The sequence below is a fragment of the Ralstonia flaminis genome (genome assembly GCF_958415495.1).
In the GTDB taxonomy this organism is placed as follows: Bacteria; Pseudomonadota; Gammaproteobacteria; order Burkholderiales; family Burkholderiaceae; genus Ralstonia; species Ralstonia flaminis.
The window spans coordinates 1-54378 of sequence record NZ_CATZLL010000002.1; the positions used below are offsets into that span (position 1 = coordinate 1).

Consider the following 54378-nt stretch of genomic DNA (forward strand, 5'->3'; position numbering starts at 1 on the left):
CAGTTGCGGGGGTAGTCCTTGCCCGGTTCTGGGGGTAATATCCGCTCTACCTGTATATCCATCCAGTAATTCTGGCATAGCTGGAGCTAAGTGGATACCCCTTACATTCATACAGTTATCGCCATGGACGACCTGATCCGCATCGAGAACGAGTACGACCGCCAAACCGTGGCGTGGCTGCGTAACCGCCTGGGCGACCAAGCCCTGTGCGAAGTCGTCATGCGCATGGAAGGGAACGGTCGCCCGTATGTGTCAGAGGTGTGTCGCACGCTGGGTGTGGCGCGTCCGCCATATCAGCGCACCTCGCGCGCACGGCCACTCAATCGTGCCGTGGGTGAGGCGTATCTCGCTACTATCCGCGGCATCCTGGGGGCTGGCCGGCACGCGGCTGCGTAAGGCTGCAAACGCCGCGTCAGTCCGCCAAAGACGCGGCGGTCTCTTCGCGCAGCCAGGCTAGCCACGCGCCGGCCGGGCTGTCGGGTGCAATCGGCACGCTCGACAGCAGGCAGTACGCAGATCCATCTCGCTGGAAGCCGTCCGGCGCCATCAACCGCCCATCTTTCAGATCATCACCAGCCATCAGCTTTGACGCGATGGCGGTGCCCTGCCCGGCCAATGCGGCCTGCAAGCTCAGATAGAAATGTTCGTAGCGCGCCTCGGGCAACCGCCCGCGCGGGCGCGGCATGCCGCTGACGCGCCACCATGTCTGCCAGGCGTCGAGGCGCGTGGCCGTGTGCAGCAGACGACGGCGTGCGGTGGCATCGGCATGCGGCGCCTGCACGGGGCCAATCCATTCTTCGCAGATGGGCTCGGCATGCACATGTGCTGGCCATGCAAAGTCATTGCGGCGCAGGGCGACATCCACACCGGTGCGCGCGAAGTCGATCGGCCCACCTGCCGCAAACAGATGGATCTGGACGGAAGGATGTCGCGCCTGAAAGCGTGACAGGCGCGGGATCAACCACCGCATTGCCAGCGTCGGCTCGCACGAAACCACCAGTGCGGAAGACGTTGCGCGGCGTGCAATCCGGTCAATGCTTTCTGTGAGGATGGAGAACGCATCGGCTGCCGCCAAGCGCAGTTGCTCTCCCGCCGGCGTCAGGAAGACGGCCCGGTTGCGCCGCTCGAACAGGTCAACCCTCAACGATTCCTCCAACTGCCGAATCTGCCGACTGACAGCGCCATGTGTCACGTGCAGCTCCTGCGCGGCGCGCACAAAGCTGCCGTGTCGCGCTGCAGCCTCGAACACACGCAAGGTATTCAGTGGGGGAAGTGCCATCTGTCAGTTTTTCTCACTGAAAAACCGCATCATAAATCGATTTTCAGCGATGCCCCGCTCGCCCAGAATCGGCGCATCCCCACTTTCCTTCGAGTGCCTGACATGGCCGAACTCTTTGCCGTTGCCGTCATCACGATATTGGCCGTCATCAGCCCAGGGGCGGATTTCGCCATGGTCACGCGCAACAGCCTGCTCTATGGCCGGCGTGCTGGCGTGCTTTGCGCACTGGGCATTGCGCTGGGTGTACAGGTGCACGTGTTCTACACGATGTTCGGCGTGGGCCTGCTGATTGCGCATGCGCCGGCGCTCTTGCACGGCATCAAGCTGGTCGGCGCGGCGTATCTGGTGTGGATCGGCTGGAAGACGTTGTCGGCCAAACCGATGCCCGTGGGCAAGACAGCGGATGACAGCTCGGGCAGGCACACGCTGTCGGCGGGCGCGGCGCTGCGCATGGGGTTTCTCACGAACGCGCTCAACCCAAAGACGACGCTGTTCGTCGTCAGTACCTACACGCAGGTTGTTCACCCAGGTACACCGTTGGCAGCACAGTTCGGCTACGGCCTATTCATGTCGGTCACGCACGCGGCGTGGTTTGCGCTGGTGGCAGTGGTGTTTGCGTCGGGTGCGTTGCGGCGTTCGCTGCTGGCACGGCAGCAGATGGTCGATCGCGTGATCGGCGTGATCCTGATCGGGCTGGGCCTGGCACTGGGGTTCGCACGGCTGGCGTAGTGCCTGCGGCACGGCGTCGCAGCAAAGTTACCGATTGCTGAGCCGGCAGTATCCTCGCGCGATGTCCGCTCGCCGCCTCGCCTGGAAACCTGCACCCCGCCTGCATCTTGCCGGTGGGCGCGTGGTTGCGTGGGTACTGCTGTGGGCTTACCTGCTGGCCACCGCATGGATGCCGTTGGTGCATGCCGCACGCGCGCATGCCGAGCAATTGCCCGTGGTGCTGTGCTCCGCGCACGGCACGGGCGTGATGGTCATTCCGCTGTCCGATCCGGGTGAGCGCAAGCGTGTCGAGCAATCCATGTCGGCGCCGGCGTGCTGTGGTGCGTGTGTCGTCATGGCTGATATCGCGCCCACGCTCGATATCGATGCACCCAACGCGCCCGCCTTGCTGGGCAGTATCAGCGCACCGGACATCCGCACCCCTCGCGTTGCCACACCTGCGCCGCAATGGCGCGCCCGCGGCCCACCGCTGGGTTGATCCGCTCCATCCCAAGACACCTTCGCCCGCGCCGTAAATGCGGCGGCGGGCTTCACCCTTTTCGTCTTTTTCATGATGCTGGATCACCCACATTCCGGCCGGCACGCCATTGCCCTGGCGGTTGCCGTGCTGTCGTCCATGTCCGTCGCCCGCGCGGCGGAGCCCACCCCACCTGCGTTCGACCTAGCGACCACGATGGTGATTGCACCGGCGCCGTCGTCACCGCTCACCATCGTCACCGACCCGAAATCCCCTCGGCAGCCATTGCCCGCCAGCGATGGCGCGGACTACCTCAAGACCATCCCCGGCTTCACGTCCATCCGCAGCGGCGGCACCAATGGCGATCCGGTACTGCGCGGCATGTTCGGCTCGCGGCTGAACATTCTCACCAACGGTACGTCGATGCTGGGCGCGTGCCCCAACCGCATGGACGCGCCCACGTCGTACATCTCGCCCGAGAGCTACGACAAGCTGACGGTCATCAAAGGACCGGAATCGGTGATCTACGGCCCCGTCGGCTCGGCGGGCACGGTGCTGTTCGAGCGCAACACCAAACGCTTTATCGAGCCCGGCACGCGCTTTGACGGCAGCGTGGTCGGCGGCTCATTCGGCCGCAATGACCAGAACGCCGATTTCACCGCCGGCACGCCCGACGCCTACGCGCGCATCACCGCCAACCATGCACACCAGCAGGACTACAAAGACGGCAACGGCAACACCATCCCCTCGCAATGGGACAAGTGGAACGTCGACGCCGCGCTCGGCCTCACGCCCGATGACCACACGCGCCTGGAGCTGACGGCTGGCACCGGCGACGGCTATGCACGCTATGCGGGGCGCGGTATGGACGGGGCGCATTTCCGTCGCGAAAGCGTGGGCCTGCGCTTTGACAAATCGCACATCGGTGAAATCCTGCAGCGCATCGAGGCGCAGGTCTACTACAACGATGCCGACCATGTGATGGACAACTTCACGCTGCGCAAACCCGACCCGATGAGCAGCATGCCGATGGGGATGGCTGCCGACGTGGGCCGACGCACGGTCGGTGGGCGCGTGGCGGCCACACTGCGTTGGGCTGATGCGCTGCAGCTCGTCACCGGCCTGGACATGCAGACGAGCCGTCTGCGCTCACGCAGCGGCACCGACATGATCTCGTACAGCACGCAGCCATGGACGCCTGCAGCCAGCTTCTTCAACACGGGGGGCTTTGGCGAACTCACCTGGTTTGCAACCGAGCACCAACGCGTGATTGGCGGCGCGCGCATCGACCAGGCCAGCGCCCGCGACGACCGTGCATCGATCAGCAGCATGATGGGCAGCCGCCCCAACCCCACCGCGGGCCAAGACCGCTCACGCACACTGCCCAGCGGCTTCGTGCGCTACGAGCACGACGTGTCCGGCATGCCCGCCACGCTGTATGCGGGCGTTGGTCATGCAGAGCGCTTTCCGGATTACTGGGAACTGATTTCGCCGAGCATGGGGCCGACAGGCTCCGTCAACGCGTTCTCCGCCATCCGGCCAGAGAAAACCACGCAACTCGACGTGGGCGCGCAGTACAAGAGCGCACGCTTTGATGCGTGGGTGTCGGCGTATGCGGGTGTGGTCAACGACTTCATTCTCTTCAACTACCGCCCCGGCATGATGGGGCCGATGTCACAAGCCACCAACGTAGATGCTCGCATTGCTGGCGGCGAGATCGGCGGAACATGGCGCGTGAGCAATGCATGGCGCGTTGACGGTGCACTCGCGTACGCGTGGGGACGCAACAGCAGCACCGGCCAGCCGCTGCCGCAGATGCCGCCGCTCGACCTGCGCCTGGGCGTCGAGTATGAACGCGGGCCGTGGTCGGCTGGCGGCCTGTGGCGCGTGGCGGCGGCACAGCACCGTTACGCGTTGAACCAGGGCAACGTGGTCGGTCAAGACTTCGGGCCGAGTGCAGGCTTTGGTGTGCTGTCGCTGCATGCGGGCTATGCCATCAGCAAGACCGTGCGCGTGGCGGTGGGCGTCGACAACGTACTGAACAAGGCTTACACCGAGCACCTGAACCTGGCCGGCGATGCAGGTTTCGGCTTTCCAGCACGTTCGCCCATCCCCGAACCGGGGCGCACCGCGTGGGCGCGCGTGAGCATCAAGATGTAGCGCGGTATTGCGCCGCGTGTACATTGCGCGAGGGAATTCTCCAAATGTGACCCCGTAGGCGCACAAAATCACCGCACCTGCATTGAGGCTCGCAACACTCTGCACTACCTTGGAACCATCAGCGATCGCACGCCGCGCCCGGCGCGCGGTCGCTTTTCGTTTTCGACCAAGGAGTGTTGTTCATGCTGCATACGCTTTCCAAGTTGTGGTGGGTGCTCGCGCTGCGCGGGCTGTGTGCGTTGGCCATCGGTGTTGGCGTATTCATGGTGCCGGCGGCAACGCTGGCTGCGCTGGTTCTGGTGTTTGGTATCTATGCGCTGGTGGAGGGCTGCCTGCTGCTGGCAACGTCCTTTGGCCGCCAACATCGCAGCCACGATCGCTGGCCCACTTTGCTGCAGGGGTTGCTGGGTGTGGCGGTAGGTGTACTGACGCTGTTCAATCCGGCCGTCACCGCGCTGGGGCTGCTGCTGTACATCGCCGCGTGGTTGCTCGCGCAGGGCGTGCTGCAGATCGTGGTGGCCGTGCGCCTGCGTGAAGAACTGCACGGCGAATGGTGGTTGATCCTTGGTGGCATCGCCAGCGTGCTGTTGGCCAGCTTCCTGCTGTGGCGGCCCGAGGCGGGTGTGCTGGCCGTGCTGTGGTGGATTGGCGCGTGGGCCATTGTGTGGGGCATCGCGCTGATCCTTGCAGCGCTGCGTGTGCGCAAGTGGGGCCGCAGCGGCTCGGCTCGGGCATTCGCTTAGCGCCGTGTCGTCATGGGCGCGCCTTTTTGTGATCGATTCCGTGATCGCGCAGATGCCGGCCGGCAACTCGCCGCTGCGATCACAGCGCTCAACCTGCCCGCGCCGCGCATCGTGCTGGCACTGCCGCGCGGCGGTGTGCCGGTCGGCTATGCGGTTGCGCGAGCGTTGAGTACAACACTCGGCGCGCTGGCCAATTGCGGAGCGGGTCTAACGCCGCATATCGAATGGAACACTGAACTGCTCAATGCCATCGGCCCTTCGCAAGCGCGTATCTGGACAACCTGACGGCACAAACGCTGGCAGAACTGGAGCGCCGCCGCGCACGCTACGGCGTCGTACCGTTGCCGCTGGCAGATGCAACCGTCATCGTCACAGACGATGGCATCGCAACCGGGGCGACGATGCGCGCAGCCCTGGCTGCGGTACGCCGTGCCAAACCCGGGTGCCTGGTGCTGGCGGTTCCCTCCGCGCCAGAGACCACGTGGCACACGCTGCGCGCTGAAGTGGATGAAGGCCTGTGCCTCATCGCGCCTCCCGACTTCAGCTTCCAGGCCGTCGGGCAGTACTACGGCAATTTCGATCAGACCGAAGACAGTGAAGTGATTGCGCTGCTGGCAGACGCCGCGCAACGCAATCCTCGTGAGCCCTCAAGCTGTCTGCAGACGCTGCTTGCGCTCGATGTCCGGCAGGAACACGGTCAGCAGGCCGATGAGCGGCAGGAACGAGCAGAGGTGGTAGACATGAAAGATATCCGTCGCATCTGCCAGCTTGCCAAGCACGGCGGCACCGATCCCGCCCAGCCCGAACGCAAACCCGAAGAACATGCCCGACACCATCCCCACCTTGCCGGGAATCAACTCCTGCGCATACACGAGGATGGCCGAGAACGCTGACGCCAGCACCAACCCGATGATGACCGTCAACACCGCAGTCCAAAACAGGTTGGCGTACGGCAGCAGCAGCGTGAACGGCGCCACCCCCAGGATCGACACCCAGATCACGACCTTGCGGCCCACGCGGTCACCGATCGGCCCGCCCACAATCGTGCCCACCGCCACCGAGAACAGGAAGAGGAACAGGAACAGTTGCGAGGTCTGCGCCGACAGCTGGAACTTGGTGATCAGGTAGAACGTGTAGTAGCTGTTCAAGCTTGCCAGGTAGAAATACTTGGAGAACAGCAGCACGACCAGCAGCGTCATCGCAAACGCCACCTGACGGCCCGACAGCTTGACCGCCGCATGCGCGCGGCCGCCTGCCTTGCGGCCGTGGCCAGCAGCACGTTCACGCTTGTACCAGCCACCCACGTGGTAGAGCACGAAGATGGCAATGAGCGCCGCAATCGAGAACCACGCCAGACTGTGCTGGCCGTACGGCATGATGATGAGCGCCGCCAGCAGCGGACCCATTGCGCTACCCGCGTTGCCGCCCACCTGGAACAGCGATTGCGCCAGACCGTGCCTGCCGCCCGAAGCCATGCGCGCCACACGCGACGATTCCGGATGGAAGATCGACGAGCCCGTCCCCACCAGCGCAGCCGCCAGCAGCAGCGTGCCAAAGTTGGGGGCCACTGACATCAGCAGCAGCCCCACCAGCGTAAAGCCCATGCCCACCGACAACGAATACGGCTTCGGATGTTTGTCGGTGTACAGCCCGACCATCGGCTGCAGCAGCGACGCCGTGATCTGATACACAAGTGTGATCAGCCCAATCTGCGAGAAATCGAGATGGAAGTTGCCCTTGAGCAGCGGATAGATCGCCAGGATCAACGACTGCATCATGTCGTTGAGGAAGTGCGCGAAGCTGATGGCGCCGATCACGCCAAAGCCGGTCTTGTCGGCCTGCGCGGCTGTGGTGGCCGCGGGGTTGGCCAAATCAGCGGCCGTGCCGTTTGCGATGTTTTGCATGGTGGTTTTGCGGAGATAGAAGTTCAAGCGAGGAGCGCTCAATCATGCGCTCAAACAGTGCAGGCTTGTTGCCGCAAATTCGACAATGATTAGCGTGAATCAGACAAATTATTGTCGGGGCAAAAGCGTCACCACACGCCACGCCGCTTCACCAAAATCCCCGCTCGGTTTTCCGCAAACCCGCACCGCGCTTGCCTCGGCAGACAGCTAACCTGTTAGCCATTTTCGTGCACGAGGCTCGTCCGTTCGTAGCATGGCTCGCTAGGAGGCGCTTTCTATACTCGCCAGCATGGACTGCGGTACGACGCAAGCAGCGCAAACGGCGCCAGTACCGACAGCCAGACGGACCCGGCGCATGCTCAGCTCAGCACATCAGCAAGAGCACGCGCACGATCTGCGCACCGAACCGGTGACTGGCGCCCCAGGACTTGGCCGCCGCACACCGGCCAGCCATGGAAGGGGGAGCCATGAAAATCCTGATAACGGGAACGCACTGTCGCGCGATGGGAGACCTTTTTTACCAGGTCTCGCTCGACGACCGCGTCATCTGCTGCTTCGTGACCTCCGAAGCCGTAGACGTGACCGGCAACGCCACGCATCTGTCGCCCGCCATCCGTTCCCCGTGTACCGACCCTCGGCTCGCTGACGTCTCTCGGTCAGCGAGTTATTGCGCGCCCCTCGTCCCGTAGGGCGCGCTCTTTTCTGCCGATGCCGTCAGCGCGGGGGCGCTGGCGGTGCCACCCTCACAAGCCAGACAGGCGCTATCCGATCAATCCCGCGTCTGTCAGCTCACGCTTCATATAGGCATACAGCACCGGGGCGGCAATCACGCCGCCCACCCCGAACAGCGCCTCCATCACGATCAGCGCGAGGATCAGCTCCCAGGCGCGCGCATCGATGCGGCTGCCGATGATGCGCGCGTTCACGAAGTACTCCAGCTTGTGCACCACCACCAGGAAGACCAGCGACGCCACCGCTAGCTCCAGCGACGCCGTCACGCTCATCAGCACAATGGCCGTGTTGGAGATCAGGTTGCCTGCCACCGGAATCAGCCCAGCCACGAAGGTCAACAGGATCAGCGACTTGGAATACGGCACGTGCTGCCCGAATAGCGGCAACGCCCCCAACAGGTAGATGGCCGCCAGCGCCGTGTTGAGCGCGGAGATCTTCACCTGCGCAAACACCACGGCCTCGAATGCGCCCGTGAGCCGCCCCAACCGGCTCAGCAACGCCGCAGCCAGCGGCTTGTGACGTGCCGGATCCGGCGTATCTGACCACGCCACCATCGCCCCCAGGATCAGCCCGACCAGCATCAGCGCGCTGGCACGCAACCCGTCGATACCAATGGTCGACACCTGGTGCCCATGCTCCTTGAGCATCTGCACGAGCTGCAAACGCAGCTCGGACACGGACTGCGGCACATAGTCGACCACCGCCGCGGGTAGCGATTCACGCAGGTTGTCGAGCACGTCGGCAATGCGCGTCAGCATGCCTTCAAGCCCGTGGCCGTGCTCGACCAGGCGGCCGATTCCGATGCCAAGCCCGGCAAGAATCAGTGCCGCAATCAGGAACACGCCGATCACCGCGATCGCCTTGGCGCTCTTGGTGAGCGTGCGCCGCTCGCGCAGACGTGCCTCCAGCTTGCGCGCGAGCGCGTAGACAAGAAAGCCGGCAATGGCGGCCGGCAGCAAATGCAGCCACAACACGGCCGCGATCATGGCGGCTACCAACACATAGCTGACGGTATCAATGGTGCGGGAATGCATGGGCGGAGGAAGCATCGTCATGAGAACAGGCCTGCAGCGATGTTGATGGAGAGCGCGAGGATGCTCGTATTGAAGAAGAACGACAGCAGCGACTGCCCGAGCACCGCCCGCCGCATGGCGCGCGAGCGAATGGCAACATCGGCCGTCTGGCTGGCGACCGCGATCGTAAAGGAGAAGTAGAGAAAATCCCAGTAATCGGGCTCGATCTCCCGGTCGGGAAACACCAGCGTCGGCTCGTTGGGCACGCGATAGTACAGATGCGCGTAGTGCACGGTAAACATCATCGGCACCATCAGCCAGGCACCCAGCACCGTCACGCCGGTCAACGCGTAGTGCCAGGCCTGCGCATGCCCCGCCGATTTGGCCGTGACCAGCTCGAAGGCAATCGCCACCATGCTCGCCACGACGCCCAGGCAAACAACGGCCAGCACCGCCGAAGCACGCTCATCCTCACGGCGCGCCACCGCGCGGATGCGGCGCGGGTCGGCCTTGAGCATCATCACCGAGACCAGCACCAGATACGTCCACACGGCAACGTCCCAGCCAAGCAGCGCGCGTGTGAGCCAGCCATGCGCGGTCGGTATCAACACAGCAACAACGATGCCCAGCGCGAATGCGCCGAGCAGGCGCGGCCGCGAAGAGGCGAATCGGGAGATCGGGAAGGACTCGTCCTGCGGGTTCACATGGGCCTCTTGCGTGCGTTCTGGCAAGGCGACATGGTAGCTGCTCAGGCTTGAACGCCCAACGCCGTTTCAGGGCCGCTTCAGGACGACATGAGCATCGACGCGAATGAACGCTTGCACTTCTGTTTCACACGCTCGTGCGTCTTCAGATGCTCGGCAGTGATGATGGCCGCCGGATAGACGCGGCACATGCCGACCATGGCGATGTCGAGCGAGTCCGATGAGCCGGCCTGGAACTCGAATTGCTCAAGCACGGTGTCATCTGTATCGCGCACGGTGATCTGGAACGGACCGGGGGTGACGAAGGTGGTGCAACCGGCCAGCATCGCGGCCGCCGCAGCCAGAGCGATGCACAGCGTAGAACGGGTTTTGCCAACAAGGCGGCGGGCAGGGGTCATCGGGGGCTCCAGGCGTGAATGCCAATCAGACGCGACGACACTATATCGGTTCACAAAAACAAAAACGCCCGCAAACGCGGGCGTTCTTACACATCACGTGCGCTGGGCGTCTTCGCCCCGGCAGCGCATTCAGGCGTTGGCGCCGTCGGTGAACGTGTTGAACTTGTCGCCAACCTTGGCGCCTTCCGTATAGGTGTCGAACTTGCCAGCACGAGCCAGTGCACCCTCGGTGTACGGATCAAACTTGCTGCCGGCCTTGGCGCCTTCCGTGTACGTGTCGAACTTGCCAGCACGAGCCAGTGCACCTTCGGTGTACGGATCAAACTTGCTGCCGGCCTTGGCGCCTTCCGTGTACGTGTCGAACTTGCCGGCACGGGCCAGCGCGCCTTGGCTGTACACATCAAACTTGTCGCCCACCTTCGCGCCTTCGGTGTACGGGTCGAACTTGCTGCCTGCCTTTGCGCCTTGCGTGTAGACGTCAAAACGTTGGCCGGCTGCGGCGCCTTGGGTGTACACGTCGAACTTCGTAGCGGCCAGGGCGGGCACGGTGGCCAGGGCGATCAGGGCAGCAATCAGGGTACGTTGGGCTTTCATGATGTCTTCTCCAGATGGGCGCAGCGCGTCAGGCAGGTATCCGGTACTTCTCTTGGACTGTTTCGCTGCGGCGCCGCATTCGATGGACTCATCGTAGGCGAGCCTGTTAAGACAATAAATGTCGCGACAAACAATTTATTGTTGCCATATTAGAAATTACGGGAAAACCCGCATCACAACTGGTTTTGTGGCTTACAGAAAGGCTTAGCGGGTTTGTTTGCGCAAACTGGAGATGTGACTTTTTTGAAAAAAGTCAGCTTTGTACGCCCGCCGAACGACTGGGATGGCTTCACTTTCTTGCGGCGCACCAACGGCATATGCGCCGCACAGATTGTCATTTCCCGATACAAACACGCACAGGTTTGTAGGCGGGCCTGTGTCACACTGCGCGACATCGCTTCTGCCCCCTCCTGCCCCACACACGATGAAACGCCTTCTGTTAGCCATCGCCCTAATTGGCACCGCACTCCTCTCCGGCTGTGGTGTGGTGGCGGCACCTTGCCGGGTCGCATCGGCGGGGCTGAAGATGGTGCCGCTGGTGGGGCACGTGGCGGCGGCCCCCACCGATGCCTGCGCCGACATCATCGACTGACCACCCCGCGCATCACTCCTGCGCTTTCGCAATACCCGCCTGCCGCACCACCCAATCCTGCAGGTCCTTCAGTTGCTGGGCGTTGGCGTGGAAAGCTTCGGCTTCGCGCTCGTGCTGGGCTTCAACGTCAGAGAGGACAACGCCACTGGGGGCCTCATCAAGGAGGCCGGCGGTGGTGGGAAGCTCGGCACGGTTGGCGGAGTTCCACATGCCGACAAAGCGGCCAGGGATACGGCAAGCAGCATCGTCGCGCACAACGACTTCATGGGGTACCTCGCGATCGCGATAGAGGATACGGTCTCGAAAGACCGTCTGGATTTGGGTCTGCGCCCGCGTGGCCTGGTCGGCAACCTGGGCGGTGACTTCAGCCTGGCGGGTCTCGGTCTTGGCCGCGGCAACCTGACGCTTGAGGGCGTCCGTACGCTCCTCGCGCATGCGATGCAGATCACCCATGCCGTAGCCAAGACCAAACGCCAGGGCCAGCGCCAGAATGGCACCGCCCCACAAGCGGGGATCGAGCAGGCTCATGGCGTGACAACTCCCGCATGGGTTGCAAGAACAGCGCGGGCGCGCGACCACAATGCGCGTCGGTCATCGATGCCGTTGGTGCCGCCGTTGATGCGGCGGGTCAACTCCACAAAGGCGGCTTCGGTGTCCTGATCCGCAAAGCGATTGAGCCCACCACGCAACCAGAACCACGCTGCCGATGCAGTTGCGTGCGCGGGCTGTTCGAGCAATTCGGGCTGCGCCTCCAGGTCCAGCCCCAAGGCGATGCCGCACGCACGATAGTTGGCGCGGCCGGTGATCTGGATCAGGCCACGGCCGAGGAAGCGCTTGCCGTCGCCGGGTTGCGTGTTGCCCAGGTCTGCACGGCCCTCGTAGCCGCGCTGTGCGGGCGTCGGCCCCCACAGTTCACGCAAGAATCGCAGTTGCCCTGACTCGTGCCCGACCTGCGCCAGAAACGCGGCAATGCGCACGGGCGTGTTGATCTGCCGGAACAACAGCACATCGGCAAGGATGGGCGCGAACACATCGGCGCGTGAGCCCGCGTTCGGCATGATGGTCCGTAGTTGTGTCGCCGTCAGAAGAGGTTCAGCCATGGTGTGCCTTGTTCAGTGTTTCGCGCACGTCGTCGACGACCTCAGCAAGGTCATCGTCGCGTCGCTTGTTGATGAAGTTGAAGAGCCAGCGCACGAGCGCCCAGCCCGGTAGGCCGCAGGCGAAGTAGATGCCGCCAAGCGCCATGGCACCGTTGGCCGTGCCGATCCAATGCGCCATGCCGAAGTACTGGATGACTGCAGCGCCGCCGCTCAGGCTGGCGATGACGGTGGAGATGAGCGCAACGGCCCACTCGCCCCGCGCGCGCGGCAACGTCATCACCATCACGACGATGGTGGCGAGCGCGCTGGCGCAACCCGCCACGGCTGCAGGCCCGCCGATGGCTTTGAAGGCAGCCGCGCCCGCGGCCCCCGCCGCGGCACTGCTGCTGATAGGTTCGGACATCGGTTCCCCCCGGAAATTAAAAAAGCCCGCGCAATGGCGGGCTGTGTTGCTGAGATGGTGGTGGTTACCAGTCGATGGCTTGCACCTCTTCAATGCTGGTTGCGGCGTTGATCTTGGCGATCAGGCCGGCGTACTTCTGTTGGGCGGCGACGCGGTAGGCGAGCCAGTCGGCGTTGACTTGCTGGACCTGGGCTGCGGTGTGTGGGGCGAATGACCAGGCGTCGTTGCTGGCGCACCAGATGGGGGTAGTCCAGTTGGACGGTGCGATGGCTGCTGCGCTGACTGCGTTCTGCAGGTTGCGTTGATCGTCATCCTGCGATGGATACGCGTGCGCACCGCCGAGTGCCGACGAGGTGAATCCTCCGACCAAAGCGTTGGCGCACGCTGCGTTGACCTTGTTTGATAGCCCAGCCTGCGCTTGCTTCAGCAATTGCGCTTCGGTTGGCGGCAGCGGCGCGACCAACGTTCCGTTCGTCACCGCGTAGCCGGGTTGATTCAGGCAGGCTTGCCACTCGTCATGCGTGATCTCAATGATGTTGGTCACGCCTTCTGGGACTGGGCTGTCGATGCTGTCGTAATAGGCCGTGATGTGGCCTTGGGAATCGTGTGCGGCGAATTTTTGGTTCATGATGACTCCGGATTAGTAGCCAATCGCCAGAACCGAAGCCCCGGTTGCATTCGCGAAGGTTGAATAGCAGTAGATCTGGACATTGGACCGGTTGGAACCGCTCTGACGCCACTGAACAGGGGCATCATTGTTGTTACCGTTCTCGGTACTGGTGACGGCCACAGATAGCAGGGCATTCGGAAATGTGATGGGCAACGTGTAGTTCATGAGTTGCGCCGTACCGGTAGCCGGGAAAGTGGCGAGACCCCATTGCAGGATGAGTCCATTGGGCAGCTTTTGATAGCCGTTACCTTGCAGTGACGAACTAAACAATGCGGAATACGGTAACTGATGGCTTCCTCCAACTGCCAAATAATTATTCGGGCCGTTCATGCATAGCACTAGCCAATCACCTACCTGCAAGGTAAGTGACTGGTATCCCCCCGCGCCATTGATGATGTTGAACGCATCCGACCCCTGCCGAGCAATCGAGAGCGGTTGTAAACTGGCATTAACGAACCAAACAAGTCCATTGCTTGGCATAGTCGAGGCAACTGGCATCGTAATCGTGTACGAACCGCTTCCGGAGGCAACAATGATCGCCCCCGCTGTCTGTGCGGCGGTAAGCGTGGTTGCACCGGTGATGCCAAGAACCGACTGGGGCGCAATACCATTCTTTTGAACAAACGCCGTCGTCGCCAACTTCGTACTGTTATCAAACTGCGGCGGCGTCACCCCCGTGGTCAACGTCTGCCCAGCGCTCACCCACCCGTTCACCCCGTTCGACACAAACTGCACCGCCTCGCCCGGATTCAGCGTGAGGCTGTTGGCACCACTGCCCTGTCCGAACGCGAGCGTGTCAGTGCCGTTGCGCGTGACCGTGGTCGAACCACTCGCTTGCATGTAGGCAACACAAACGCTCGTGCCATTCGGGCAATTGGCCGCGGGAGGCAGTGTGATGGTCTGGCCACTGGCCGTCACGTTCATCAGCGCACCCAGAGCAGCCGTGGTTAGCCCGGTTGATGTTGCAACGTTCTGGATGCTGGAGAAGCGTTCACCGATCCCTGCGAGGAAACCACCCGTCGGTGCCGTAGGCACATTCGGATAAGGAACAATGCCGGCGTTGGTAACGGTGTTTTGCCCGTTGGCGACCGTGACGACCGCCAGTCCGACATACCCCGCGGTCACCGCTGGTGTGACTTGCGTATTGGTAGGCGCCGCCGTACCCGGCACAAGCTGCAGCGAGACCTGCCCCGCACGCGTAGTCGGCTGCGCGGCACCGCTGCCGCCCGGCCCGTTGAATGCCTGCGACGGATTCGCACTGTTGTAGTACGGCAGCACGACGTTGTTGATGTCGTTATCCAGATACGCCGCCTGGATCAGGTAGTTCTGACTGTAGCCAGTGGTAGATGGCGCAGTCAGCGCAAAGGACTGCGCGTCCAACAAGATGCCTTGCTTCAGCAGACTGTGCGCGGTGTCCGCCGGCAGCGCACTGTATGGCGTGCCGTCAATGTTGGCGAGCTGATAGATCTGCCCCGGTGTGATGTTCACACTCATCGAGGCAGGCGAGGTAGGCACGCAGTTCAGGCCCGAGACCACGGTGGACGTGCCGAACAGATCGGCGCACAGCTTTGCCAGCGCGATCATGGTCTGCCGATTCGTGTTCAGCAGGTCTGTGGTTTGCGGCACTTGGCCGCTATAGACAATCTGACGATCCAAGACTGTTCTCCAAATGAAAAAGCCCGGCGTGTTGCCGGGCTGTCGGTGGGAAAGAAAGGCGCGTGCGCCTAGGAACTGATGCGTGTCCAGACGATGGAAGCCGCCGGCCGCACGGATTCGATGGCGGCGTAGATGTCGGCATCGGACACGGTGTTGCTGCTCATCGACAGGTCGGCGTACTCGCCTTGTGACGGCACGCTGTAGCCGGTTGGAGATTTGTCGTAACCGGCCACATTGGGGATGCCGCTGCCGAGCGGTCGATACGCCAGCACGAACGCCTGGTAGGTCAACGACACCTGGCCGTACGCGCCCGCCCTGTCATAGCCGCAGTTAGGCGCGTCGTAGGCACCGCAATCCGCAGGGCGGTTCGGCTCGATGATCGTCGGCGGACGGCCGGTCAAGTCCGTCAGCACCCGCACGATGGCATTGCGCGTACCGCGTTCGCGGAATAGGTTGGCAATGATGTTGGCGCGGAACGACGCATCAGACTGCCCGCTCTTGCGCTGTACCAACAACCCGAAAAAGTCCGCCGCGATCATGTCCAGCCAACCATCCGACGCCGTCAAAATGCGCGTCTGCTGTTTGGCATAGGCATACAGGCCGTAGACGTAAGCGCCGCTGTACGCAAGGCCTTGCAGCAGGGCGTTGATGACAGGCGATTGCGCAGTGTCACCAAACCAGCGCGGCAGATAGCCACGCAGGCGCGTGAAGATGTCTTGTTGGTCACCTGTTGCCATTACGACACCGTGATGGAGTTGAGGGTGGTCTTGATGACCTGCAGGCTGCTGGCCGGCAGATCCGACGTACCGCCGTTGAGCAGCGTGCCTGTGACGTTGATGACTGCAGGCGAAGCGTCATACGCCACCTGCACCAAGCGGGAATACGTGAGCGTGGTCCCCAACGGCAGCGTGTTGATGTAGTTCAGCAAGGCTGTCTGCACCTGGGCCGTGATGGTCTGGTGCGTGTAGCCCGGCGCGGTCGCAATCGTCATGGCCACCGTGGCGTTGGTCACCACCGGCCCGTACACGTAGAACGTGCTGGTCAGCGGCCGTACGGCATCCACTGCATTGCTCACGCTCGACAACAGCGTTGACGGGGGTGAGCCTGTGCCGTCATCCACGATCACGATGAACGTACCGTTCTGCTGCAGCCCCGCATATGTCTGGTTCTCCAGAATCGCGTACGTCAGCCCTTGCTTGACGCTGGCGATGGCCGCGCCGATAGCGGTCTTGGTCGCCTTCGACAAGCTGGCCACGTACGCGATGAAGCGCGTGCGCAGCGCAGTGTCCGACTCCGCATCGGCACCGTTGACGAACGCAGCCGCGTTGATAACCGTATCGACCCCGGAGATAGCCCCCACGATGGTAGAGACCGCGCCCGCGACTGCATTGCCGGCCAATCCGGCCACCAGGGCCTGTACCGGCACCGTCACGCCGGCCGCGCCTGCGGCAATCACGTAGCCGCCAAGGGTGGCGCTGTAGGCAGGGTTGGTCGTGTCGACGATCACGTTGAACTGCTGCGTGCCGTCGCTGGTTTGCACGACGGCCGTGAGCGGCACCAGCACCTGCTGCGTGACCGTGAAGCGCGAGAACGTCACGCTGCCCGTCGCTGGCACTGCGGCTAAGCGTGTCAAACCAAAATCGGCCATCCACGAATCGAGATCGGCACCGCTCGATGTCGACGCCCGTGTAATCGCCATGACCTGCAGGATCAACCCCTGCAGCCACACCGTGACCGCCGCGTTGGCTTCAACGACGGCACGCAGCACCGATCCGACCGTCAGGTCGACCAGCACTTTGGCATAGCCCTGGATGGCCGCCACCTGGTTGCGCACGAGCGTCACCCAGTCTTGCGTCTGAATGGACATTTCACTTGCTCACATTGAATTGAAGGGACACCGGCTCGCGTGTGACCGAACTGGTGTACAGAATGCGCACGCTGACGCCGCCGGTAATGGCGTTCACGTCCACCTGTGGCTCGGGCGACTGCGCAACACCAGACTCCAGCACCAGCTGCGTGCGGATCAGGCCGCGCAGCGCCGGGATGTCGAGCGTCTCGCCAATCTTCTGCGGCAGGCCCGCGCCGTAATCGGTGTGGAAGATGTAATCGCCAGGGTTGGTCACCAGGCGCCGCACGATGCGCTGCTGCGTGCGCAGATCCGCGCTGGCGAGGCCGAGATCGCCCGTGGGCGAGACGCCGATGTCGTCTCCCACCCAGTGGTTCACATCGTTCAGAAGTTGCTGTGTCATGCCACGCTCCCCGTGTTGCCGGAACCGGACTGCACTCCGGAGTGGCGGTGCGTGTCGTCGATGCGGTGGCCATTGGCCGACACCTGCCCGCTGAACTGCGTGTTGCCACTGATGCTCATTGAGTTGCCGGAGCCGTTGTTGCCCGACACCGCCATCCCCGCCTGGCCGGTGATGGTCTGTGTCACCAGTAGCGTGCCGTCAATCTGTAACGGGCCGCTGTGGTTCCACTGCGGCGCCTGGCTGGTGAGCGTGCCCGCGCTGATAAGCGTGACCGTGCCGTCGTTGTGGAACTGCAGCTTGGAGCCCGATGCGTGTGAGAGAAAAAATTCACCGGATTGCGCCCCGGTTGGCCGCGCCTGGTCGCTGAAGAGGCGCGCGCAGATGTAGCCGTTCTCGATGTCGCCGCCCAGAAACTGCACCTCCACCTGATCGCCCGGGCTGACCGGCGCGTCGATGCCCCAGCCATTGCCGACCCAGGCAGAGGCAACAGGCATCCAGCCGGTCAGCGAGCGCGCTGGGTCGGTGGGATCTTCAGGTTGGAGACGCACGCGCGCCGAGGCCGTGCCCGCGTCGTAGCTGGTGACGATGCCGATGCGGTTCTCCGCGCGGTTCGACTGCGCCATCATTGCGGCGAGCACCATCTGATTGCGTAGCTGTTGAATCATTGGCTCGTGTCCTTGTTGATGTTCTTGGCCGAGACCTCCATCACGTAGCCTTCGCCCAGGCTCATGCTTCGGGTGATGCTGTCGATCAGGTAGTCTTGGTCGAAGTTCGTGCCGGTGCCGGTCAGGCGGATGATGTCGGTGGGCGTGAGGAGGTCGTCAGCGGGCAGACGCGCACGCAGCTTCATCTCGTGCTGAGCGACGTCGTCGTGCTTTCGCTTGGCCAGGCGCTGCACGCCGGCCTGGTCCAGACCATCGCGTTGGACGGTGTGCGTCGGCTTTTTCCCTTTGCCGCCGTCCGGTGCGTTGCTGTAGCGGGCCACGAATGGCTTGCTTTGTTTGGAGTGCCAGGATTTCGCTTCAACCGTCACGCCCTTGGCCACGGTCAGGTCGCGAGACAGTTGCAGGCTAGACACATTCGCGGTTGGGTTGCGGTATGCGTCTTCCGTCCAACGCAACTCGTAAGGCTCTGGAGGCGGCGGCGGGCGCGGGCCGAAGTACAGCGTTTTGCCCTTTACGTAGCAGACGAACTCCTCTTCGCGCGCCAACGCGGCAAGCAAATCCCACTCGGTGCGTTGCGCCGTCAGGCTGACGTTGTCGTGCGCGTACTGTTTGCCGATATTGCGAGTGGTCTCCGGGCCGAGGGCTTGCAAGCCGTGTGCCGTCGCCAGCGTTGCAGCAACCTTCGATGCCGTCATGTTCTGAAACTGCAACGTGACCTGCTCGTCGATGAACAAGGCGGTCAGATCCCGGCCGCTCAGCGTGAGCTGGGCTGCCACCGGATCGAACTCGACGCTGTCCACGCGGCCGTAGATCTGACTTGCCAGGTCACTCTCGTCGTACTTCTGCGGGTCCGACGGGAAGCCGGCAAAGATCTCCACCACCAGGTCCAACTGGCTGGAGAACCAGTTCGCATCGCGGTCCTGCGGCAAAGCGCTGGCCGCCAGCGTGATCTGGAATGTGTCTGCCTGTTCGTACGAGTTGCTCTGGATCGACCAGCTCACGCAGGCGGATGCAATCTCATTGCCCACCTTCACAATGGTGCGGGGCCGCCGCACCACGGGTATCACGGGTAGCGTGTTCAGGCTCATATGAAAAAAGCCCCGCAATGCGGGGCTGTCCAGTTGGTGAAAGCGGTGTGGGGAACTATGGGTTCGGCAAGCCGCCGGCGTTGTCTTTGTTGGGTGGAACGATCAACGTCTTGATGCCTTGTATCAAGGGGTCCCACGCGAGATCCGGATTGGCCTTGACCAGCGCCGTCCAGGCCATCGCATCGTTGTACTCCTTGGCCGCCATCTTCATCAGATCACCACCAACCACCACCGCATGCTTGGCACTCTTATAGACCGACGCGATGTTCGTCTGCATGCGGCCGGCAAGCCGATCCAGCTGCACCAGCACGGGCAAGCTCAACGCCGAGTTGATCTGGCCGGTCAACTTTGTCACCTGCTGCGAGAGCGCGTTGTTCGGCAAGATGCCGCCCAGCGTTGCCGCCTGCGTCAGCGCGTTGTTGGCGGAGACCACCAGCTTCTGCACATGATCGCGAAACGCCGTGATCTTCTGCACGACGTTGCTGAGCGTCGACTGCGCGGCATTGGCGAAGCTCGCCACGTTGTCGATCGCCGAGTTGACGGAAGTGATCAGGTCAGACAACGTGCCGTCGCCAATGGTGTTGACCATGTCGGTGGCGGTGGCGGCGTCGGCCTTGATCTGGCCATCAATGCTCGGCTTTTCATCCTGCATCGTGTACTTGGACATATCACTCGACACTTCGCACGAGATCTTGTACGGGATCTTGTAGGCACGCTGGAAATCCGCGCGAAACTCGCGAATCACCACGATGTAGCAGATCTCGGACCACTGCAGTACGAACTCCCTGCCACTCACGCGCATGTCATCCAGCTCGCGGGCGCGAGCGAGTGCTTCTGTGCCAAGCAGCCAGCCAGACCACTCGACAGGAGCACAAAACGCCCCCATCGAGTCAATCACGCGCGTGCCGCCCACCAGGTCATGCAGGGCCAGCTTTTGCGTGCCACCAAACGAGATGGTTTCGGGAATTTCCAGGCCCTTGAATTGGAAATTCTGTCCGAGTTTGAGAGTGAAGTCAGACATGGTTGATCACAGTCCAGATGGCATGAGATTCATGCCGGCGTTGAAATTGCCGGATCCAGTTTGCGGGCGCGCCAAGTGGCCCTCGATCTGCTTCCAGACCACTTGACCAACGGACCGACCGTCCATCGTCACATCGCCCTTGAGGTAAATGAGCTTCGGCTCCGGCACCTTCACCACACTGCTGGCGGATTCATTCGTTTGCTTAACTGGCGAACCAGTGGGACTCCCTTTGGCTCCCTTGACCGCTTGATAAATCTCCCAGCCTGTCAGAGCAACGCCCGCTGCAATGCCAATCGGCCCCAGCAGCCCCAACGCACCTCGTGCACCCACTCGCCCAAGGATGCCGAGCGCCCCTCTGGCGAGCGGCGACCTTACGATGGCCCCCACAGCGCCCAGCGCCCCTCGCGCCAACCCACCTCCCACGCGAAGCGCAGACGCACCCACGCGACCAGCGACACCGAGCCCCGCGCCGGCTACCCGCCCAACAAGTTTGCCTCCGCGCGCCGCAACCAAGCCAGCAGCGTTCAATACCTTTTGCAGCACGCCTTTGCCGACACCGCCGCCACCCTTGCCACCACCACCGCCGGGCAAAGGCAACGAAAGCGTCGAAATTGCCTTGTACAGAAAGGTGAGCCCTGTGGCCAGGGCCAGGGCTGCCTTCGTTGCGCCCGGAAATTCTTGGGCAAGTTTTGTGGCGCCATCAATCAAGCCGTTGAGCTTCTCCAACCCCGCAATCGCCAACGGCAGGATATGTTCCCCAAGTGCGATATTGAGGTTCGTCTTCTTGGCTTCGTAGTCCTTCAACTTGCCTTCCAGCCCTTCGTTCTCCTTCTCGTAGAGCTTGGCGGTGCCGGATCCATTTCTGGCGTTCTGCAGGTACTGCCCAGCTCGTTCCTTCTCATGCTCGAGCTGCTGAAGGATGTTCTTCTCACCCCTCATACCGAGCAGGCTGCCCAGCTTGGCGTTGAGGCTGTCTCCGCTATAACCACTCTTCTTCAGCGCCGGCACGATCTCGTCCAACAGGTACTGAAGCGGATTTTTGGTGAAGTTCGGCGCGTCCGTCATACCCGTCGCGTCCACGCTGGTGATGTACCCAGCCTTGTTGCGATGCACGGCCTTTGGGTCCAGCAGCTTGACGCGCTCCAGTTCGTGCGCAACCGTGGCGGACATGTTTCCTGCCGCCCAGCCCTGGAGCGCCGACATGGCATCAACGCCGGCCTTCGAGCCACCATTGGCTTGCATGAACTGCTTCAGCCCGAACGCCGCCGTTTCGGACTTGGTCAGTGCGCCAGACAGCTTGCCGCCCTGCATGGCCTCCAGGTAGTCCTTGGGCAGCACCCCGCCGCCACTGGCCGACGCCGTATTGACCAGCATGTCAAAGGTCTCCTCCACCTTCTTCATGTCGATCTTGCCGTCTTTGCCGATCACGCCGTCGCGCATCTGCGCGACCTTGAGCGTGCTCAGCGCCATGTCGTCGAGTTGCGCGCCGTCCTTGATGCCGGTTGCCCCGCCAAAGGCCGTTCTCGCCTGGGCCAGCAATTTCGTGACGTCCTGCGCCTGGGTCGAACTCTGCAGAATGGTCTGTGCGCCGCCAAACAGCTGCCCGACATCCGTGAGCGACATGCCTTTGATGTCCAGGCCTTTGAGGAACTTTTCGTTCGCCGCGGCAGCGCCAGGGGCAACGCGGTTGATTCGCTCAAGCACAGCGTGGTACTTCGATGCAGCGTCCACCCGCTTATCCCACATGTGGGCTGTTTCGTTGCCAGCCTTGAGCAAGTTGCTGCCGAACTCCGTCAGCTTCTTGACCTTCTCCAGCCGGGTCTCCAGCTTCTCCGCACCCTTGTTGACGGATTCGAACTGCGCGGCGATTGCCATCAACCCACGCGACACGTTATCCACCAACGCAATCTGTATCCCGATCTTGTAAGCATCGAGGCTCATAGGAAATCCTTATTCGTCTGTTGAGGCCACCGATCTCACGTGCGGGCGTCTGCGATGGGGCGGCCCATAAGCGCCGCCGTCACCGCATCACCCACGCTCTTTTGCACATCGTCGGCGTGTTCGAGTGCCACCGCACCCAAGAAAGGATGCGGTGGCACCTGCGCACTGCCAAGCTCCTGGACAATCGCCTGATCTGAGTTGGAGCCGATGCTCGCCTCCAACGCCTTGACCTCGTGGCCGATCGAGTCACGCAATGCGGCCACACGTGCGGCACTTGTGATGCCCGCGGCCGCTGCGCTTTCCACCGCCTTGGCGCGGGCCGCCTGCTCCATCGCCGCAGCGGCGGCTTCCAGCCCCTGCGACAGCGCAACAGGCACCCGCGCCTCCAGCTCCACCAAGCGACGCGCCATCTCTGCAAGCGAAAGGTTCATTCACGCTCCTTGAAAGACATCGTCTTCAGATCAAACTCAGCGCCATGAAATTCGCTGCATTTGATGGCCATCGCCTGGCGCATGGTGTCGTCCAGAGAAAACGCCACGTCGAACGGCACGCCGTTATGCACGAGCCACATCGCCTCGTGAAACGGGCCGTTCGTCAGGAGTTTTTTAGCTCGGCCTCCGGCTCAGCGGTCTGGATAAAGCTGGCAGCCACGCCGCGTTGCGCGGCCTCGTTGCCCTCCTCGCCCAGGCGCTGATACAGGGCACGCAGTTGGCCTTCCGTGGCAGGCGTGAGCACCGGATCGCCATCGATGGCCGAGACGAACTTGAGGTGTGCGACTTCCGCCAGGTACAGCATGTTGAGTTCGCTGCTGCCCGCCGCCTTGGCAAAGTCCAGGTTGCTCAGCGGACTAGGCTTGCGCAGCGTGATCTTGCGGCCAAGCGCATCATCCACAACCACCTCTTTCGCGGCGGCCTTGATGATCTGTTCGGATGGGGTGATGGTCACATGCGTCATCAGGACACCTTGATGCGGCGCGAAGCCACGAAGTTGACGGATTGCTTGATGGTGGCGTCGCCCGCGCGGTTGCCGGCGTCGGCCAGCGTCATGAGCACGCCGTCGTAGCGGAACTGCGAGACCGAGCCGTTGGCTTCCTGAATGGTTTCGTAGATCTGCGCGGGAGCTTCGTTCACACCGGCGTAGTAGCCGGCTTCGAGCTGGGCGAAGTAGTTGTCAAGCGTGGCGTCCTGACGCTCCACGTCAAAGGAGCCCGACCAGCCATCAAAGAAGCGCACGTGGTCCGTGATACCGTCCAAGCGCTTGACGCGCACGTCGGTCACATCCTGCTTGCTCTTGAACGTCGTGATCTTGTTCGGTTGCAGCGTGCCGTTTGCGGTCTGGATGACCAGCGTGTAGTCACGACCGACGGAGTAGCCTTGAATCGGCATAGTGTTGTTCTCCAAAAAGAAAAGGCCCCGCGCGTTGCGGAGCCGAAGGGTGGTTTGCGTACTGCGTTACTGGTTGTTGATCGAAGTGCGGATCACGGTGGCCTGCGAGCCTTCCACGTTCACCAGGAACTTCTCGATGACCGACAGGTAGACGACCTTCACGTCGGCCTGCATGTAGCCGAGCGCAACGCGGTTCATCGGGTTGTTGTTGGCATCGATCTGCACCGAGAACGCCGGGCCGCCGTTGACCGCGCCGATCATGCCCTGCTGCTCCATCGAGCTCAGGAAGTTCGACAGCGTGGCCGCCGCCTGCGCGCGCACCGTGGCCGACTGCAGTTGGCCAACGTACTTGCCCATGCCCGCATTGATGGTGCTGGCGATGTAGTTGGTCATGCGCGTGTAGTTGTCGCCCTGCGTGAGCGCGTTCGAGCTGGTGTTGTGACCCGCGCGGCAGCCGAAGTACGCGCCGCCCGGCACCGGGTTGGTCACCACATCAATGCCGGCCTGGATCAGCGCCTGCAGTTCGGCAGAGCTGTAGCTCTGGTTGGCGAACGTCTTCTGCGTGCCGACAACACCGTAGATCGGCTTGTTCAGGCTGCTGTTCTGCGGCGACAGGTTGGCCAGCAGACCCGCCACAAAACCTTGCGGTGAGACCAGGCGCGTCACACCGTTCACGGTATCGAGCCAGTACACCCAGTCGCCAAACAGCAGCTTGAAGGCGTACGAATCGATGCCCGCAGTGCTCTTGGCGGTGACGGCGTTGGCAATGGTGTCGCCGCTCGGGCCCACGCCAATCATGTAGATGCCTTCCGACAGACCAAACGCAACCTGCGTCGGCCAGGTGGTGGCATCGGCGCAGTCGGCCAGCATGGCGATCGACACGCCCTGGTTGCGCAGTGCGTACATGCCCTTGCGCGGCACAGTGTCCTGGCCCAGCAGCACGGCGCCGTTGATGGTGGCCGCGCCGTCAGTGCCGCCGGTCAGGGTGAGCGTGGCTGCAGTCGGAGCCGTCGTGCCGGCACCCGCGCTGGCGGTGATGATCTGCGACGCGCCGCGCATCACGCTCACGCCGTTGTTGATGGCGTTGGCGATCGCCACCCACAGCGCATTGCCGGTCTGCCCCGCGCCGATGTTGTCGAACACTTCCGGTGCCAGCGCGGGCGCGGCCACGGTCACCTTCCACGTGTTGGCCGCCGAGCCTGCCGACAACGCTACCGTGATGGTGTTGCCAAGCGAGCCCGTGTATTTGGCGGTGAACGTGATGCCGTTGGTCTGCGCAATCACAGTCGCCGCGGTGTCGGTGCCATCGGTCACACGCACGCAGCGGAAGTTGTTGGCGCCTTGCTGGACAGCCACGGCCACAGCAGTGCCCATGTCATAAGTGCGATTCTGGATCGCGCCGAATGCCTGGGCGTACATGGCCATATTGCCGATGAGGGTCGGCGAGTTGACCGGGCCCCACGTGGCAGTACCAACCACGCCGAGCACGTTGGTCGGCACACCATTGAGCAGGGTGACCTGCGGCGGAACAATCTGGACGTACAGGTCCGGAACGATGAGAGCTGTGGTATTGATGCTGCCCTGCTGGACGATCGGCATGCTTGCCTCCAAGGAAAACAAAAATGGCCGCTCAAAGGCGGCCGCACATAAAAAAACCGCCCAAAGGGCGGCACGGGTTGGTGAACTGCTACTGCAAATACGCTGGGCCGTTCAGCCCATCACTTACTCCACCACAGTGCGGACGGGAAACTGCGCTCCCATCGACGCGCCGGCTGTCACGTTCTCCACACCAGTCGCAATCTGATAAGCCGTTTCGGTCACGATGGTCGAGTACTCAACGGCATAACGCAGATCGCGCCGGTAGATCAGGTTGGTTGCATCGTCATGCTGCAGCCCGCGCTTGTAGCGCAGCGCGGCACCCTGGTCCGGCAACGTCAGGCGTACGAGCCCCGAAAGCACCGCGTCGACCTTGCCCGCGATGAGGTCGCGCGGCGCTGCACCATTCGCCCACGTCGAGATGAGGAACGTACGCTCCTGCCGACGCGTCTCGCGCTGCACGGTGCCGATACCGCCCACACGCGGCGAGATAGTCGTCGCCCCCGGAATGGTGATCGACGGGCCCGTTGCGCTGGCCGGTTGGTCCACCGCCACCAGCGCCGCAAGCGCCGTTGCGATGCTCGCGGGCGTATCGCTGGCTTGCACCGCATACACATACGCGCGTCCATCGATCAGCAACACCACGTTCTGCGGCGTGCTGACCGTGCCGTTCACCATGACGGTCTGCCCGGCCAGGCTGAGTGCGAGCGTGTTGGCCGGCGGCACAGACACTGTCCAATCGGAGAACGCCGTGCTCTTGTGCCGTTGGTGACTCGTGGTCGGAAAGATCGACACATGCGCCTTGTTGGCCTGCAGGTCGGTCTTCAACTGCGTCATGTTGGGCCAGCCGCTGTACACCAGCACGGGGTTGCCCGTGATCGACGGTTGGCTGGAGCCGTTCGGATAGACCACACCCGTGACAAGCGTGACGAGTGCATTGGAAACATCGGAGAGATCTGCCATAAGACGAGCGCCTTCATCGATGCGCAAAGCAAAGCGCGATCGATCGAATGATTTGCATCAGGGAGTGAGTCGCCTCAATCGGATCGTCACCGTGCAGTGACATCGAGGCAGGTGTTGCATGTGTAGAAACGAAACGCAGAAACAAAACGCAGAAACAAAAAAGCCCGCTGAATGGCGGGCTGTCTTCTTCACTGCATCTTCGCTTCGTTTGGGTAAGTCAATGCACCCCAGTGGGGTGCATGTCTCGGTCTGAACCGGTTACGCCGCGAGGGCAATCGAACATCTGGGATACAGAATACGAAGGGGATATAAACCGTGCAAGGGGTCCTGCGAAAAAAATTTCAGGCGAACATCGGCGCCGCTGCAGCAGCACGCACGGCCTTCACCATCTGCACGCGCGCAACTTCTGAATCGATGACGTGCGACATGATCGACTGCGCTTTCGCAAGACGCACCTTCCAGTGCTTGAGCGTGTGCGGCGAAGCGCCGTACTTGCGCACGAGGATGCGGCACACCATCTCCGCCGGCATGCGGTGCACGTAGTGATACTGCAGCAGGCGTTTGGCAACCGGATCCGCAATCTTCTGCCAGGCACGCTCCACCAGCCAGCCGTCATTCACGTCGATGCTGATAATGGCTTGGGGTGCGCCGCTGTCCGCATCTCGCATGGCCACGGCAAGACGCGCCCACGATGCGCAGTACTGCGGTTGCCAGCTCGGATCACGTACCACACGGCCCCAGTTCTCCAGGCGGTCTTCAATTCCCATATCCCTGTTCCTCGTTTGTTCAGTGTTTGTTGATTGCCGCTGCATCGGCGGCGCCCATCGCTGCTGTCGATATCGCCGGACGTTGTGCGCCTTGGCCGTCGCTCTTTGCAACGGCCGACGCAAAGACGTGCCCCGCGCCTACTGGAACAGGCGCACCTGTGCAGGTGACACGCGCACGGACTGCACCCAGCGGCCCGTGGCATTGCATTTGCGTTCTCCAGCAAGCTCCAGCCGCTTGGCGGCGATCAGCTCGCTGCGGCGCGCAGAGACGCTGGACTTCTCAATGCGCAGCGCCTGCGCAATTTCAGCAATCGTGGCGGTGCCAACGCGGGCCACGTAGTCGGCAATGCGATCGCACTGCAGCTTGGCCGTCGACGTGGTGCGGGCACGTCGAAAGGCATCCATCGAAGTTTCGGCAACGGTCATGGGAAGAGCCTCCTGTCAGCGCACATTGGCGCGCGGATTGAACGAGATTCGGATCGGCCCGGGTGGGGGCATTGGCGGCCCGGTAACGCAGTGGGTGAGGGGCGGGAAACAGGCCGATGGGTTGTAATTTAGATTATTCTAAACTAAGATGTCAAGACACTTCTAACCCATAGCTTAGAAATTTCTTGCTCTAATGCGCCCCATGGACATCTACGACAACCGCCGCCAGTGGCTTGCCCACTGGATCCAAACCCTCGTCAACGGCGATCGCGCCGAGTTCGAGCGCCAGTACGGGTACTCCCGCTCGCAGGTGGCGCAGTTCCTGTCCCGCACCTACCAGGACGGCCGCAGCATTGGCGATATCGCAGCGCGCCGGCTGGAGAAGAAGTTGGGGTTTCCGGACCGCACGATGGACGCGCCGTTCTCCGAGACGGCCGCGCACGCCGTGGGCGGGGTAGATGATGGCGCCCCCGTATCGGCACAGAGCAAGGGCTTTCCTGCCCGGCCCATCACCACGTACGACAGCCTGGATGAGTTACCGATCGAATCGACCATCCTGATCACACACGTGGATGTGACGCTGTCCGCCGGCAATGGCCGCGAGACCTGGCACATTGAAGAGAAGGAGCCGCTGCCCTTCCAGGCCGACTACATCCGCCGGCTGGACGCGAGCCCCAAGAACCTGGTTGCCGTCAAGGTGCGAGGCGACAGCATGGAGCCGCGCCTGTTCGACGACGACACCGTTGTGGTCGACAAGGCCGACCGGCGCATTCCCACGGGAGGGGGCGTGTTTGCCCTGGTCTACTGCGGAGAGATGCTCGTCAAGCGCCTGTTCCGCCTGCCCGACGGGTCGATCCGCGTGGTGAGCGACAACAAGGAGAAGCACGACCCGTTCATGGTGATCCCCGAGCAGCTCGAGCACATCGACATCGTGGGCCGGGTCAAGTACCGGTCAGGCATGGGCGACTTCTGAGCGGCGCCACGGCTCCTTCCCCTCAGCACACACAAACCCGCTTCGGCGGGTTTTTTATGCGCGTCCGCAACATTCTAAACGCGAGCCATTAGATTTATCTTGACAATCGATTAGAAATATCTAAAATGGCAAGGCACACAGCGCGAGGGGAGCACAATGGTCAATGTGAGCATGCTGATGGAACGCCCGGTCTGCCAGACCCGGATTGCCGACGTCATGGATTGCGCTGACCGCGGTCTTAGCGCCACGTATATCCACATGGCGGCATGATGCAACGTCGAGCTCTCCGGAGTTGGCTGGAACATCGGCGCATCGATCTGCTGATCGGCATCGCCCTGCTTGGTGTTGCGCTGCACGCGCTTGAGCACCTGCTCTGACATGGAGATCCGCATGAAGCACGGCATAAGGCAGGACACCCCTCAATGGGTGGATGAACACGCCGCCCTGGTCGACTGGTTGCTCGTTATCGGCATGGGCTTGCTAGCCGGGGCCACGATGTATCTGGCCGTAGTCCTGCGCGCGGACGCCTGAACACGCCGACTCACACACCTATTTCTGCATGAACGAAGCACTGATCCGTATTCTTCGCACAACCCGCAACGCGTGGGGGCTCACCACCGAGCAACGCAGCCCAGCACAGCCCTACGTACCTCACAATGCCCGCTGCATGAGCAAGCAGTCCAGCCAACGCCCGAACTTGTAGCCCACGCTCTCCAGCACACCCACCTCGCGGAACCCGCAGCGGGCGTGCAGCTTGGCTGACCCAGGGTTCTCATGCCCCCCACCGACAACGGCCACCATCTGCTTGAACCCGCGTGCCTGGCATTCGGCAATGAGCGCCTGCAGCAGCAGCGTACCGACACCCCGCCCTTGCGCAGCCGTATCCAGGTAGATCGAGTCTTCCACCGTATTGCGATATGCGGGCCGCGCGCGGTGCGGGCCGGCATAGGCATAGCCGAGCAGCTTGTCACCGGCCTCGGCCACGATATAGGGCATGCCAACGTCTTGCAGCGCCTGGAAGCGGCGCGTCATCTCGGTCAGGTCAGGCGGGTCGATCTCGAAGCTGGCTGAGCCGAACAGCACGTGCTGCGTATAGATGGTGACGATGACCGGCAGGTCGGAGAGCGCTGCCGGGCGGACGCTGATGGTTTGAACAGCGGAAACGTCTGTGGACGATGTGGAGGACATGGCGACAAATGCGAGCGCGAAAGCAGCATTGTCGTGCCAATTTCACAGCGTCGGCATGTAACCCGCAGGTCACCCAGCGTGGCACACAGGTATGCCTATCGGACGACGCCGGAATGCGGTAATTTGGCAGACGCATTTGCCACGCCGCGCACGTTCCGCGCTCTTCCTATGCACGACCTGTTCCCCCTTCTTGCTGAATACGGTGCGTTTGCCGTGTTCCTCAACGTGCTGCTCACGCAGGCCGGTGCGCCGCTGCCCGCCGTGCCGACGCTGCTGGTGGGCGGTGCGCTCACCATGATCGGCCCCCTGCACTTCATGGAACTGCTGCCCGCCGCCGTCTCCGGCGCGCTGCTGGGCGATGCCCTGTGGTATGTGGCCGGCAAGCGCTACGGCCGGCACGTGATGGCGCTGCTGTGCCGTGTATCGCTGTCGCCTGACTCGTGCGTGCGGCGCACGCGTACGCAGTTCGAGCGCTGGGGTGCGCCGCTGCTGTTGATCTCGAAGTTTGTGCCGGGGCTGTCGACGGTGTCTTCCGCGCTACTGGGCACGATGCGCACGCCGTTCAGCGTGTTCGCGGGGTACAACCTGGCCGGCTCGGCACTCTGGGCGGCAATCTGGCTGATGCTCGGGCGCATGGCGCATGACACCATCGACCAGGCACTACGCTTGCTCGATCAGCTTGGCGGGCGCGCGCTCGCACTGATCGTGGTGCTGGCGGCGCTCTACGTGGCAGGGCGCTGGCTGCAACGCTGGCGTTTTCGGAAGATGCTGGAGATGGTGCGCATCTCGCCCGACGAGTTGCATACGTTGATCGAATCGGGCTCGGCACCGGTCATCATCGATGTGCGCAGCGACAGCTCACGGCAACAGCAGCCTCAGCGCATTCCGGGCGCGGTGCTGTACGACATGTCGAGCAGGCACAACGCCATCGAGATCGACGGCCCCGACCGCGAGGTCATCATCTACTGCGCCTGCCCCAACGAGGCCTCCGCCATCATGGTGGCACGCACGCTGATGAGCCGTGGCTTCAAGCACGTGCGCCCGCTGCACGGCGGCATCGATGCGTGGGTGGAACGCGGCTATGGCGTGGAGCACGTGATCTCCGTCTCGCCGGACACGCTGACCACGGCCGAAGCGCGCGCGTGAGTTCGCATCTTTTCCGTCGCTACAAAAACAAAAGCGCACCTTTCAGTGCGCTCTCCCGTAAGTACGGCAAACATGCGGTGCGCCAGCCCCCCGGCTCGGACACGCCGCATCGGTCCGTGTGCATCCACCCGAGGGCGGATGTGGCGAAGTGATCCCCGTTTGATCCCGTCTTCGCCGTTCGGACTTGACCCCCTTGTTATTCATCGCAAAGCTGCCATTGCTGCCGGCGCATTTGCGTTGTGACTTCCCGTCCTTCTCTCTACTTTCGTCGCCTTAACTTTCGTCACTCAGGCTGGCCATTGTCATGGCGCTCCTGAGGAACAACGGCAGGCCTCACCAAAACTTTAGGGTTGGCCTCGCTAGGCTCATGCAAACGTGTCGATGGCGCCGTCGTGGCTGGAAGCACGCTGCGGTGCAGCGGCCACGGTGCTGGTGGTATCCGCACGACCTTGCGCGTTGCTGCCATAGCGGCTGCCACCACCGCCATTGCCCGAGCCGTTGCCCTGTGCCGACGCTCCTTGCCAGGCGCCCTGCTGCTGGCTGAAATCACCCGTGCTGACGGTCGTTTGCGCAAGCTGCATACCGCCTTGCTGCATGGCATCACGCAGACGCGGCATGGAGTCCTGCACGAGTTCGGCCACAGCCTGGTGCTGGCAGACGAAGCTGGCATTGACGGCACCGTTGTCGACATCCAGCTTGACGTGCAGCCCGCCGAGTTCCGCCGGGTTCAGCTGCAGCTCGGCCGATGACTGGCGGTGCACCTGCATGAAGGCAAGCTGGCTCGCCATGCTTTGCGGCCAGGCCGCGTCACCAAACGTGGGCAGCGTGTGCACCTGCGCCGGCGTAATCGTGGCGCCCGCGACGTTGCCTGCTGCGCCTGCGGTGCCAACGGCAAAGGTCGGTGCCGCAGCGATGGCATTGCCATCTGCGCGCGCCAGAATGCCCTGGAACTGCGTGCCGCTGCCCTGCGCATCCGCCTGCGTGCCGGTGCTGCCACCGTTGCCAGCGCGGCTATTGGCATCGGCCACGGCGGCCGCAGCAGTTTGCGAGACGTTGCTTTGCGCGCTCGATTCCGCACGCTTGGGCAAGCCACGCTCGGCGTTGGCGTTTTGTGTTGACGCGGCACTGCCAAGTTGGCGCACCGCAGGGGGCGTGTTGTCTGACACGGCTCGCGTGCGTGCCAACGTCTGGGCCAGCGTGTTGCCATCGGGCAGCGGCGTGGCGGGCGGCGTTGGCGTGTTGCCGTTGGCAACAGCGCCAGCGGTCTTGGCACCCTTGGCCGCTTGCAGCGCAGCCTGACCGGCCGGCGTGGTTGCGGCCGCATCTGCAGCGGCGTCGGCACTACCCTGCGCACCATTGGCGGCAGCGTTCAACGCAGCCAGCGTGGCAGCATCGGTTGCGGTCGCGTTGCTGGCGCCCTGTGTGGCGGTGGTATTGCTATCGGCAGTCGACTGCGGGGCAGGTTGTTGCGTGGTCGGCAGCGTTGTTGCGGACGCGACAGCGGTCTGCTGGGCGACTTGCTGAGCCGCCTGCTGGGCAGCCTGTCGTGCGGCCTCGATCTGCGCGGCCAGTTGGGCGGCCGGATCCACAGCAGCCTGCGCCGCAGCCGCATCCAGATCCTTGGCATCGGCAGGTTGCGCCGGCTTGGTACTGGCAGCGTCCTGCGTGCGCGTTGCCGGCACGGTCTGAGGAAGGGCCGTGGCGGTCGGCTTGATGTCTTGGTTGTTGCGCGCGCTGGCGTTTGCTGCGTCCTTGCGAGCGATATCTGCACGGCGGCTGGCCGCATCGTCAGCGGCGGACTGCGCATCGGCACGACGACGCGCTGCATCCTGCGCCATGCGATCTGACAGCAGGTTGCCGAAGGTGTCGCCGTTGGACGACGATGCACTCTGCGACTTGTCGGCGGCAGCATTGTTGCTGGCGGACAGCATGCCGCTCAAGTCTTGCGCGGCGGTGTTGGGGGTAGCACTCAAACCCACGTTGACTCCCTCTTCCATCTGCGTACGTGTACGCGTGTTCAGTTGCCGCCCTGTGCCGCACGCATGCGGATCACCTTGGCGGCGTGTTCGTCGTTCTCGCGCTGGTCGCGCCGCTCCTGGTGCTGGCGCTGCTCTTCAATGTGGCGCTGGCGCAGGATGTCGAACGATTGCTCGCGGCGCTGCTTCTCGATCCAGTTGGCGCGGCTCGCTTCGAGCTGGTTCTCCAGCGCGTTGATGGTGCCCTTCTGCTGGTCCACGGCGGCACCCAGCCGGTCAATGAACGCGGCGTAGTTGCGCAGGCGCGTGATGTCGATGCCACCCTCGGCGTTGGCCGTGGTCAGCATCTGCTGGTGATAGTTGTTGCGGTAGTCGGACAGCAGGGCCAGCTTTTGCGTGGCCGCCTCGCGCGTGTTCATCAGGCGGCCGACTTCCTGCGTGGCTTTCTCGGTGTCCTTCCGGGCCAGTTCCAGCACCGTATCGAGGCGGAACGGCTTACTCATGGTGGTCATGGTCGAACCTCCAGATTTCCACTACATCAACCAATCGGTTACACGCCGCCTGGCTTTAGCCCGAGGCTTTGGCCTGGCTTACGTCTTCACACTGTCAAGCGAGCACCGCGTTCATCTTCTCCAGCGTGTGCTCACGGCTTTCGTTCTCAAACATGCCCTGCTGCAGAAACGCCTCCATGTCGGGGTAGCGGGCGATGGCCTGATCGGTCATCGGGTCGCTGCCGCGCGCATAGGCACCCACCGCAATCAGGTCGCGGTTGCGCTGGTAGCGGGCATAGAGCTGCTTGAAGCGGCGGGCGGTATCGAGCTGCTCGCGCGGCACGATGGCCGACATCACACGGCTGATCGACTGTTCAATATCAATGGCGGGGTAGTGCCCCTGCTCGGCCAGCTTGCGCGAGAGCACAAAGTGACCGTCCAGAATGGCGCGCGCGGCGTCGGCAATCGGGTCCTGCTGGTCATCACCTTCGGCCAGCACGGTATAGAACGCGGTAATCGAGCCGCCACGGCCGCTGGCATCCACCATGCCGTTGCCGGCACGCTCCACCAGCGCCGGCAGCTTGGCAAACGCCGAGGGCGGATACCCCTTGGTGGCCGGCGGCTCGCCGATGGCCAGGGCGATCTCGCGCTGGGCCATCGCATAGCGCGTGAGCGAATCGACAATCAGCAGCACATTGCAGCCACGATCCCGGAAGTACTCGGCGATGGTGTGTGCGTAGGCAGCACCCTGCAGGCGCATGAGCGGCGAGTTGTCGGCCGGCGCGGCCACCACGGCCGAGCGGGCGAGACCTTCCTCTCCAAGAATCTCGTCAACGAATTCCTTCACTTCGCGGCCGCGCTCGCCGATCAGGCCGACCACCACCACATCGGCCTGCGTGTAGCGGGCCATCATGCCCAGCAGCACGCTCTTACCGACGCCAGAGCCGGCAAACAGGCCCAGGCGCTGGCCTTGGCCCACGGTCAGCAAGCCATTGATGGCGCGTACGCCCACGTCGAGCACGTGCTCGATCGGCTTGCGCTTGAGCGGGTTCAGCGGTGCCGGGGCCAGCGTGCCCCAGGCCAGATCTTCTTGTGGGCCCAGCGGCCCCTTGCCATCCAGCGGCTCGCCGTTGGCGTCCACCACGCGGCCCAACAGGCGCGGGCCCACAGGCAAGAACTTGCTGTGCGCGATGGTCGGGTCGGCAGCATCGGTCGGCACGTGCTGCGGCTCCAGCGGGAACACGCGCGCACCGGGCACCACACCCACCAGATCCGTCTGCGGCATCAGGAAAGCGCGCTCTTCGGCAAAACCGACCACCTCAGCCAGCACGTAGCGGGCTGCCCCGCTTCCGTTCGGCAGTTCCACACGGCAGGCGCTGCCCACGGGCAGCTTCAGACCCACGGCCTCCATGACCAGGCCGGCCACGCGCGTGAGCTTGCCGCACGTCACCACTGGGCGGGCCAGGCGCGCGCGCTGCGCGGTCTGGCGCAGGTGCGCCTGCCACACGCGCACGTTGGGGTTGTTGGCGGCAGACTGGCCAGCCGTTTGCACGGTCTCAGGCGACATGGAGCGCCCCTCCGGCCACGCGTTCTGCTTCTGAGCGCTCGCTGGCAATCCATGCGGTATCGCGCCCCAATGCACGGGTCAGTTCTGCCCAGCGGGTCTGCAACGTGGCATCGGTCTCGCCAAAGCGGGTTTGCACGCGGCAGCCGCCGCGCTCGATGGCGGCGTCAACGATGATGGTCCAGCCGGCGGCAGCCAGCTCGGCACCCAACATCTGGCGAATCAGTTCGGCATCATCAGCATGCACGCGCAGCATGGCGGGCGCCGGTGCGGTGGGCGCATCGCCCAGTACTTCGCGGATGAGCGGCAACACACGCTCGGGCTGTGCATGCAACGCGCCGCGCAGAAACTGCTGCGCGAGCTGCAGCGCCAGATCGACCAGTTCGTCGGCAACGCTGCCGTTCAGTTGATCAACTGCCTCACGCACGGATTGCATCAACGTGGCGATCTGCTTGGAATCTTCCTCGCCCTGACGACGGCCTTGCTCGAAACCGTCTTGGAAGCCTTGGGCAAAACCATCGCGCCGGCCTTCGTCGCGGGCAGTGGCCAGTTCGGCATCCAACATCGCCTGCCATTCCTCTTCGGACATGGGCGGCTCTTCGGGTTCGGCCTCCGGCGGCGGGGGCGGCGCAGCTTCGACGGCGGCCTGCTCAGCCTGACGCTCGAAGTCAGTCGGCTCCCACGGTTGGTACTCGACCAGCGTATCGCGCGGAATGATCGGCGGGCGCGGCATGTCAGCGCTCCATCGTCAGCATGTTGAGCAGGCGTGCGTGATCAGACATACGCATCCTCTGCCTTGCGCCCAATGCTGATCTCGCCCTCGTCGGCCAAACGGCGCGCAATCATCAGGATTTCCTTCTGTTGCGTTTCGACCTCCGACACCTTGACCGGGCCCAGCACTTCCAGCTCTTCCTTGAGCATCGTGCCGGCACGCTGCGACATGTTGGCGAACACCTTGTCGCGGAATTCCTGCTTGGCACCCTTGAGCGCCACCACCAACACCTCCTGGCTGACTTCGCGCAGCAGCGTCTGCAGGGCGCGGCCATCCAGGTCGATGAGGTTGTCGAAGACGAACATCTTCTCGACGATGGCGTCGGCCAGTTCCGGATCGCGCGAGCGCACGCCCTCGATGACGGCGGATTCCACGGCGCTCGGCACCAGGTTGAGGATTTCTGCCGCCGTGAGCACGCCGCCCATCGCGCTCTTCTTGCGGTGGTCGTTACCCTGCAGCAGCTTGGTCAGCACGTCGTTCAGCTCGCGCAGGGCGCTGGGCTGAATGCCGTCGAGCGTGGCGATGCGCAGGATGGTGTCGTTGCGCAGGCGCTCGGTGAAATACGTGAGGATTTCCGAAGCCTGGTCGCGGTCCAGGTGCACGAGGATGGTGGCGATGATCTGCGGGTGCTCGTTGCGGATCAGTTCCGCCACCGACGATGCATCCATCCACTTGAGGCCTTCAATGCCGCTGGTATCACCACCCGAAAGGATCCTGTCGATGATGTTGGCGGCGCGGTCGTCGCCCAGTGCCTTGCGGAAGACGGTGCGGATGTACTCGTTGGAGTCCACGTCCAGCGGCAGGTCTTCCGCCTCGACAAAGAAGGCGTCAAACGCGTCGAGCACGCGCTCGCGCGAGACGTTCTTGAGCGCCGCCATCGTGGCGCCCAGCTTCTGTACTTCGCGCGGGCCCAGGTGCTTGAGCACTTCGGCGGCTTCGCTTTCGCCCAGCGACATCATGAGGATGGCGCTGCGTTGGAGTCCTTCGGCGCTCATTCGTTACTCACCCATTGCTTGATGACGGCCGCGACAGCGCGCGGGTTCTGCTGGGCGACACGACGCATCGTCTCCAGCTTCTTCTCGAAATCGTTGTTCTTGAGCTGCGGCAGGCTGTCGGGCATCTCACCCTCTGCGCCAGCGGCAGACGGTCCTTCCAGCTCCGGTCCGGCCGAAGCTGCGGCGCCGGTGATGATCGGTGCGTTCGGGTCTTCGCCTTCGCGGCCCACAAAGGTGGGCGTGGCAGGCTCGGCCTTCTTGCCCATCGAACGGATCGCCGGACGAATCACCCCAAACACCAGGATCAGGAAGCCGATCGCCAACGCCAGGTACTTGGCCCCTTGAATCGCGTACTGGATCATCTCCGGCTGTTTCCACAGCGGCAGGTCGTCCTTCGCCACCGGCAGCGTGCCGGAGAACTGGCTATTGACCACGTTCACGGAGTCCCCGCGCTTGGCATCAAAGCCCACAGCGTCCTTGACCAGCGCGTTGAGTTTGGTCATGTCGGCATCGGACAGCGGCTTCCAGGTCTTGCCGTCGGCGCGGTAGTTGACCACCACGGCGACCGACAGGCGGCGCACGGTACCCACTGCAGCGCGGGTGCGGCGTACGGTCTTGTCGACTTCGTAGTTGGTGGTGGTGTCGCGGGTGCTCGACGAGTTGCCGCTGGTGGTCGTGCCGGTAGCGTTGGCGGCAGCGGCCTGCTGTTGCGGCTGGCCATTCGGGCCCGTGGCGGCCGGCTGCGAAGCCGACGGAGCCGGTGCGGTCGGCAGCATGCGCGGCGCGGTCGGCGGCTGGTTGGACAGGGCGCCCGGAACACCGCCCTGGGCGTCGGCCTTGTTCTGCGTGGCTTCAGCGGTATGGGTGCTGCGCACGGCCGCGTTGGCCGGGTCCTGGTTCGGACGATACGTCTCGGCCATCTGTTCGGTGTTGTCCAGATCGACGTCGGCCGTGACCTGGGCGCGTACGTTGTCATCGCCCACCACGGGGCCGAGGATGGCTTCGATGCGCTTGATGTAGCCCTGCTCGATCTCGCGCACGTAGTTCAGCTGCGTCGGGTCCAGGCCCGAGGCGTTGTCCTGGAATGCCGACGACAGCAGGCGACCGGACTGATCAACTACCGTCACGTTGGCCAGCGGCAGATTCGGCACGCTGCTGGAGACGAGATGGCCGATGGCCTGCACCTGCGAGCGGTCGAGCATGCGGCCCGGAAACAGCGTCAGCAGCACCGAGGCGCTGGGTTTGGCCTGCTCGCGCACGAACACCGATGGCTTGGACAGCGCCAAGTGCACGCGAGCGGACTGCACCTCTTGCATGGCCTGGATGGTGCGGGCCAGCTCCCCTTCCAGGGCGCGCTGGTAATTGACCTGTTCGGCAAACTGGCTGGTGCCGAATTTCTGGTTCTCCATCAGTTCGAAACCAGCCAGGCCGCCCTTGGGCAGCCCTTGCGAGGCCAGCTTCAAGCGCGTCTCGTGCACATTGGCCTCGGGCACCATGATGGCGGTGCCGCCGTTGGCAAAGCGGTACGGCACGTTCATTTGCTGCAAGGCAGCAATGATGGCGCCCCCATCGCTGTCGCTGACATTGCTGAACAGCACACGGTAGTCAGGGGCGCGGCTCCACAGCATCGCAGCGGCAATCACGGCCACCAGCGCGGCCCCGCCGATCATCATCAGCAGACGCGGCGACAAACGGCCGAGCGGGCCCAGGGCGCCCAAAGCACCGGCACCCCCTCCGTTCTGGCGCGTCATTGCGCCTTGGCCCACCGCCGGCATATCGACCGTACCGAGCGTGTCGGCGACAGCAACCGAATCGGCTGTCGTTGGCATCCCAAATCTCCTGACTGACTGCGTTGCCGGAGCAACCAAACCCACAAAACGGGCAAAGCTCCGTGGTTGCCATTATCGGCAGTGGGTGCGCAAGCAATTCGGCAAGAAGAGGGCCTTTTCCCGCTCTTTTGAGCGCTTGGGAACGGCTGGCGGGCGGCTACCTTTGCATCACCGTGGCGCCATAGCGGCCCGAAGTTCGCTATTCGCCGGCCAACCGCCGGCCCAACGTCGGCCAACAACCGGCGCCACATGCAAGAGACGCAAAAAAGAGGAGTCTTCTTCACATGGATATTACGAACGCCAACTCGGTGGTGTCGCTGATGAACAGCGTGCTGGCACCGTCGAGCAAGGTCGGCGGTCTTGGCAGCTCCAGCGGTGCGGATGGCGATGACGCCAAAGTCAGTGTCGACTTCGGCGCGGTGCTCAAGTCGTCGCTGGACAAGGTCGACGCCTCGCAACAAAAGGCCGAATCCATCTCGCGCAGTTTCGAAATGGGCAACAGCGACGTGGATCTGCACGACGTAATGCTCTCGCTGCAGAAGGCCAACATCGACCTGCAGACCGCCGTTCAGGTGCGCAACAAGTTCGTCTCGGCGTACCAAAGCATCATGAGCATGTCGATCTGACGCCACAAGCGCCGGGTTTTATTTTTTGTCCGCACCGACTGGCCCAACAACAGGCCGCCGCCGTTGGGAGTCCGCATGTCCAAACACACCAAGCACCGCCGCACAGGATCACCCCGGTCCGAGATTGCGCTGGTGGTCATCGCCCGCAATGAGGCTGCCTGCATCGAGCGCTGCCTGCTGAGTGCCAAGCCGCATGTCGACCGCATGATCGTGCTCGACACCGGCTCCACCGACGACACCGTGGCGATTGCCCGTGCATGCGGTGCGCAGGTCCACCATTTCACCTGGGTCGACGACTTCTCGGCCGCCCGCAACGCCGCCCTGGCCGCCGCCAACGCCGACTGGAACCTCGTGCTGGACGCCGACGAGTGGATCGAGGGCGGCACGGAAGAGTTGCGCGACGCCTGCACCTTCGGCCCACTGCTGGGTGTGGTGTGCATCCGCAGCGAGTACGACATCTCGGGCCACGTCGAGCACTCCAACAGCTGGATTGCCCGCCTGCTGCCACGCGGCGTGCGCTACAAGGGCCGCATTCACGAGCAGCCCGCCGGCAACCTGCAGCGCGTGCGCCTGCCGCTGGTGATCGGCCACGACGGCTACATGAACGCCAAGCTGGACCAGAAACGCGGACGCAATCACGCCCTGCTGCAACAAGAGCTGGCTGAGCACCCTGATGATCCGTACATCCTTTACCAGCTCGGCAAAGACTTCGAGATCAACCTGAAAGACCCCGCACAGGCCGCCGCGCACTACCAGCGCGCGCTGACGACGGCGCCCAAGACGGCGCCCTATCGGCATGACCTGTGCATCTGCCTGCTGGCATGCCTGTCCAAATCCAAGCAACTGGACGCGGCCATCACCCTGGCTGGCGAGTGGATGGAGGAGTGGGCGCACTCACCCGATTACTTCTACATGCTCGGCCACCTGATGTTTGAAGCCGCCGCGCAAGACGCCGCGCAGGCCGAGAAACAATGGCTGCCGATGGCGGAGTCCGCCTTTTTGAAATGCCTGGAGATTGGCGAACAGCCCAAGCTGGACGCTGCCGTGTTCGGGCGGGGCAGCTTTGCAGCTGCCAAGTACCTGGCGCTGACCTACCGCGCCCAGGCCGACACCCTGGCCATCAAGTCCAACCATTTTTCCAATCTCGCCCGGCAGATGCAGGAGAACTCCGCATCCGCAGCCACGCCGGTGGCCGCATGAATGGACACACAAGCAGGCGCATAAGCGAGCACTGAACCATGAAAACAGTCATTCTTGCCGGCGGCCTGGGCACGCGCATCAGCGAAGAGTCGCACCTCAAACCCAAGCCGATGATCGAGATTGGTGGCCGCCCGATCCTGTGGCACATCATGAAGATCTACGCGGCCCATGGCATCAACGATTTCATCATCTGCCTGGGTTACAAGGGCTATGTCATCAAGGAGTACTTCGCCAACTATTTCCTGCACATGTCGGACGTGACGTTCGATATGTCCAAGAACGAAGTGACCGTGCACGAGCGCCATGCCGAGCCCTGGCGCATCACGCTGGTCGACACCGGCGAGCAATCGCAGACCGGTGGGCGCCTGAAGCGCGTGGCCGCTTACCTCGATCCGAACGAGCCGTTCTGCTTCACCTACGGCGACGGCGTGTCCGACATCGACATCACCAGCAAGATCGCCTTCCACCGTGAACACGGCAAGATGGCCACGGTGACGGCCGTACAGCCCCCGGGGCGCTACGGCCTGCTCCAGCGCGACGGCACGCGCGTGACCGGCTTTACCGAAAAGCCACCCGGCGACGGCGGCACCTGGATCAACGGTGGCTTCTTTGTGCTCAACCCATCCGTCATCGAATACATCGCGAGTGAAGACACCCCCTGGGAAGGCGCGCCAATGGCGCGTCTGGCCGAGATGGGCGAACTGAACACGTTCGAGCACCACGGCTTCTGGCAGCCGATGGACACGCTGCGCGACAAAAACAGCCTGGAAGCCCTGTGGCAATCGGGCAATGCACCGTGGAAGCAATGGTGATGCTCAACCCTGTCGCCTGGGCCGGCAAACGCGTCTTTCTGACCGGGCATACCGGCTTCAAGGGAAGCTGGCTGGCCTTGTGGCTGCGCCAGCTCGGCGCAGAGGTCTACGGCTACAGCCTGGCGCCGGAAACGCTTCCGAGTCTCTTTACGCTGGCCGATGTGGAATCCACGCTGGCAGGTCACACGCTGGGCGACATCCGCGATGCGGATGGTTTGCACAAAGCCATGACAGCCGCGCGGCCCGATGTCGTCTTCCACCTCGCTGCACAGCCGCTGGTGCGCGCGTCATACAAAGACCCTCTCGCCACTTACGCCACTAACGTGATGGGCACGGTAAACGTACTGGAGGCCGCACGCGGCTGCACGAACCTGTCGGCCATCGTGGTGGCCACCACCGACAAGTGCTACGACAACCGCGAGTGGGCCTGGGGCTACCGCGAGACCGACGCCCTGGGCGGCCATGACCCCTACAGCGCGTCCAAGGCGTGCGCCGAACTGGTGGCCGCAAGCTACCGGCGCGCGTTCTTCGCCAACGGCCCGCTGCTGGCCACCGGCCGCGCAGGCAATGTCATTGGCGGCGGCGACTGGTCGGAAGATCGGCTCATCCCCGATGCCGAGCGCGCGATGCGTGCCGGTACGCCATTGGTCATCCGCTCGCCACACGCCACGCGGCCGTGGCAACACGTGCTGGACTGCCTGCACGGCTATCTGGTGCTCGCACAACGCCTGCAGGCGGGCGATGCCTCTTGCGCCGCCGCCTGGAATTTCGGCCCGGACAGCGCGGCCACGCGCACCGTCGAACAGGTGCTGCAAGGTCTGCAACAACATTGGCCCACGCTGATCTGGCAGTTGGATACCAACACCGTCACGGGCAAGCACGAGGCCGGCATGCTGCATCTGGACGCCAGCCGGGCACGCCAGCAACTCGGCTGGCAGACAGCGTGGTCGTTCGAAACCGCGCTGGAGCACACCGCTGCCTGGTACCGCCAACTGCGTGACAAGACAGCGGATGCGCGCACGCTGTGCGACCAGCAGATCGACCGTTTCACCGCCGTCGCATCGACTGCTACATCCAGGAGCGCCGCATGAACCGCTTCACCATCGCGCCGACACCGTTGGCCGGCCTGGTTGAAATCGACCGAACAATCATCGGCGACCATCGCGGCTACTTCACGCGCTTCTTCTGTGCAGAGGAACTTGCCGTCGCCGGCTTCGACAGCCCGGTCGCGCAGATGAACCACTCCTACTCCGCCAAGCGCGGCACGGTGCGCGGGCTGCATTTCCAATACCCGCCGCACGCCGAGATCAAACTGGTGAGCTGCGTGCGTGGCCGCGTGTTCGACGTGGCCGTCGACCTGCGAGCCGGTTCGCCCACCTTCCTGCAGTGGCACGCAGTGGAACTGTCCGCTGAGCGGCACAACAGCCTGCTGGTGCCCAAGGGGTTTGCCCATGGCTTCCAGACGCTCGAAGACGATTGCGAGTTGCTGTACCTGACCTCGACGCCGTACGCACAAGCTGCCGAAGACGGCCTCAACCCGAACGATGGTCGGCTGGGCATTGCCTGGCCGCTCGCCATGACCGAATGCTCCGACCGGGACCGTGCCCATCCACCGCTGACCAACGCGTTCAGGGGGATCGACTTGCCGGCCCGCCTCAGCCACTGACGCCTGAACCACAGGAACAGCCATGACCCAGAAGATTCTGTATTCCAAGCCGTCGATCACCGAGCTGGAAGTCGAATACGCCACCGATGCCGCCCGCAACGGCTGGGGCGACCAGTGCTACGCCTACATCAACCGCTTCGAAAAGCAGTTCGCCAAGTTTGTCGGCACGCAGTACGCCATTGCCACGTCAAGCTGCACCGGTGCCATGCACATGGGCCTTGCGGCGCTGGGCATCGGCGCGGGCGACGAGGTGATCCTGGCCGACACCAACTGGATCGCCACCGCCTCGCCCATCACCTACGTGGGCGCCACGCCGGTGTTCGTCGACATCCTGCCCGACACGTGGTGCGTAGACCCAGCGCAGGTGGAAGCCGCCATCACGCCGCGCACCAAAGCCATCGTTGCCACGCACCTCTACGGCAACCTGTGCGAGATGGACCGCCTGCTGGAGTTGGCCGAGCGCCACGGCATTCCCGTGATCGAAGACGCTGCGGAAGCCGTTGGCTCGCGCTGGGGCGAACATGCAGCCGGTGCACGGGGCATCTTCGGCACGTTCTCGTTCCATGGCACCAAGACCATGACGACCGGCGAAGGCGGTATGTTTGTCACGAATGACCGCGCGCTGTACGACCGCGTCATGACACTGAACAATCACGGCCGCGTGCCGGGCGGCAAGCAGTTCTGGTCAGACTTCATCGGCTTCAAGTACCGCATCTCCAATGTCCAGGCTGCCATCGGCTGCGCTCAGCTGGAGCGCATCGACGCATTGGTCGCACGCAAGCGCGAGATCTTCGCGGCGTATCAGCAACATCTCGGTAGCGTTGCCGGCCTCGCGCTCAACCCCGAGGCGCCCAACACCTTCAACAGCTACTGGATGCCGACCGTCGTGTTTGACAAGGCACTGGGTATTACGCGCGACGTGTTGCTGGCTGCGTTCGCGCGCCGCGGCATCGATGCACGCGTGTTCTTCTACCCGTTGAGCCAGACCGAGTTGTTCGGCACGTTGGCGGACAGCGCACGCCTCAAGGCACCCAACAGCTATGCGATTGCCGAACGTGCCATCAACCTGCCGTCCTATCACGATATGTCGAGTGCAGACATCAATACGGTGTCGCAAGTGGTGCTCGATCTTGTGCAGGAACACCAGGAGAAGCTGACATGCCTGGCATCCTGACACCCGATCAAGTCGAGACCTTTCAGCGTGACGGCCTGCTGATCCTGCGCGACTTCTACGCGCCGTCGCAGGTCGAGCCGATCCAGCGTGCGATCTACGACATCATCGGCCTCATCATTGACAAGTACCGCCTCAACATCGCGCGCGCGCCGTTTGCACCGGAACGCTTCGATGACGGTTATCAGGCGGTCATCCAGGCCAATCGCAAATACGGTGCCGAGGTGTATGACGCGGTCAAACAGATTCCGGCGTTTGTCCGCCTGCTGGGCGATCCGCGTCATGAAGCCCTGGTGACCGAGGTACGGCCCGGCGCCCTGCCGGGTATTGCGAACGCTGGCTCCGGCATCCGCATCGACAACCCGCGCGAAGAGAAATTTCGTGCCAACTGGCATCAGGAATATCCGGCCCAGTTGCGCAGTCTGGACGGCGTGGTGTTCTGGAGCCCGCTGGTGGAGATCACCCCCGAAATCGGGCCGGTCGAGTTCTGCCCCGGCTCGCACGTGGAAGGGCCGCTGCCAGTCTTCAGCGCAGATCCGGACAACGCCGGCAAGCAAGGCGCCTATGCATTGCTGATCAAGGACGAAGCGAGCTATCTGGCACGCTATCCGCACGTGCAACCGTTGACCAAGCCGGGCGATCTGGTGATGGTCGACTTTCTGGTGCTGCACGCATCGGGACACAACACCAGCCAGCGTTCACGCTGGTCGATGCAGTTCCGCTACTTCAATTTCTGCGAGCCGACCGGGCGCTCGCACGGCTGGAAGGGGTCGTACGCCAACGGTGTCGACTTCCGTACCGTCCATCCCGAACTTTCCGTGGAAGCCTGACCATGACCCAGGGAGCTCTGCCATGCAATGTCTGCCAGCAACCGTTGGCAGAACCGATCTACCGCGCCCCGCAAAGCGCACTGTCTTCACTGCGCCGCGCCATGGAAGGCACGCTGGAGGTGTTCTGCTGCGCGGCGTGCGGCCACATCCAGACCGTGGAGCTGTGTGACAACGGCAGCTTCTACGACACCGAGTACGACATCCTCGTCAACAGCGAGGAAGAGGACCAGATCTACGCGGTCGAGAACGGCCGGAAGATCTTCCGCGCCGATCATCAGGTGGCCACCTTCCAGCGCAAGCTGGCACTGCCTGAAGGTGCGCGTGTGGTCGACTTCGGCTGCGCAAAAAGCGCGACCATGCGCCTGCTGAAGCAACAACGCCCGGACGTGAACGTTCACCTGTTCGACATCAGCGATCGCTACATCGGTTTCTGGGAAAAATTCCTCAGCCCCGAACAATGGGCCACGTACACGATCCCACCGGCATGGCAGCGTTCGTTTGACGTGGTCAGCTCGTTCTTCTCGCTCGAACACATTCCTGACCTGCCGACCGCGCTGCGCAATATTCACGACCTGTTGCGCGACGGCGGCCGGCTGTACGCCATCGTGCCCAACACGTTCACCAATTCGGTGGACTTCTTGGTGGCGGATCACGTCAACCACTTCACGCACACGTCGCTGCAGACCCTGCTGGCCAACCATGGGTTTGACCTGCTCGAGGCGGATGCACAAAGCCACCGCGGCGCGTTCGTCGTCACCGCCGTGCGCCGGCCTGGCGACAGCAAGGTCGCACCGGTGCTGGATGCACAGGAACTGGCTGACACCCAAGAAGCCGCCAACCGGCTGGCACGCTTCTGGCAGCAGGCATCGAGCCATCTGACGGATTTCGAAACGCAGCACGGTGGCGCGCCCGCCGTGATCTACGGCGCCGGTTTCTACGGCGCGTACACCGCCAGCAACCTCCAACAGCCGCATGCCTTGCGCGCGTTTGTCGACCAGAATCCGTACCTGCAGGGGTCGTCGCTGGCGGGCAAGCCGGTCGTGGCGCTGGACAGCATCCCGGACGAGGTTGAGGTGGTGTATCTGGCCGTCAACCCGGTCATTGCCGATGAGGTGCGGCACACCGTGGAAGCCGCCTATCCGAACCGCTTCCGGTATTTCCGCTTCCAGCCATGATTGCGCGCGGCTCACTCCTCCTGCGGGAATGGCGCGAGAGCGATATCCCGCAACTGCTGCCGCTGCGCAACGATGTGCCGACGCAGCTGCAGTTGATGACACGCCCGCGGCCCAACTCCGCCGCCAGCGTGCGCGACTGGCTGATCGGAAAATCCAAGCAGAGTGAGGTCGTGCTGTTCATCATCGCAGCCCAAGCGGATGACAGTGTGCTGGGGTATCTCCAGTTGAACCACATTGATGCGGTCAACCGGCACGCCTCACTCGGCATCTGCCTGGCGTCGTCCGCGCAGGGCCGGGGCCACGGACGCGCGGCGTGCGAAGCCGCATTTGCCTATGCCAGCGAGACCCTGTGCCTGCGCAAGATCACGCTGGAAGTGCTGGCAGAGAACACGCGTGCCATCGCGCTGTATCAGAAGCTCGACTTCCGGCATGTTGGCACGCTGAGCGGACACTATCTGCAAGACAACCGCTGGCACGACGTTGTCCTCATGGAGCGGATGCTGGCGCCATGAACGTCGTCATTACACAGCCGATGCTGTTCCCCTGGCGCGGCCTGCTTGAGCAGATCATGCTGGCGGACGTGCTCGTCAACTACGCCGACGTGCAGTTCTCCAAGGGCAGCTTCACCAACCGCGTGCAGATCAAGGACACCACCGGCACGCGCTGGATGACCGTGCCGCTGGAAAAATTCCACCTGGGCGCCCGCATTGACGAGGTCAAACCCGCCACCAACGTGGACTGGCGCGCGCAGCACCTGCGCATGCTGGAGCAGGCGTACGAGGCCGCCCCCCACGCAAACGACATGCTGGCCCTGGTGCGTACGGTGTACGCGGTGGACTACCCCAACATGGGCGCGCTGGCGCTGGCATCCATGCGCGCGGTCTGCCGCTACCTGGGCATTGAAATCGACCGCAAGTTTGTCGATTCGTCGGAGCTGGACATCCCCGGCCGCAACAGCGACCGCGTACTCGCCATCGTGCAGAAGCTACGAGGTGACACCTACATCACCGGGCACGGCGCCAAGAACTATCTGGCCCATGCCGAATTCGAGCAGCACGGTATTACCGTGGCCTACATGAATTACGCCTTGCAGCCGTATACACAACTGCATGGCGCGTTCACGCCCTTCGTCAGCAGCCTGGACCTGATTGCCAATCATGGCCCGGCAAGCAAGGCGTACCTGTGCCCTCAGACCCTCAACTGGCGCGAGTTCATCCAATGAGTGAGATTGCAGCGATCCAAACCGAAGCCGGGGCAACCCAGGCGCCTCAGAAGACGGATGAGGCTGTGCAGCAGGTTGCACTGAGCGTCTGCATCCCGACCTACAACCGCGCCCGCTACCTCGACAACCTGCTCGCAGAGCTGGTCAGGCAGATTGGCGAACTGAAGTTCAGCTACGAACTGCTGATCGGCGACAACTGCTCGACCGACGGCACCGAAGAGGTCGTGGCGCGGTATCAGGACAAGCTGAACATCCGGTACTTCCGCCGACCGTCCAACCTGGGCTCCGATGAGAACCTGAACCGGTTGTACCGCAGCGCGCAGGGCAAGTACGTGCTCTACCACGCTGACGACGATCTGCCCATCCTGGCCGAGATCAACAACAACATCGGCATTTTCGAGCGCAACCCAGGCGTGGGCGTCATCTTCGCGCCCTGGATCCTCCACGACCTGCCGACCCGGCAAGACGTCACGACGTTCTATCGCCAGGACGACGACTACCTGATCGAGCAGAACGACTATTCCAAGTTGATGGTGCTGGTGCTGTCGCATCACCTCTTCCCAGAGATCTATCTGGCGCGCCGCGAGGTGATGAATCGGCTGTATTTCAGCGCCCCCGAGCACGCGTTCTACGCCTTCGTGCATGCCGCAGAAATGCTGGGGACCAGCGCCGTCTACTTCAGCAAGACGCCGTTCTACCGGTCGGTCACGCGCTACTTTGATGACGAAACCCGTTCGCAAGCGGGTAACGAGCAGGTCAAGCACGCGTGGGATCGGTATCGCGGGGGGCTGGAATATCTGTTCGGCAAGTTCTCGCATACGCTGCCTGCCGCCGAGCGGCCGGAGTGGCTGAACGCCATCAACCAGTTCGTCCTGGTACGCATGAAGGTGGCTCTGCGCCTGCGCACCCAGGAAGGCGGTCACTGGATCGACAACTACTACATCGCCAATCGCATTCGCGCGCTGGGCGAAGCGGCTGACCTGCCCGCACCGTACGACCTGTACCGCGTGAACGCGGCATTCGAATACATCACCAGGCTCGATCCGTTCAAGCCCGAGTCGCCCAGATACGCCACCCTGCGCCGCGCGCCGCTACAGGTCTTCCACCACGCACAGGGCTTTGCCGGGACCGAGTTCCTGGTGCTGGACGACGATGCCGTCATTCCGCATCACACCATTGTCGTGACGCCGGTTCCGATGAACATTCCGGTGCCGGCCGGCCGCGAGGTCCACTTCGTTTCCGAGCTCGAAGCGCTCGCCAAATTCCCCTGATCCCAACCAGCATGGATTTCTCCAACGCCAATTCCGTGGTCTCGCTGATGAACAGCGTGCTGGCGCCATCGAGCGCCGTCGGCAGCAGTATCGGCGGCACTGACGCGGCCAAACCGAGTGTCGATTTCGGTGCGGTGCTCAAGTCGTCGCTGGACAAGGTCGATGCCTCGCAGCAAAAGGCCGAGTCCATCTCGCGCAGCTTTGAGATGGGCAACAATGATGTCGACCTCCACGACGTGATGCTCTCGCTGCAGAAAGCCAACATCGACCTGCAGACCGCCGTGCAGGTGCGCAACAAGTTTGTCTCGGCCTATCAAAGCATCATGAGCATGTCGATCTGACGTGACCTCGCCGCCGCTTGTCATGCCCGCCAGCTGTGACCACCAGATCTGAGCGACGGCCAAAGCGCTTACAACTGCGTCACGCCGCGCGTACCCAATTCACATGCCGTCCGTGGCAATATTGACGTCCCATTGAATACGGTCATGCGCACACCGCCTGCCCAGGCCGCTGCGGCACGCACCGCACAGGTGCCAGGACCGTCCCCGGGAGTCTTCCGTGAACGACGTGCTGGCGCTCGATCAGCAGCTCTGTTTTCCTCTGTACGCCGCCGGCCACCTGCTGACGCGTCTGTACCGCCCGCTGCTCGACGAACTGGATCTCACCTATCCGCAATACCTCGTGATGCTCGCCTGCTGGCAGCAGGCACCGTGCGCCGTGGGCGACCTGGGCCGCACGCTGTACCTGGATACCGGCACGCTTACGCCGTTGCTCAAGCGCCTGGAAGAACAGGGTTTGCTCACGCGCACACGCGATCGCGACGACCAGCGCCGCGTGGTCATCGAGTTGACAGAGACGGGCCGCGCGCTGAAAGCACCTGCCACCAACGTGCCGCAAGCGCTCACATGCAAGATCCCGCTTGAGCCCGGCGAGATCAGCGCCACGCGCGAAATGCTGCACAAGCTGCTGGACGCGCTTGCTGCGGCCGATGACCGCGGCTAGCGGCATTCACCTGACCGACAGGCCAGGCTGCACCCTGAATCTTCATCTTTCCGACACACCGTGCCATCCACTCCCGCCAACCTCGCGCTGGTTGTCATCGCGCGCAACGAAGCCTCCTGCATTGAACGCTGCCTGCTAAGCGCCAAACCGTTTGTCGACCGCATGGTGGTGCTGGATACCGGCTCCGCCGACGACACCATGGCCATTGCGCAGGCGTGCGGCGCGCATGTCAGCCAGATGACTTGGCAGAATGATTTTTCAGCGGCGCGCAACGCCGCACTGGAAGCCGCCAATGCGGACTGGAACCTCGTCCTGGATGCGGATGAATGGCTGGAAAGCGGCGGCGAGCAGTTGCGCGCCCTCAGTAATGCCAACCCGATGCTGGGCATCCTCTGCATCAAGAACGATACCGACGCGACCGACGCCGCCAGCCAGCTGATTGCATGGCTGCCCCGGCTGCTGCCGCGTGGCGTGCGCTATGCGGGGCGCATCCACGAACAACCGGTGTCTTCGCTGCCGGCGCAGCGCCTGCCCATCGTGCTGCGGCACGACGGCTACACCAGCGCCAAGATGCAGAAGAAAGGCGAACGCAATACGCAACTCCTGCTCGACGAACTCAAGCATCGGCCAGACGATCCTTACGTGCTGTTCCAGCTCGGCAAGGAAATCGAACTGCATCAAGAAGACTACGCCAGGGCCACGAACTATTACGCCCGCGCTTTCGCCCTCGCACCGCAAGACGCCCCGTACCGCCGCAACCTCGCGCTGCGCTATCTGTACAGCCTGGGTAAATCGGATCGACTGGACGAAGCGATGGCCCATGCGGATGCCAGCATCCATGCATGGCCGGACTTTCCGGATCTGTGTTTCGCGCTGGGCTTGGTGTTGGTGGATGCGGCGGTCAAACATCCCGAGCACGCCAGCACGCAGTGGCTGCCGCTGGCCGAGCAGGCGTTTTGCCGTTGCCTTGAGATTGGCGATCAGGCGGGAATGGATGGCAGCGTGGTTGGGCGAGGCAGTTTCCTGGCGGCTCAACAACTCGCGACCGTGTATCAGATGCAGGCCAATGAGCTTGCCCGCAAATCCGAGCAGTACCTGGCGCTGTCGAAGCAGATGCAAGGCGCGCCTGCGCCTCGCCAAGTTGAATGAGTCTGTGGTCTGTAGCGGGTCAGTAACGCGCCATGCTGCCGTAGGCGTGGCTGGCGGTGTTGGCGCGGCGCGCCGTGTCGATGCGCTTCTGCAGGCGATCCAGGCGCGGATACACCATCGCGCGCACGCGGGCATCGTCTTCAAGAATGCGCACGAGTAGCGTACGTTTGCGCTCGATGTCGTCGCGCGACAGCGTGGGATGCGGCTCGGAACGGCGCAGCGCATCCACATAGGCGGCGCTTTCGCGCTCGAGCGTACTGACGACTTCCCAGTTACCTACTTCAGCTGCGCCGACCATTTCGGCAGTCAGGCGTGCAATGGCCTCGTAGCAAACGAACAGACTTTCGCTGTCCTTGATCGGAAAGTTGCGGTGCATGTTGGCTCCAGTTGGGCCGAATTCAATCAAAAAAATCGCTTTGCTGCGCGGCCAGCCGCGTCAGCTCACAACACTCAGGTGGTTGCTGGACGCCGCCGCACCCGGCTGGCCAATGGCAAGCCAGGCATCCTGCAGGGTCGCCAGCAGACCGTCAACCTCGGCAAGAATCGTCAGGTCGTTGGTGCCGTTGGCCAGCAGCAGGCGGCGCAGCATGTAGTCGTACAAGCCATTGAGCTGCACGGCGATCTCGCCGCCGCGCTGGTGGTCGAGGCTTGCCTGCAGCCCCTGACCGATGATCGAGATGACTTTGTCAAATGCACGCAGTTTGGCGGGCACATCACCACGCTGGATGCCGGCGCCGGCCAGGTTGATGGCGGCGCGTGCACCTTCAAACAGCATGGCGATCAACCGATGCGGATTGGCATCTACCACAGACGTCTCGATACCGACTTGCGCGTAGGCACCGATGGCGCGGCGTGCTGCGTACATGGGAAAGGTCCTCGCTGTGTGATCTTGTTATGGGTGGTGCTTCAGTTCTGCATCAACCGCTCGTGGTCTGATTCTGGATCGCCGCGAGCTGCGTAGTCAGGTAGCTGCTGGTGTTCGACATGCTGGCCACCGCTGCCGACAACGCGTTGAACTGCGTGTAGTACAGGGCTTGCTGATTGCTCAGCTGCGTCTGCATCGTGCTGATCTGGCTGGCAAGCGAACTGAGCGAGCTGTTGATGGAGTCGGTCTCGCTCTGCACCATGCCGTTGGTTGCCAGCAGGTTGGTCATCACCGTGTTGAGCTGCGCGGCGTAGCCACGCTGCACCGTCACCGTGCCGCGATTGCCCACCGAACCGCCGGTCACCTGCACAGTCAGACCATCGACCGCCGTGCCGCTGGCGCCGTAGAGGTTCTGGCCCGATCCCGTGGCGGCGACACCGTTGATGGTGCCCTGTACGTCCTGGCCGATCGTGGCAGCGGGGCTCGCCCCCATCAGCGACGCCGCACCATTGCCCGACACCGACACCGACGAAATCGAGCCGAACTGATTGTCGGTAATCGACAGCACACCGCTGGCATTGGCCGACACCGACGCCGTGATCTTGGCGTTTTGCAGCGCAGATGATGCGTTGATCTGGCTTTGGATCTGTGTGGCCAGCCCCCCCGCACTGTAACTGCCAGGCGGCACCGTCACGTTGACGGCGATGCCACTGATATTGAACGCCAGGGTATCGTTCGAGCCTGCGGTAATGGTGGTATTAGCTGCAGCCGACCCCGCCAGCGACCCTTGCGTCGCCAGTTGCGTCACGTTCACCGCGTAGGTGCCGGACTGTGTGGTGTCCGAGAAGGTCGGCACATTGAGCAGCGCATCCGTGGCCGTGCCCGTGCCCGCAAACAGACCCGCCACCTGGCTGGGCGAAGCAGCAATGGCCGCCGACAGCGTGCTGCTGTTGATCGACAGCGTGCCGTCCGAGTTCATCGTCACGCCCACGCTGCCCAGTGACTGGTAATTACCGCTGCCAACGGCCTGCCCCAGCACGTCGGTAATCTGGTTGATCAACGTCTTGGTACTCACATCGCCAGCCAGCGGGCCGTTGTTGGCGCTGTTGGACGTGTCGATGTTGGTGAGCGTGTTCAGTTGCGTACGCAGCGCGTTGTAGCCGTTCACGAAGTTGGTGACGGCGGTGGTGGTGGCGGTCGGGTCGTTGGCCACCGTTACGGTGGTGCTGCCCGTCTTGGCCAGCGTGAACGACGTACCGTCCACCACGTTGGACAGCGTATTGGTCGGGCTCTGCACCGCAATGCCGTTGATGGTGGCCAGGGCGTTCTGCCCGGTGGTCACCTCGGTCATGTTCTGCGTGCCGGACGGGTCTTGCGAGAGCAGCGAAGACAGGGTCGAATCCCCCGACACGGAGATCTTCATCTCCGAATTCGAGCCGCCCGCCGTGGAGGTCAGCACCAGGCGATACGGGTTGCCGCTGCCGTCGTTCACGATACTCGCCGACACGCCCAGGTTGGCCGAGTTGATGGCATCACGAATGCCGGACAGCGTGTTGTTGGACGAATTGATCGTGATTGAGCCGCCCGGCAGGCCGCCGTTCTGCGTGAACGTGGCGCCGCTGTATTGACCGTTCGACAAGGTGCCACCCGACACCGTACCGAACGAGAACGAAATCGTGGTCGGTGTACCACCGCCAATGGATGTCGTGGTGGAGGCCTGTCCCTTCGCTGCCAGGACCTGCGATTGCGCAAGCTGCGTGACATTGACAGCGTAGGAACTGGCCGGAGCCGACCCCGTGACCGATGCGCTCAGCACCGATGTGTCATAGCCGCTGGCCTTCATGGCGCTATAGCTCGACGCCGTGGTCAGGTTCGACAGTGCGGTCTGGAAGGTCGACAGTGAGCTTTTGAGCGTGCCCACGGCCGAGAGCTGCGTCTGGTATGACGTCTGCTGGCTCTGTAGTTGCGTCAGCGGCTGGCTTGCCACGCTCATCAGGCTGGTGACCAGCGAGTTGACGTCGATACTCGTCCCGATACCGGGAATCGAAATCGGCGGAACGTAGTTGCTGCTGGTAGAGGAGGTGGTGGTAGTCGCCATGATCGAATCTTGATGAGCGTCTGCATCGGCGGAAGTCTTCCTTCTCAACGGCAACGCCTGTCACTTCTTTAGGGCGGGTTAGCCAAACGCCGCCCCCGATGAAGAGGGGTATCCCACCTCAAAAAAAAAACCGGCGCCCCAAGGAGCGCCGGCCTTCGCTTGAACCGCCCGATGATCTGGGCGGCCGAGCCTGCATCAACCTGCCATTAGCCCTTCAGCAGGTTCAGGATGCTGTTCGGTGCCGAGTTGGCTTGCGCCAGCATGGCCGTACCCGCTTGCTGCAGAATGTTCTGACGGGTCATGTTCGACGTTTCAGCCGCGTAGTCGGTGTCGATCATGGCGGACTTGGCAGCCGACAGCGCGGTGTTCGACGAGGTCAGCGTGTTGATGGTCGAGCTCAGACCGCTTTGCTGTGCGCCCAGGCTGGCACGTGCCGACTTCAGGCTGGCCAGATCGGTGGCGATCGCGGCTTGGGCTGCGGTTGCGTTGGCGGTCGAGGTCACGCTCGTGCCGGTCAGCGTACCGAAGCTGGCCAGGTTGGCGTTCGTAACGGTTGCCACATCGGTCGATGCGCTTTGGCCGTACTGGAACGACGTGGAGGTCACCGAACCATCAAACAGCTTGGCGCCGTTGTAGTTGGCGTTGGTTTCGATGTTCTTGTTGGCCGAGGCCAGCTGTTGGTATTCCTTGTCCAGGTTGGCCTGGTCGGTGGTCGACAGACCGCCGTTGTTGGCTTCCACTGCCAGCTGGTTCATACGCTGCAGGTTGTTTTCAACCTGGCTCAGGTACGAGTCGGCCGTTTGCAGGTACGACTGTGCATTGTTGGCGTTCTGGATACCCTGGGTTTGTGCGTTCAGCGTGGTGGTCAGGCTCGACGACACAGCGTAAGCAGCGGCATCGTCCTTGGCGCTGTTCACGCGCAGGCCGGTCGACAGGCGTTGCAGCGACGTTTGCAGAGCGTTCTGCGACTGCGACAGAGCTTGCTGCGTTTGCAGGGACGAGATGTTGGTATTAAGGCTGAGGGACATGACGGCTCCTAAGTTTCCCGATGGCGTTGTTGCCCGTTTGGTTGCTCGTTCCGGCTAGGCCGGGCAACGTGACCTGCAACTTGAAGGGGATCAG

General features: G+C 63.1%; 62 protein-coding genes. 24 read left to right on the forward strand and 38 right to left on the reverse strand.

The features are described from left to right. Positions 1-123: 123 nt before the first annotated feature. Positions 124-396: a CppA family protein gene (locus tag R2N11_RS02535; RefSeq protein WP_199028656.1), complete on the forward strand. Its 273-nt coding sequence runs from the start codon at positions 124-126 to the stop codon at positions 394-396. A 16-nt stretch (positions 397-412) separates the two neighbouring features. On the opposite strand, the gene R2N11_RS02540 is transcribed toward R2N11_RS02535, so the two are convergent. Next, the gene (locus R2N11_RS02540; RefSeq protein ID WP_316680039.1) at positions 413-1279 is read right to left on the reverse strand and encodes a LysR family transcriptional regulator; all 867 of its coding nucleotides are present in this window, start codon (positions 1277-1279) and stop codon (positions 413-415) included. Between the two features lie 102 nt (positions 1280-1381). Between R2N11_RS02540 and R2N11_RS02545 the strand changes: the two genes are divergently transcribed. From R2N11_RS02545 to R2N11_RS02565, 5 genes are all read left to right on the forward strand, one after another. Beyond that, positions 1382-2008: a LysE family translocator gene (locus R2N11_RS02545; protein ID WP_316680040.1), complete on the forward strand. Its 627-nt coding sequence runs from the start codon at positions 1382-1384 to the stop codon at positions 2006-2008. A 61-nt stretch (positions 2009-2069) separates the two neighbouring features. After that, entirely contained in the window at positions 2070-2486 is a 417-nt protein-coding gene (locus R2N11_RS02550; RefSeq protein ID WP_316680041.1) for a DUF2946 family protein, read from the forward strand. Positions 2487-2558: 72 nt separating this feature from the next. After that, entirely contained in the window at positions 2559-4625 is a 2067-nt protein-coding gene (locus tag R2N11_RS02555; RefSeq protein ID WP_316680042.1) for a TonB-dependent copper receptor, read from the forward strand. Positions 4626-4807: 182 nt separating this feature from the next. Next, positions 4808-5368, forward strand: a complete 561-nt coding sequence (locus tag R2N11_RS02560; RefSeq protein ID WP_316680043.1) for an HdeD family acid-resistance protein — start codon at positions 4808-4810, stop codon at positions 5366-5368. Positions 5369-5380: 12 nt separating this feature from the next. Further along, on the forward strand, positions 5381-5653 hold the full coding sequence (locus tag R2N11_RS02565; protein WP_316680044.1) for a hypothetical protein: 273 nt from the start codon (positions 5381-5383) through the stop codon (positions 5651-5653). Positions 5654-6015: 362 nt separating this feature from the next. Here R2N11_RS02565 and R2N11_RS02575 read toward each other — a convergent pair whose 3' ends face one another. The 5 genes from R2N11_RS02575 to R2N11_RS02595 form a co-directional block, all read right to left on the reverse strand. Further along, positions 6016-7272 carry an MFS transporter gene (locus R2N11_RS02575; RefSeq protein WP_199028666.1) on the reverse strand — a complete coding sequence of 419 codons (1257 nt, stop codon included), beginning with the start codon at positions 7270-7272 and terminating at the stop codon, positions 6016-6018. 761 nt (positions 7273-8033) lie between these two features. Further along, complete coding sequence (locus R2N11_RS02580; RefSeq protein WP_316680045.1) at positions 8034-9059, reverse strand: AI-2E family transporter; 1026 nt, start codon at positions 9057-9059, stop codon at positions 8034-8036. Next, positions 9056-9721 (reverse strand): DUF1345 domain-containing protein, encoded by a 666-nt coding sequence (locus tag R2N11_RS02585; protein WP_316680330.1) that lies wholly within the window; start codon positions 9719-9721, stop codon positions 9056-9058. Before R2N11_RS02585 ends, R2N11_RS02580 begins: the two co-directional genes overlap by 4 nt. An 80-nt stretch (positions 9722-9801) precedes the next feature. Then, positions 9802-10119 (reverse strand): hypothetical protein, encoded by a 318-nt coding sequence (locus tag R2N11_RS02590; RefSeq protein WP_199028670.1) that lies wholly within the window; start codon positions 10117-10119, stop codon positions 9802-9804. Between the two features lie 129 nt (positions 10120-10248). Further along, positions 10249-10713, reverse strand: a complete 465-nt coding sequence (locus R2N11_RS02595) for a hypothetical protein (protein ID WP_021193515.1) — start codon at positions 10711-10713, stop codon at positions 10249-10251. Positions 10714-11137: 424 nt separating this feature from the next. Here R2N11_RS02595 and R2N11_RS02600 point away from each other — a divergent pair, with 424 nt between their 5' ends. Beyond that, the gene (locus tag R2N11_RS02600; protein WP_199028674.1) at positions 11138-11305 is read left to right on the forward strand and encodes a DUF6726 family protein; all 168 of its coding nucleotides are present in this window, start codon (positions 11138-11140) and stop codon (positions 11303-11305) included. A gap of 12 nt (positions 11306-11317) precedes the next feature. Here R2N11_RS02600 and R2N11_RS02605 read toward each other — a convergent pair whose 3' ends face one another. The 20 genes from R2N11_RS02605 to R2N11_RS02700 form a co-directional block, all read right to left on the reverse strand. After that, entirely contained in the window at positions 11318-11833 is a 516-nt protein-coding gene (locus R2N11_RS02605; RefSeq protein ID WP_316680046.1) for a hypothetical protein, read from the reverse strand. Beyond that, complete coding sequence (locus tag R2N11_RS02610; protein WP_316680047.1) at positions 11830-12405, reverse strand: glycoside hydrolase family 19 protein; 576 nt, start codon at positions 12403-12405, stop codon at positions 11830-11832. The genes R2N11_RS02605 and R2N11_RS02610 overlap by 4 nt, the downstream gene beginning before the upstream one ends. Beyond that, a complete protein-coding gene (locus R2N11_RS02615; RefSeq protein ID WP_316680048.1) occupies positions 12398-12808 on the reverse strand; it encodes a hypothetical protein in 411 nt (136 codons plus the stop codon). The genes R2N11_RS02610 and R2N11_RS02615 overlap by 8 nt, the downstream gene beginning before the upstream one ends. Positions 12809-12872: 64 nt before the next feature. Then, the gene (locus tag R2N11_RS02620) at positions 12873-13436 is read right to left on the reverse strand and encodes a DUF4376 domain-containing protein (protein WP_316680049.1); all 564 of its coding nucleotides are present in this window, start codon (positions 13434-13436) and stop codon (positions 12873-12875) included. 12 nt (positions 13437-13448) lie between these two features. Then, positions 13449-15134 carry a gp53-like domain-containing protein gene (locus R2N11_RS02625; protein ID WP_316680050.1) on the reverse strand — a complete coding sequence of 562 codons (1686 nt, stop codon included), beginning with the start codon at positions 15132-15134 and terminating at the stop codon, positions 13449-13451. A gap of 68 nt (positions 15135-15202) precedes the next feature. After that, positions 15203-15871, reverse strand: coding sequence for a hypothetical protein (locus tag R2N11_RS02630; RefSeq protein WP_316680051.1), 669 nt, complete (start codon positions 15869-15871; stop codon positions 15203-15205). Beyond that, on the reverse strand, positions 15871-17001 hold the full coding sequence (locus R2N11_RS02635) for a baseplate J/gp47 family protein (protein ID WP_316680052.1): 1131 nt from the start codon (positions 16999-17001) through the stop codon (positions 15871-15873). Before R2N11_RS02635 ends, R2N11_RS02630 begins: the two co-directional genes overlap by 1 nt. Position 17002: 1 nt before the next feature. Then, on the reverse strand, positions 17003-17383 hold the full coding sequence (locus tag R2N11_RS02640) for a phage tail protein (RefSeq protein ID WP_199028689.1): 381 nt from the start codon (positions 17381-17383) through the stop codon (positions 17003-17005). Continuing rightward, complete coding sequence (locus tag R2N11_RS02645; RefSeq protein WP_316680053.1) at positions 17380-18048, reverse strand: phage baseplate assembly protein V; 669 nt, start codon at positions 18046-18048, stop codon at positions 17380-17382. The genes R2N11_RS02640 and R2N11_RS02645 overlap by 4 nt, the downstream gene beginning before the upstream one ends. After that, positions 18045-19136, reverse strand: coding sequence for a phage late control D family protein (locus tag R2N11_RS02650; RefSeq protein WP_316680054.1), 1092 nt, complete (start codon positions 19134-19136; stop codon positions 18045-18047). The genes R2N11_RS02645 and R2N11_RS02650 overlap by 4 nt, the downstream gene beginning before the upstream one ends. 55 nt (positions 19137-19191) lie before the next feature. Then, the gene (locus R2N11_RS02655) at positions 19192-20157 is read right to left on the reverse strand and encodes a hypothetical protein (protein ID WP_199028695.1); all 966 of its coding nucleotides are present in this window, start codon (positions 20155-20157) and stop codon (positions 19192-19194) included. A gap of 6 nt (positions 20158-20163) precedes the next feature. Next, complete coding sequence (locus tag R2N11_RS02660; RefSeq protein WP_316680055.1) at positions 20164-22098, reverse strand: phage tail tape measure protein; 1935 nt, start codon at positions 22096-22098, stop codon at positions 20164-20166. Positions 22099-22133: 35 nt separating this feature from the next. After that, a complete protein-coding gene (locus tag R2N11_RS02665) occupies positions 22134-22529 on the reverse strand; it encodes a hypothetical protein (RefSeq protein ID WP_199028699.1) in 396 nt (131 codons plus the stop codon). Continuing rightward, the gene (locus R2N11_RS02670; protein WP_260803557.1) at positions 22526-22660 is read right to left on the reverse strand and encodes a hypothetical protein; all 135 of its coding nucleotides are present in this window, start codon (positions 22658-22660) and stop codon (positions 22526-22528) included. Before R2N11_RS02670 ends, R2N11_RS02665 begins: the two co-directional genes overlap by 4 nt. Positions 22661-22692: 32 nt before the next feature. After that, a complete protein-coding gene (locus tag R2N11_RS02675; protein WP_316680056.1) occupies positions 22693-23052 on the reverse strand; it encodes a hypothetical protein in 360 nt (119 codons plus the stop codon). Then, positions 23052-23483: a hypothetical protein gene (locus tag R2N11_RS02680; protein ID WP_199028705.1), complete on the reverse strand. Its 432-nt coding sequence runs from the start codon at positions 23481-23483 to the stop codon at positions 23052-23054. The genes R2N11_RS02675 and R2N11_RS02680 overlap by 1 nt, the downstream gene beginning before the upstream one ends. Before the next feature lie 66 nt (positions 23484-23549). Beyond that, the gene (locus tag R2N11_RS02685; RefSeq protein WP_199028707.1) at positions 23550-25082 is read right to left on the reverse strand and encodes a phage tail protein; all 1533 of its coding nucleotides are present in this window, start codon (positions 25080-25082) and stop codon (positions 23550-23552) included. 123 nt (positions 25083-25205) lie between these two features. Continuing rightward, positions 25206-26042 (reverse strand): hypothetical protein, encoded by an 837-nt coding sequence (locus R2N11_RS02690; protein ID WP_316680058.1) that lies wholly within the window; start codon positions 26040-26042, stop codon positions 25206-25208. A gap of 341 nt (positions 26043-26383) precedes the next feature. Then, positions 26384-26809, reverse strand: coding sequence for a hypothetical protein (locus tag R2N11_RS02695; RefSeq protein WP_316680059.1), 426 nt, complete (start codon positions 26807-26809; stop codon positions 26384-26386). A gap of 138 nt (positions 26810-26947) precedes the next feature. Continuing rightward, positions 26948-27235 carry a hypothetical protein gene (locus R2N11_RS02700; protein ID WP_199028713.1) on the reverse strand — a complete coding sequence of 96 codons (288 nt, stop codon included), beginning with the start codon at positions 27233-27235 and terminating at the stop codon, positions 26948-26950. 202 nt (positions 27236-27437) lie between these two features. Here R2N11_RS02700 and R2N11_RS02705 point away from each other — a divergent pair, with 202 nt between their 5' ends. Continuing rightward, entirely contained in the window at positions 27438-28208 is a 771-nt protein-coding gene (locus R2N11_RS02705) for a S24 family peptidase (RefSeq protein ID WP_316680060.1), read from the forward strand. Between the two features lie 110 nt (positions 28209-28318). Here R2N11_RS02705 and R2N11_RS02710 read toward each other — a convergent pair whose 3' ends face one another. Continuing rightward, positions 28319-28600, reverse strand: a complete 282-nt coding sequence (locus R2N11_RS02710) for a hypothetical protein (RefSeq protein WP_316680061.1) — start codon at positions 28598-28600, stop codon at positions 28319-28321. Between R2N11_RS02710 and R2N11_RS02715 the strand changes: the two genes are divergently transcribed. Then, on the forward strand, positions 28599-28739 hold the full coding sequence (locus tag R2N11_RS02715; RefSeq protein WP_316680062.1) for a hypothetical protein: 141 nt from the start codon (positions 28599-28601) through the stop codon (positions 28737-28739). The two genes, R2N11_RS02710 and R2N11_RS02715, sit on opposite strands and share 2 nt — an antisense overlap. A 120-nt stretch (positions 28740-28859) precedes the next feature. Here R2N11_RS02715 and R2N11_RS02720 read toward each other — a convergent pair whose 3' ends face one another. Beyond that, a complete protein-coding gene (locus R2N11_RS02720) occupies positions 28860-29396 on the reverse strand; it encodes a GNAT family N-acetyltransferase (protein WP_316680063.1) in 537 nt (178 codons plus the stop codon). Positions 29397-29564: 168 nt separating this feature from the next. On the opposite strand from R2N11_RS02720, the gene R2N11_RS02725 reads away from it, so the two are divergent. Beyond that, entirely contained in the window at positions 29565-30542 is a 978-nt protein-coding gene (locus R2N11_RS02725; RefSeq protein WP_199030806.1) for a DedA family protein/thiosulfate sulfurtransferase GlpE, read from the forward strand. Positions 30543-30907: 365 nt separating this feature from the next. Here R2N11_RS02725 and R2N11_RS02730 read toward each other — a convergent pair whose 3' ends face one another. The 6 genes from R2N11_RS02730 to fliF form a co-directional block, all read right to left on the reverse strand. Next, entirely contained in the window at positions 30908-32521 is a 1614-nt protein-coding gene (locus R2N11_RS02730; protein ID WP_316680331.1) for a flagellar hook-length control protein FliK, read from the reverse strand. Positions 32522-32559: 38 nt separating this feature from the next. Further along, positions 32560-33030, reverse strand: a complete 471-nt coding sequence (fliJ, locus tag R2N11_RS02735; RefSeq protein WP_316680064.1) for a flagellar export protein FliJ — start codon at positions 33028-33030, stop codon at positions 32560-32562. 94 nt (positions 33031-33124) lie between these two features. Then, the gene (fliI, locus tag R2N11_RS02740) at positions 33125-34576 is read right to left on the reverse strand and encodes a flagellar protein export ATPase FliI (RefSeq protein ID WP_064808079.1); all 1452 of its coding nucleotides are present in this window, start codon (positions 34574-34576) and stop codon (positions 33125-33127) included. Further along, the gene (gene fliH / locus R2N11_RS02745; protein ID WP_199030778.1) at positions 34566-35306 is read right to left on the reverse strand and encodes a flagellar assembly protein FliH; all 741 of its coding nucleotides are present in this window, start codon (positions 35304-35306) and stop codon (positions 34566-34568) included. Before fliH ends, fliI begins: the two co-directional genes overlap by 11 nt. 41 nt (positions 35307-35347) lie before the next feature. Next, a complete protein-coding gene (gene fliG / locus R2N11_RS02750) occupies positions 35348-36340 on the reverse strand; it encodes a flagellar motor switch protein FliG (protein WP_199030779.1) in 993 nt (330 codons plus the stop codon). Next, complete coding sequence (fliF, locus tag R2N11_RS02755; RefSeq protein ID WP_199030780.1) at positions 36337-38169, reverse strand: flagellar basal-body MS-ring/collar protein FliF; 1833 nt, start codon at positions 38167-38169, stop codon at positions 36337-36339. The genes fliG and fliF overlap by 4 nt, the downstream gene beginning before the upstream one ends. Before the next feature lie 284 nt (positions 38170-38453). On the opposite strand from fliF, the gene fliE (R2N11_RS02760) reads away from it, so the two are divergent. From fliE (R2N11_RS02760) to R2N11_RS02825, 14 genes are all read left to right on the forward strand, one after another. Continuing rightward, the gene (gene fliE / locus R2N11_RS02760) at positions 38454-38795 is read left to right on the forward strand and encodes a flagellar hook-basal body complex protein FliE (protein ID WP_199030781.1); all 342 of its coding nucleotides are present in this window, start codon (positions 38454-38456) and stop codon (positions 38793-38795) included. Positions 38796-38870: 75 nt separating this feature from the next. After that, complete coding sequence (locus tag R2N11_RS02765) at positions 38871-39995, forward strand: glycosyltransferase family 2 protein (RefSeq protein ID WP_316680065.1); 1125 nt, start codon at positions 38871-38873, stop codon at positions 39993-39995. A gap of 38 nt (positions 39996-40033) precedes the next feature. Further along, a complete protein-coding gene (rfbF, locus tag R2N11_RS02770; protein ID WP_199030783.1) occupies positions 40034-40807 on the forward strand; it encodes a glucose-1-phosphate cytidylyltransferase in 774 nt (257 codons plus the stop codon). Beyond that, the gene (rfbG, locus tag R2N11_RS02775) at positions 40807-41898 is read left to right on the forward strand and encodes a CDP-glucose 4,6-dehydratase (RefSeq protein ID WP_316680067.1); all 1092 of its coding nucleotides are present in this window, start codon (positions 40807-40809) and stop codon (positions 41896-41898) included. The genes rfbF and rfbG overlap by 1 nt, the downstream gene beginning before the upstream one ends. Next, on the forward strand, positions 41895-42473 hold the full coding sequence (gene rfbC, locus R2N11_RS02780; RefSeq protein ID WP_199030785.1) for a dTDP-4-dehydrorhamnose 3,5-epimerase: 579 nt from the start codon (positions 41895-41897) through the stop codon (positions 42471-42473). The genes rfbG and rfbC overlap by 4 nt, the downstream gene beginning before the upstream one ends. A gap of 22 nt (positions 42474-42495) precedes the next feature. After that, positions 42496-43647, forward strand: a complete 1152-nt coding sequence (locus R2N11_RS02785) for a DegT/DnrJ/EryC1/StrS family aminotransferase (RefSeq protein WP_316680068.1) — start codon at positions 42496-42498, stop codon at positions 43645-43647. Next, a complete protein-coding gene (locus R2N11_RS02790; RefSeq protein ID WP_316680069.1) occupies positions 43632-44474 on the forward strand; it encodes a phytanoyl-CoA dioxygenase family protein in 843 nt (280 codons plus the stop codon). The genes R2N11_RS02785 and R2N11_RS02790 overlap by 16 nt, the downstream gene beginning before the upstream one ends. 2 nt (positions 44475-44476) lie before the next feature. Then, a complete protein-coding gene (locus R2N11_RS02795) occupies positions 44477-45649 on the forward strand; it encodes a class I SAM-dependent methyltransferase (RefSeq protein ID WP_316680070.1) in 1173 nt (390 codons plus the stop codon). Further along, on the forward strand, positions 45646-46161 hold the full coding sequence (locus tag R2N11_RS02800; RefSeq protein WP_199030789.1) for a GNAT family N-acetyltransferase: 516 nt from the start codon (positions 45646-45648) through the stop codon (positions 46159-46161). The genes R2N11_RS02795 and R2N11_RS02800 overlap by 4 nt, the downstream gene beginning before the upstream one ends. Beyond that, on the forward strand, positions 46158-46871 hold the full coding sequence (locus tag R2N11_RS02805) for a WbqC family protein (protein ID WP_199030790.1): 714 nt from the start codon (positions 46158-46160) through the stop codon (positions 46869-46871). Before R2N11_RS02800 ends, R2N11_RS02805 begins: the two co-directional genes overlap by 4 nt. Next, positions 46868-48142 (forward strand): glycosyltransferase family 2 protein, encoded by a 1275-nt coding sequence (locus tag R2N11_RS02810; protein ID WP_316680072.1) that lies wholly within the window; start codon positions 46868-46870, stop codon positions 48140-48142. The genes R2N11_RS02805 and R2N11_RS02810 overlap by 4 nt, the downstream gene beginning before the upstream one ends. A gap of 11 nt (positions 48143-48153) precedes the next feature. Then, positions 48154-48483: a flagellar hook-basal body complex protein FliE gene (gene fliE, locus R2N11_RS02815; protein WP_316680074.1), complete on the forward strand. Its 330-nt coding sequence runs from the start codon at positions 48154-48156 to the stop codon at positions 48481-48483. Positions 48484-48700: 217 nt separating this feature from the next. Then, a complete protein-coding gene (locus R2N11_RS02820) occupies positions 48701-49144 on the forward strand; it encodes a MarR family winged helix-turn-helix transcriptional regulator (RefSeq protein ID WP_199030793.1) in 444 nt (147 codons plus the stop codon). Positions 49145-49204: 60 nt separating this feature from the next. After that, the gene (locus R2N11_RS02825; RefSeq protein ID WP_316680075.1) at positions 49205-50293 is read left to right on the forward strand and encodes a glycosyltransferase; all 1089 of its coding nucleotides are present in this window, start codon (positions 49205-49207) and stop codon (positions 50291-50293) included. 19 nt (positions 50294-50312) lie between these two features. Here the strand turns inward: R2N11_RS02825 and R2N11_RS02830 are convergent, their stop codons facing one another. The 4 genes from R2N11_RS02830 to R2N11_RS02845 all read right to left on the reverse strand — a co-directional run bounded on the left by R2N11_RS02830 (position 50313) and on the right by R2N11_RS02845 (position 54284). After that, positions 50313-50669, reverse strand: coding sequence for a flagellar protein FliT (locus tag R2N11_RS02830; protein ID WP_199030795.1), 357 nt, complete (start codon positions 50667-50669; stop codon positions 50313-50315). A 60-nt stretch (positions 50670-50729) separates the two neighbouring features. Next, positions 50730-51158: a flagellar export chaperone FliS gene (fliS, locus tag R2N11_RS02835; protein WP_199030796.1), complete on the reverse strand. Its 429-nt coding sequence runs from the start codon at positions 51156-51158 to the stop codon at positions 50730-50732. Positions 51159-51210: 52 nt separating this feature from the next. After that, complete coding sequence (fliD, locus tag R2N11_RS02840) at positions 51211-53256, reverse strand: flagellar filament capping protein FliD (RefSeq protein ID WP_199030797.1); 2046 nt, start codon at positions 53254-53256, stop codon at positions 51211-51213. Positions 53257-53462: 206 nt separating this feature from the next. Continuing rightward, entirely contained in the window at positions 53463-54284 is an 822-nt protein-coding gene (locus R2N11_RS02845) for a flagellin N-terminal helical domain-containing protein (protein ID WP_199030798.1), read from the reverse strand. Positions 54285-54378: the final 94 nt, after the last annotated feature.

What these genes read in the sequence shown, in the direction of transcription:
- fliE (WP_316680074.1), top strand. Translation starts at nt 48,154, where the DNA reads ATGGATTTCTCCAACGCCAATTCCGTGGTCTCGCTGATGAACAGCGTG.
- R2N11_RS02550 (WP_316680041.1), top strand. Translation starts at nt 2,070, where the DNA reads ATGTCCGCTCGCCGCCTCGCCTGGAAACCTGCACCCCGCCTGCATCTT.
- R2N11_RS02675 (WP_316680056.1), bottom strand. Translation starts at nt 23,052, where the DNA reads ATGACGCATGTGACCATCACCCCATCCGAACAGATCATCAAGGCCGCC.
- fliE (WP_199030781.1), top strand. Translation starts at nt 38,454, where the DNA reads ATGGATATTACGAACGCCAACTCGGTGGTGTCGCTGATGAACAGCGTG.
- R2N11_RS02650 (WP_316680054.1), bottom strand. Translation starts at nt 19,136, where the DNA reads ATGAGCCTGAACACGCTACCCGTGATACCCGTGGTGCGGCGGCCCCGC.
- R2N11_RS02535 (WP_199028656.1), top strand. Translation starts at nt 124, where the DNA reads ATGGACGACCTGATCCGCATCGAGAACGAGTACGACCGCCAAACCGTG.
- fliF (WP_199030780.1), bottom strand. Translation starts at nt 38,169, where the DNA reads ATGCCAACGACAGCCGATTCGGTTGCTGTCGCCGACACGCTCGGTACG.
- R2N11_RS02620 (WP_316680049.1), bottom strand. Translation starts at nt 13,436, where the DNA reads ATGAACCAAAAATTCGCCGCACACGATTCCCAAGGCCACATCACGGCC.
- R2N11_RS02725 (WP_199030806.1), top strand. Translation starts at nt 29,565, where the DNA reads ATGCACGACCTGTTCCCCCTTCTTGCTGAATACGGTGCGTTTGCCGTG.
- R2N11_RS02575 (WP_199028666.1), bottom strand. Translation starts at nt 7,272, where the DNA reads ATGCAAAACATCGCAAACGGCACGGCCGCTGATTTGGCCAACCCCGCG.
- R2N11_RS02655 (WP_199028695.1), bottom strand. Translation starts at nt 20,157, where the DNA reads ATGTCTGACTTCACTCTCAAACTCGGACAGAATTTCCAATTCAAGGGC.
- rfbC (WP_199030785.1), top strand. Translation starts at nt 41,895, where the DNA reads ATGAACCGCTTCACCATCGCGCCGACACCGTTGGCCGGCCTGGTTGAA.
- fliD (WP_199030797.1), bottom strand. Translation starts at nt 53,256, where the DNA reads ATGGCGACTACCACCACCTCCTCTACCAGCAGCAACTACGTTCCGCCG.
- R2N11_RS02710 (WP_316680061.1), bottom strand. Translation starts at nt 28,600, where the DNA reads ATGCGGATCTCCATGTCAGAGCAGGTGCTCAAGCGCGTGCAGCGCAAC.
- R2N11_RS02830 (WP_199030795.1), bottom strand. Translation starts at nt 50,669, where the DNA reads ATGCACCGCAACTTTCCGATCAAGGACAGCGAAAGTCTGTTCGTTTGC.
- R2N11_RS02680 (WP_199028705.1), bottom strand. Translation starts at nt 23,483, where the DNA reads ATGCCGATTCAAGGCTACTCCGTCGGTCGTGACTACACGCTGGTCATC.
- R2N11_RS02590 (WP_199028670.1), bottom strand. Translation starts at nt 10,119, where the DNA reads ATGACCCCTGCCCGCCGCCTTGTTGGCAAAACCCGTTCTACGCTGTGC.
- R2N11_RS02545 (WP_316680040.1), top strand. Translation starts at nt 1,382, where the DNA reads ATGGCCGAACTCTTTGCCGTTGCCGTCATCACGATATTGGCCGTCATC.
- fliJ (WP_316680064.1), bottom strand. Translation starts at nt 33,030, where the DNA reads ATGACCACCATGAGTAAGCCGTTCCGCCTCGATACGGTGCTGGAACTG.
- fliG (WP_199030779.1), bottom strand. Translation starts at nt 36,340, where the DNA reads ATGAGCGCCGAAGGACTCCAACGCAGCGCCATCCTCATGATGTCGCTG.
- rfbF (WP_199030783.1), top strand. Translation starts at nt 40,034, where the DNA reads ATGAAAACAGTCATTCTTGCCGGCGGCCTGGGCACGCGCATCAGCGAA.
- R2N11_RS02790 (WP_316680069.1), top strand. Translation starts at nt 43,632, where the DNA reads ATGCCTGGCATCCTGACACCCGATCAAGTCGAGACCTTTCAGCGTGAC.
- R2N11_RS02845 (WP_199030798.1), bottom strand. Translation starts at nt 54,284, where the DNA reads ATGTCCCTCAGCCTTAATACCAACATCTCGTCCCTGCAAACGCAGCAA.
- R2N11_RS02665 (WP_199028699.1), bottom strand. Translation starts at nt 22,529, where the DNA reads ATGAACCTTTCGCTTGCAGAGATGGCGCGTCGCTTGGTGGAGCTGGAG.
- R2N11_RS02700 (WP_199028713.1), bottom strand. Translation starts at nt 27,235, where the DNA reads ATGACCGTTGCCGAAACTTCGATGGATGCCTTTCGACGTGCCCGCACC.
- R2N11_RS02795 (WP_316680070.1), top strand. Translation starts at nt 44,477, where the DNA reads ATGACCCAGGGAGCTCTGCCATGCAATGTCTGCCAGCAACCGTTGGCA.
- fliH (WP_199030778.1), bottom strand. Translation starts at nt 35,306, where the DNA reads ATGCCGCGCCCGCCGATCATTCCGCGCGATACGCTGGTCGAGTACCAA.
- R2N11_RS02610 (WP_316680047.1), bottom strand. Translation starts at nt 12,405, where the DNA reads ATGGCTGAACCTCTTCTGACGGCGACACAACTACGGACCATCATGCCG.
- R2N11_RS02565 (WP_316680044.1), top strand. Translation starts at nt 5,381, where the DNA reads ATGGGCGCGCCTTTTTGTGATCGATTCCGTGATCGCGCAGATGCCGGC.
- R2N11_RS02605 (WP_316680046.1), bottom strand. Translation starts at nt 11,833, where the DNA reads ATGAGCCTGCTCGATCCCCGCTTGTGGGGCGGTGCCATTCTGGCGCTG.
- R2N11_RS02560 (WP_316680043.1), top strand. Translation starts at nt 4,808, where the DNA reads ATGCTGCATACGCTTTCCAAGTTGTGGTGGGTGCTCGCGCTGCGCGGG.
- R2N11_RS02660 (WP_316680055.1), bottom strand. Translation starts at nt 22,098, where the DNA reads ATGAGCCTCGATGCTTACAAGATCGGGATACAGATTGCGTTGGTGGAT.
- R2N11_RS02580 (WP_316680045.1), bottom strand. Translation starts at nt 9,059, where the DNA reads ATGACGATGCTTCCTCCGCCCATGCATTCCCGCACCATTGATACCGTC.
- R2N11_RS02640 (WP_199028689.1), bottom strand. Translation starts at nt 17,383, where the DNA reads ATGACACAGCAACTTCTGAACGATGTGAACCACTGGGTGGGAGACGAC.
- R2N11_RS02715 (WP_316680062.1), top strand. Translation starts at nt 28,599, where the DNA reads ATGAAGCACGGCATAAGGCAGGACACCCCTCAATGGGTGGATGAACAC.
- R2N11_RS02540 (WP_316680039.1), bottom strand. Translation starts at nt 1,279, where the DNA reads ATGGCACTTCCCCCACTGAATACCTTGCGTGTGTTCGAGGCTGCAGCG.
- R2N11_RS02785 (WP_316680068.1), top strand. Translation starts at nt 42,496, where the DNA reads ATGACCCAGAAGATTCTGTATTCCAAGCCGTCGATCACCGAGCTGGAA.
- R2N11_RS02690 (WP_316680058.1), bottom strand. Translation starts at nt 26,042, where the DNA reads ATGGCAGATCTCTCCGATGTTTCCAATGCACTCGTCACGCTTGTCACG.
- fliI (WP_064808079.1), bottom strand. Translation starts at nt 34,576, where the DNA reads ATGTCGCCTGAGACCGTGCAAACGGCTGGCCAGTCTGCCGCCAACAAC.
- R2N11_RS02765 (WP_316680065.1), top strand. Translation starts at nt 38,871, where the DNA reads ATGTCCAAACACACCAAGCACCGCCGCACAGGATCACCCCGGTCCGAG.
- R2N11_RS02615 (WP_316680048.1), bottom strand. Translation starts at nt 12,808, where the DNA reads ATGTCCGAACCTATCAGCAGCAGTGCCGCGGCGGGGGCCGCGGGCGCG.
- fliS (WP_199030796.1), bottom strand. Translation starts at nt 51,158, where the DNA reads ATGTACGCAGCACGCCGCGCCATCGGTGCCTACGCGCAAGTCGGTATC.
- R2N11_RS02645 (WP_316680053.1), bottom strand. Translation starts at nt 18,048, where the DNA reads ATGATTCAACAGCTACGCAATCAGATGGTGCTCGCCGCAATGATGGCG.
- R2N11_RS02720 (WP_316680063.1), bottom strand. Translation starts at nt 29,396, where the DNA reads ATGTCCTCCACATCGTCCACAGACGTTTCCGCTGTTCAAACCATCAGC.
- R2N11_RS02810 (WP_316680072.1), top strand. Translation starts at nt 46,868, where the DNA reads ATGAGTGAGATTGCAGCGATCCAAACCGAAGCCGGGGCAACCCAGGCG.
- R2N11_RS02595 (WP_021193515.1), bottom strand. Translation starts at nt 10,713, where the DNA reads ATGAAAGCCCAACGTACCCTGATTGCTGCCCTGATCGCCCTGGCCACC.
- R2N11_RS02630 (WP_316680051.1), bottom strand. Translation starts at nt 15,871, where the DNA reads ATGGCAACAGGTGACCAACAAGACATCTTCACGCGCCTGCGTGGCTAT.
- R2N11_RS02600 (WP_199028674.1), top strand. Translation starts at nt 11,138, where the DNA reads ATGAAACGCCTTCTGTTAGCCATCGCCCTAATTGGCACCGCACTCCTC.
- rfbG (WP_316680067.1), top strand. Translation starts at nt 40,807, where the DNA reads ATGCTCAACCCTGTCGCCTGGGCCGGCAAACGCGTCTTTCTGACCGGG.
- R2N11_RS02805 (WP_199030790.1), top strand. Translation starts at nt 46,158, where the DNA reads ATGAACGTCGTCATTACACAGCCGATGCTGTTCCCCTGGCGCGGCCTG.
- R2N11_RS02705 (WP_316680060.1), top strand. Translation starts at nt 27,438, where the DNA reads ATGGACATCTACGACAACCGCCGCCAGTGGCTTGCCCACTGGATCCAA.
- R2N11_RS02800 (WP_199030789.1), top strand. Translation starts at nt 45,646, where the DNA reads ATGATTGCGCGCGGCTCACTCCTCCTGCGGGAATGGCGCGAGAGCGAT.
- R2N11_RS02685 (WP_199028707.1), bottom strand. Translation starts at nt 25,082, where the DNA reads ATGCCGATCGTCCAGCAGGGCAGCATCAATACCACAGCTCTCATCGTT.
- R2N11_RS02635 (WP_316680052.1), bottom strand. Translation starts at nt 17,001, where the DNA reads ATGTCCATTCAGACGCAAGACTGGGTGACGCTCGTGCGCAACCAGGTG.
- R2N11_RS02555 (WP_316680042.1), top strand. Translation starts at nt 2,559, where the DNA reads ATGATGCTGGATCACCCACATTCCGGCCGGCACGCCATTGCCCTGGCG.
- R2N11_RS02695 (WP_316680059.1), bottom strand. Translation starts at nt 26,809, where the DNA reads ATGGGAATTGAAGACCGCCTGGAGAACTGGGGCCGTGTGGTACGTGAT.